This is a genomic window from Streptomyces sp. NPDC057307, from assembly GCF_042667665.1.
GTDB lineage: Bacteria > Actinomycetota > Actinomycetes > Streptomycetales > Streptomycetaceae > Streptomyces.
The window spans coordinates 1-54275 of sequence record NZ_JBHUZM010000009.1 but is presented as its reverse complement, the minus strand read 5'-3'; the positions used below and the strand labels follow the sequence as shown (position 1 = coordinate 54275).

The 54275-nt window shown below is 70.8% G+C and carries 56 protein-coding genes and 1 pseudogene (1 of these 57 running past the window's edge); 27 read left to right on the top strand and 30 right to left on the bottom strand.

The annotated features are described in order from the left end of the window. Positions 1–412: the 5' portion of a two-component system response regulator CseB gene (gene cseB / locus ACFUN8_RS05880; protein WP_383632031.1), read on the bottom strand. The gene continues 323 nt to the left of window position 1, outside the view; the window shows 412 of its 735 coding nt (coding positions 1–412); its start codon is at positions 410–412; its stop codon lies off the left edge, out of view. A 237-nt stretch (positions 413–649) separates the two neighbouring features. On the opposite strand from cseB, the gene ACFUN8_RS05875 reads away from it, so the two are divergent. The 4 genes from ACFUN8_RS05875 to ACFUN8_RS05860 all read left to right on the top strand — a co-directional run bounded on the left by ACFUN8_RS05875 (position 650) and on the right by ACFUN8_RS05860 (position 3193). Beyond that, a complete protein-coding gene (locus ACFUN8_RS05875; protein ID WP_383632028.1) occupies positions 650–913 on the top strand; it encodes a hypothetical protein in 264 nt (87 codons plus the stop codon). Between the two features lie 110 nt (positions 914–1023). Next, the gene (locus ACFUN8_RS05870; RefSeq protein WP_383632259.1) at positions 1024–2007 is read left to right on the top strand and encodes a BtrH N-terminal domain-containing protein; all 984 of its coding nucleotides are present in this window, start codon (positions 1024–1026) and stop codon (positions 2005–2007) included. Between the two features lie 12 nt (positions 2008–2019). Continuing rightward, complete coding sequence (locus ACFUN8_RS05865; RefSeq protein WP_383632025.1) at positions 2020–2523, top strand: hypothetical protein; 504 nt, start codon at positions 2020–2022, stop codon at positions 2521–2523. Positions 2524–2611: 88 nt separating this feature from the next. After that, entirely contained in the window at positions 2612–3193 is a 582-nt protein-coding gene (locus tag ACFUN8_RS05860; RefSeq protein ID WP_383632266.1) for a hypothetical protein, read from the top strand. Here ACFUN8_RS05860 and ACFUN8_RS05855 read toward each other — a convergent pair. Then, entirely contained in the window at positions 3114–3398 is a 285-nt protein-coding gene (locus ACFUN8_RS05855) for a hypothetical protein (RefSeq protein ID WP_383632022.1), read from the bottom strand. The genes ACFUN8_RS05860 and ACFUN8_RS05855 overlap by 80 nt on opposite strands. Positions 3399–3551: 153 nt before the next feature. Next, on the bottom strand, positions 3552–4388 hold the full coding sequence (locus tag ACFUN8_RS05850) for an alpha/beta fold hydrolase (RefSeq protein ID WP_383632018.1): 837 nt from the start codon (positions 4386–4388) through the stop codon (positions 3552–3554). 738 nt (positions 4389–5126) lie between these two features. Between ACFUN8_RS05850 and ACFUN8_RS05845 the strand changes: the two genes are divergently transcribed. From ACFUN8_RS05845 to ACFUN8_RS05835, 3 genes are all read left to right on the top strand, one after another. Continuing rightward, on the top strand, positions 5127–5633 hold the full coding sequence (locus ACFUN8_RS05845) for a hypothetical protein (RefSeq protein WP_383632015.1): 507 nt from the start codon (positions 5127–5129) through the stop codon (positions 5631–5633). A gap of 26 nt (positions 5634–5659) precedes the next feature. After that, the gene (locus ACFUN8_RS05840) at positions 5660–5818 is read left to right on the top strand and encodes a hypothetical protein (protein ID WP_383632012.1); all 159 of its coding nucleotides are present in this window, start codon (positions 5660–5662) and stop codon (positions 5816–5818) included. A 67-nt stretch (positions 5819–5885) separates the two neighbouring features. Next, on the top strand, positions 5886–6707 hold the full coding sequence (locus ACFUN8_RS05835; RefSeq protein WP_383632009.1) for a serine protease: 822 nt from the start codon (positions 5886–5888) through the stop codon (positions 6705–6707). A 264-nt stretch (positions 6708–6971) separates the two neighbouring features. Here ACFUN8_RS05835 and ACFUN8_RS05830 read toward each other — a convergent pair whose 3' ends face one another. Next, positions 6972–7190: a hypothetical protein gene (locus ACFUN8_RS05830; RefSeq protein WP_383632006.1), complete on the bottom strand. Its 219-nt coding sequence runs from the start codon at positions 7188–7190 to the stop codon at positions 6972–6974. Between ACFUN8_RS05830 and ACFUN8_RS05825 the strand changes: the two genes are divergently transcribed. Then, positions 7149–7571: a hypothetical protein gene (locus ACFUN8_RS05825; protein WP_383632003.1), complete on the top strand. Its 423-nt coding sequence runs from the start codon at positions 7149–7151 to the stop codon at positions 7569–7571. The genes ACFUN8_RS05830 and ACFUN8_RS05825 overlap by 42 nt on opposite strands. Here ACFUN8_RS05825 and ACFUN8_RS05820 read toward each other — a convergent pair. Then, complete coding sequence (locus tag ACFUN8_RS05820) at positions 7531–8226, bottom strand: hypothetical protein (RefSeq protein ID WP_383632000.1); 696 nt, start codon at positions 8224–8226, stop codon at positions 7531–7533. The genes ACFUN8_RS05825 and ACFUN8_RS05820 overlap by 41 nt on opposite strands. 123 nt (positions 8227–8349) lie before the next feature. On the opposite strand from ACFUN8_RS05820, the gene ACFUN8_RS05815 reads away from it, so the two are divergent. Further along, complete coding sequence (locus ACFUN8_RS05815; RefSeq protein WP_383631997.1) at positions 8350–8997, top strand: TetR/AcrR family transcriptional regulator; 648 nt, start codon at positions 8350–8352, stop codon at positions 8995–8997. 174 nt (positions 8998–9171) lie between these two features. Here ACFUN8_RS05815 and ACFUN8_RS05810 read toward each other — a convergent pair. Next, positions 9172–9711: pseudogene (locus ACFUN8_RS05810) on the bottom strand (dienelactone hydrolase family protein); the annotation flags it as partial. Positions 9712–10189: 478 nt separating this feature from the next. Between ACFUN8_RS05810 and ACFUN8_RS05805 the strand changes: the two are divergent. After that, the gene (locus ACFUN8_RS05805; protein ID WP_383631994.1) at positions 10190–10582 is read left to right on the top strand and encodes an ester cyclase; all 393 of its coding nucleotides are present in this window, start codon (positions 10190–10192) and stop codon (positions 10580–10582) included. A 444-nt stretch (positions 10583–11026) separates the two neighbouring features. Here the strand turns inward: ACFUN8_RS05805 and ACFUN8_RS05800 are convergent, their stop codons facing one another. Next, entirely contained in the window at positions 11027–11239 is a 213-nt protein-coding gene (locus ACFUN8_RS05800) for a hypothetical protein (RefSeq protein WP_383631992.1), read from the bottom strand. 937 nt (positions 11240–12176) lie between these two features. On the opposite strand from ACFUN8_RS05800, the gene ACFUN8_RS05795 reads away from it, so the two are divergent. Continuing rightward, positions 12177–12665: a DUF2267 domain-containing protein gene (locus tag ACFUN8_RS05795; protein WP_383631990.1), complete on the top strand. Its 489-nt coding sequence runs from the start codon at positions 12177–12179 to the stop codon at positions 12663–12665. A 332-nt stretch (positions 12666–12997) separates the two neighbouring features. Here the strand turns inward: ACFUN8_RS05795 and ACFUN8_RS05790 are convergent, their stop codons facing one another. Further along, entirely contained in the window at positions 12998–13963 is a 966-nt protein-coding gene (locus tag ACFUN8_RS05790; protein ID WP_383631987.1) for a pirin family protein, read from the bottom strand. Positions 13964–14109: 146 nt separating this feature from the next. Between ACFUN8_RS05790 and ACFUN8_RS05785 the strand changes: the two genes are divergently transcribed. Further along, positions 14110–14460 carry a tetratricopeptide repeat protein gene (locus ACFUN8_RS05785; protein WP_383631984.1) on the top strand — a complete coding sequence of 117 codons (351 nt, stop codon included), beginning with the start codon at positions 14110–14112 and terminating at the stop codon, positions 14458–14460. A gap of 41 nt (positions 14461–14501) precedes the next feature. Here the strand turns inward: ACFUN8_RS05785 and ligD are convergent, their stop codons facing one another. From ligD to ACFUN8_RS05750, 7 genes are all read right to left on the bottom strand, one after another. After that, on the bottom strand, positions 14502–15437 hold the full coding sequence (ligD, locus tag ACFUN8_RS05780; protein WP_383631982.1) for a non-homologous end-joining DNA ligase: 936 nt from the start codon (positions 15435–15437) through the stop codon (positions 14502–14504). 32 nt (positions 15438–15469) lie between these two features. Next, the gene (locus ACFUN8_RS05775) at positions 15470–15760 is read right to left on the bottom strand and encodes a WhiB family transcriptional regulator (protein WP_383632256.1); all 291 of its coding nucleotides are present in this window, start codon (positions 15758–15760) and stop codon (positions 15470–15472) included. Positions 15761–15880: 120 nt separating this feature from the next. Further along, positions 15881–16063, bottom strand: coding sequence for a hypothetical protein (locus tag ACFUN8_RS05770; RefSeq protein ID WP_383631979.1), 183 nt, complete (start codon positions 16061–16063; stop codon positions 15881–15883). A 235-nt stretch (positions 16064–16298) separates the two neighbouring features. After that, on the bottom strand, positions 16299–16796 hold the full coding sequence (locus tag ACFUN8_RS05765) for an ATP-binding protein (protein WP_383631976.1): 498 nt from the start codon (positions 16794–16796) through the stop codon (positions 16299–16301). Positions 16797–17131: 335 nt separating this feature from the next. Then, positions 17132–17539: a hypothetical protein gene (locus ACFUN8_RS05760; protein ID WP_383631973.1), complete on the bottom strand. Its 408-nt coding sequence runs from the start codon at positions 17537–17539 to the stop codon at positions 17132–17134. A gap of 35 nt (positions 17540–17574) precedes the next feature. Next, a complete protein-coding gene (locus tag ACFUN8_RS05755; protein ID WP_383631970.1) occupies positions 17575–17874 on the bottom strand; it encodes a hypothetical protein in 300 nt (99 codons plus the stop codon). A gap of 198 nt (positions 17875–18072) precedes the next feature. Next, positions 18073–18864 carry a VOC family protein gene (locus ACFUN8_RS05750; protein ID WP_383631967.1) on the bottom strand — a complete coding sequence of 264 codons (792 nt, stop codon included), beginning with the start codon at positions 18862–18864 and terminating at the stop codon, positions 18073–18075. Positions 18865–19217: 353 nt separating this feature from the next. On the opposite strand from ACFUN8_RS05750, the gene ACFUN8_RS05745 reads away from it, so the two are divergent. The 4 genes from ACFUN8_RS05745 (at position 19218) to ACFUN8_RS05730 (ending at position 27325) form a co-directional block, all read left to right on the top strand. After that, positions 19218–20180: a cation diffusion facilitator family transporter gene (locus tag ACFUN8_RS05745; protein ID WP_383631964.1), complete on the top strand. Its 963-nt coding sequence runs from the start codon at positions 19218–19220 to the stop codon at positions 20178–20180. A gap of 120 nt (positions 20181–20300) precedes the next feature. Then, positions 20301–21392, top strand: coding sequence for a magnesium/cobalt transporter CorA (corA, locus tag ACFUN8_RS05740; protein WP_383631961.1), 1092 nt, complete (start codon positions 20301–20303; stop codon positions 21390–21392). 193 nt (positions 21393–21585) lie between these two features. Further along, a complete protein-coding gene (locus ACFUN8_RS05735; RefSeq protein ID WP_383632253.1) occupies positions 21586–23826 on the top strand; it encodes an ATP-binding cassette domain-containing protein in 2241 nt (746 codons plus the stop codon). A 109-nt stretch (positions 23827–23935) separates the two neighbouring features. Next, complete coding sequence (locus ACFUN8_RS05730) at positions 23936–27325, top strand: hypothetical protein (protein WP_383631958.1); 3390 nt, start codon at positions 23936–23938, stop codon at positions 27323–27325. A gap of 30 nt (positions 27326–27355) precedes the next feature. Here ACFUN8_RS05730 and ACFUN8_RS05725 read toward each other — a convergent pair whose 3' ends face one another. Beyond that, complete coding sequence (locus ACFUN8_RS05725) at positions 27356–28372, bottom strand: alcohol dehydrogenase catalytic domain-containing protein (RefSeq protein ID WP_383631955.1); 1017 nt, start codon at positions 28370–28372, stop codon at positions 27356–27358. A gap of 157 nt (positions 28373–28529) precedes the next feature. On the opposite strand from ACFUN8_RS05725, the gene ACFUN8_RS05720 reads away from it, so the two are divergent. Further along, entirely contained in the window at positions 28530–29114 is a 585-nt protein-coding gene (locus tag ACFUN8_RS05720; RefSeq protein ID WP_383631952.1) for a TetR family transcriptional regulator C-terminal domain-containing protein, read from the top strand. 67 nt (positions 29115–29181) lie between these two features. On the opposite strand, the gene ACFUN8_RS05715 is transcribed toward ACFUN8_RS05720, so the two are convergent. Beyond that, on the bottom strand, positions 29182–30612 hold the full coding sequence (locus ACFUN8_RS05715) for a dihydrolipoyl dehydrogenase family protein (RefSeq protein WP_383631949.1): 1431 nt from the start codon (positions 30610–30612) through the stop codon (positions 29182–29184). A gap of 129 nt (positions 30613–30741) precedes the next feature. Here ACFUN8_RS05715 and trxA point away from each other — a divergent pair, with 129 nt between their 5' ends. Further along, on the top strand, positions 30742–31161 hold the full coding sequence (trxA, locus tag ACFUN8_RS05710) for a thioredoxin (protein WP_383631946.1): 420 nt from the start codon (positions 30742–30744) through the stop codon (positions 31159–31161). A 56-nt stretch (positions 31162–31217) separates the two neighbouring features. Here the strand turns inward: trxA and ACFUN8_RS05705 are convergent, their stop codons facing one another. The 3 genes from ACFUN8_RS05705 to ACFUN8_RS05695 form a co-directional block, all read right to left on the bottom strand. Then, positions 31218–32408 (bottom strand): thiolase family protein, encoded by a 1191-nt coding sequence (locus ACFUN8_RS05705; RefSeq protein ID WP_383632250.1) that lies wholly within the window; start codon positions 32406–32408, stop codon positions 31218–31220. A gap of 159 nt (positions 32409–32567) precedes the next feature. Next, complete coding sequence (locus ACFUN8_RS05700; RefSeq protein WP_383631942.1) at positions 32568–32885, bottom strand: hypothetical protein; 318 nt, start codon at positions 32883–32885, stop codon at positions 32568–32570. Between the two features lie 73 nt (positions 32886–32958). Further along, entirely contained in the window at positions 32959–34044 is a 1086-nt protein-coding gene (locus ACFUN8_RS05695) for a LacI family DNA-binding transcriptional regulator (protein WP_383631939.1), read from the bottom strand. A 105-nt stretch (positions 34045–34149) separates the two neighbouring features. On the opposite strand from ACFUN8_RS05695, the gene ACFUN8_RS05690 reads away from it, so the two are divergent. Both ACFUN8_RS05690 and ACFUN8_RS05685 read left to right on the top strand, forming a co-directional pair. Beyond that, positions 34150–34857 carry an alpha/beta fold hydrolase gene (locus ACFUN8_RS05690; RefSeq protein WP_383631936.1) on the top strand — a complete coding sequence of 236 codons (708 nt, stop codon included), beginning with the start codon at positions 34150–34152 and terminating at the stop codon, positions 34855–34857. A gap of 115 nt (positions 34858–34972) precedes the next feature. Continuing rightward, positions 34973–35446, top strand: a complete 474-nt coding sequence (locus ACFUN8_RS05685; RefSeq protein WP_383631933.1) for a type II toxin-antitoxin system PemK/MazF family toxin — start codon at positions 34973–34975, stop codon at positions 35444–35446. Here the strand turns inward: ACFUN8_RS05685 and ACFUN8_RS05680 are convergent. Continuing rightward, on the bottom strand, positions 35431–36348 hold the full coding sequence (locus tag ACFUN8_RS05680; RefSeq protein WP_383631930.1) for a TIGR02452 family protein: 918 nt from the start codon (positions 36346–36348) through the stop codon (positions 35431–35433). The genes ACFUN8_RS05685 and ACFUN8_RS05680 overlap by 16 nt on opposite strands. A gap of 163 nt (positions 36349–36511) precedes the next feature. Between ACFUN8_RS05680 and egtA the strand changes: the two genes are divergently transcribed. From egtA to egtD, 4 genes are all read left to right on the top strand, one after another. Further along, positions 36512–37786 (top strand): ergothioneine biosynthesis glutamate--cysteine ligase EgtA, encoded by a 1275-nt coding sequence (gene egtA, locus ACFUN8_RS05675; protein WP_383631927.1) that lies wholly within the window; start codon positions 36512–36514, stop codon positions 37784–37786. A gap of 95 nt (positions 37787–37881) precedes the next feature. Next, entirely contained in the window at positions 37882–39204 is a 1323-nt protein-coding gene (egtB, locus tag ACFUN8_RS05670) for an ergothioneine biosynthesis protein EgtB (protein ID WP_383632247.1), read from the top strand. Continuing rightward, positions 39204–39959: an ergothioneine biosynthesis protein EgtC gene (gene egtC / locus ACFUN8_RS05665; RefSeq protein WP_383631924.1), complete on the top strand. Its 756-nt coding sequence runs from the start codon at positions 39204–39206 to the stop codon at positions 39957–39959. The genes egtB and egtC overlap by 1 nt, the downstream gene beginning before the upstream one ends. Further along, positions 39956–40918, top strand: a complete 963-nt coding sequence (gene egtD / locus ACFUN8_RS05660; RefSeq protein WP_383631921.1) for an L-histidine N(alpha)-methyltransferase — start codon at positions 39956–39958, stop codon at positions 40916–40918. The genes egtC and egtD overlap by 4 nt, the downstream gene beginning before the upstream one ends. Here egtD and ACFUN8_RS05655 read toward each other — a convergent pair. The 3 genes from ACFUN8_RS05655 to ACFUN8_RS05645 form a co-directional block, all read right to left on the bottom strand. Beyond that, entirely contained in the window at positions 40813–41799 is a 987-nt protein-coding gene (locus tag ACFUN8_RS05655) for a lysophospholipid acyltransferase family protein (RefSeq protein ID WP_383631918.1), read from the bottom strand. The genes egtD and ACFUN8_RS05655 overlap by 106 nt on opposite strands. Then, a complete protein-coding gene (locus ACFUN8_RS05650; protein WP_383631915.1) occupies positions 41796–42662 on the bottom strand; it encodes a GNAT family N-acetyltransferase in 867 nt (288 codons plus the stop codon). Before ACFUN8_RS05650 ends, ACFUN8_RS05655 begins: the two co-directional genes overlap by 4 nt. 244 nt (positions 42663–42906) lie before the next feature. Further along, positions 42907–44148 carry an extracellular solute-binding protein gene (locus ACFUN8_RS05645; protein WP_383631912.1) on the bottom strand — a complete coding sequence of 414 codons (1242 nt, stop codon included), beginning with the start codon at positions 44146–44148 and terminating at the stop codon, positions 42907–42909. A 225-nt stretch (positions 44149–44373) separates the two neighbouring features. Here ACFUN8_RS05645 and ACFUN8_RS05640 point away from each other — a divergent pair, with 225 nt between their 5' ends. Continuing rightward, positions 44374–44598 (top strand): dodecin, encoded by a 225-nt coding sequence (locus tag ACFUN8_RS05640; RefSeq protein ID WP_383631909.1) that lies wholly within the window; start codon positions 44374–44376, stop codon positions 44596–44598. Positions 44599–44639: 41 nt separating this feature from the next. On the opposite strand, the gene ACFUN8_RS05635 is transcribed toward ACFUN8_RS05640, so the two are convergent. Continuing rightward, positions 44640–45146: a hypothetical protein gene (locus tag ACFUN8_RS05635; protein WP_383631905.1), complete on the bottom strand. Its 507-nt coding sequence runs from the start codon at positions 45144–45146 to the stop codon at positions 44640–44642. A gap of 58 nt (positions 45147–45204) precedes the next feature. Here ACFUN8_RS05635 and ACFUN8_RS05630 point away from each other — a divergent pair, with 58 nt between their 5' ends. Further along, positions 45205–46230 carry an MsnO8 family LLM class oxidoreductase gene (locus ACFUN8_RS05630; protein ID WP_383631902.1) on the top strand — a complete coding sequence of 342 codons (1026 nt, stop codon included), beginning with the start codon at positions 45205–45207 and terminating at the stop codon, positions 46228–46230. A gap of 209 nt (positions 46231–46439) precedes the next feature. On the opposite strand, the gene ACFUN8_RS05625 is transcribed toward ACFUN8_RS05630, so the two are convergent. From ACFUN8_RS05625 to ACFUN8_RS05615, 3 genes are read right to left on the bottom strand one after another with little or no spacing between them, the layout of a single operon-like run. Then, on the bottom strand, positions 46440–47186 hold the full coding sequence (locus ACFUN8_RS05625; RefSeq protein WP_382570289.1) for a succinate dehydrogenase/fumarate reductase iron-sulfur subunit: 747 nt from the start codon (positions 47184–47186) through the stop codon (positions 46440–46442). Next, on the bottom strand, positions 47183–49147 hold the full coding sequence (locus ACFUN8_RS05620; protein WP_383631899.1) for a fumarate reductase/succinate dehydrogenase flavoprotein subunit: 1965 nt from the start codon (positions 49145–49147) through the stop codon (positions 47183–47185). Before ACFUN8_RS05620 ends, ACFUN8_RS05625 begins: the two co-directional genes overlap by 4 nt. Position 49148: 1 nt before the next feature. After that, positions 49149–49901, bottom strand: coding sequence for a succinate dehydrogenase cytochrome b subunit (locus ACFUN8_RS05615; protein WP_382570284.1), 753 nt, complete (start codon positions 49899–49901; stop codon positions 49149–49151). A gap of 95 nt (positions 49902–49996) precedes the next feature. Between ACFUN8_RS05615 and ACFUN8_RS05610 the strand changes: the two genes are divergently transcribed. Next, the gene (locus tag ACFUN8_RS05610; RefSeq protein ID WP_383631895.1) at positions 49997–50920 is read left to right on the top strand and encodes a LysR family transcriptional regulator; all 924 of its coding nucleotides are present in this window, start codon (positions 49997–49999) and stop codon (positions 50918–50920) included. A 46-nt stretch (positions 50921–50966) separates the two neighbouring features. On the opposite strand, the gene ACFUN8_RS05605 is transcribed toward ACFUN8_RS05610, so the two are convergent. Beyond that, positions 50967–53291 carry a putative bifunctional diguanylate cyclase/phosphodiesterase gene (locus ACFUN8_RS05605; protein WP_383631892.1) on the bottom strand — a complete coding sequence of 775 codons (2325 nt, stop codon included), beginning with the start codon at positions 53289–53291 and terminating at the stop codon, positions 50967–50969. Continuing rightward, complete coding sequence (locus ACFUN8_RS05600) at positions 53291–54103, bottom strand: SAM-dependent methyltransferase (RefSeq protein ID WP_383631889.1); 813 nt, start codon at positions 54101–54103, stop codon at positions 53291–53293. Before ACFUN8_RS05600 ends, ACFUN8_RS05605 begins: the two co-directional genes overlap by 1 nt. Positions 54104–54275: the final 172 nt, after the last annotated feature.

Genomic DNA, 54275 nt, shown 5'->3' with positions numbered 1-54275 from the left:
CGTTCGGCTCGGGTGGCGGCGCCTCGCCCCCGGCCGGGCCCGGCGCGAATGTCGCCCGGCGCAGCAGCGAGCGGATCCTCGCCACCAGGACGGACGTGTCCACCGGCTTGACGACGTAGTCGTCGGCACCGGCCTCCAGCCCCGACACGACATCCAGCGCGTCGCCCCGCGCCGACATCATCAGGATCGGGTCGGTGCTGGACTCCCGGATCCGGCGGCACAGTCCGATACCGTCCAGCCCCGGCAGCATCACGTCGAGCAGCAGCAGGTCGTGCCGCCGTTCCCGGAAGAGTTCCAGGCCCGTCAGACCGTCTCCCGCCACGGCCACGTGGTAGCCGTATCGCTCCAGCGCCATCGCGACGGATTTCCGGATGACCTCGTCGTCCTCGACGAGAAGAATGGAGACGGACATTTCTTTCCACCTGTCGTGCGTGCTCGTTCAGCTGTGCCGTGCGTGCCGAGCCGAGCATGCCGTGCCGAGCCGTGCATGCCATGCCGTGCCGACGCCCGGAGCCGTACGGGCGACCCGGGCCTTGTGACCGTACCTCGGCCGTGTATCAGCCACGCATCATGCGCGAGCCGTCGTCCACGACGGTCACGACCGGCGACAGAGACGCCGGGGAAGTCGGTGTGCGTCACACTGGTCCGTGTGAAGCTTCCCCGCGTCAACTGCGCCGTCTGCGATCGTGCGATCGCTGCCGGGCCGGTCGCCGGCCAGATTCGGAGAGGCCGCGTCTGGCGCCACGACGCCCCGGGCGCGCGCCGCGGCGCGGACGGCTCCCTGGTGTCCTGCCCCGGATCCCTCGGCATCGTGGATATGCCGATGCCCGGCGAACAGCCGCTGTTCGAACTGCCCCTGCCCCTGCCCCTGCCCGAGTCGGCCGAGGCCGACCCGGTTCTGTTCGTGATCTGAAGGACCGGGCCCACCGCGTCGGATGGCCTTCTGTCACGGTCGACCGGTCGCCGGCTCAGGGGTGTTGGTGGGCGGGTTCCGTCAAGGCGGAAGGAGGAAGAATGAGCGGCATGCCCATGGTGAGAGACCTCGATGTCCGCGGTACGCAGCACTGTGAGACGACGGCGCTGGGCGTGCTGCTGCGCCATGAGGGACTGGACCTGTCCGAGCCCATGCTGTTCGGGCTCGGCTCCGGGCTGTCCTTCATCTACTGGGACAGCAAGGGCATGGGCTTCCCCTTCCTGGGAGGCCGGGTCAAGCCTTTCGAGCTGACCAGGAACCTGGTCGCCACGCTGGGGCTTGAGCTGCTGGTCGAAGAGACCACCTCCCCGCGCAAGGCATGGCAGAATGTGGCGGCACCCATCGACGCCGGGCGGCCGGTCGGGCTTCAGCTCGACAGCTACCACCTGGACTACTTCAGTACCAAGGTGCACTTCGGCGGGCATGTCGTGGCGATGTACGGCTACGACGAACAGGCCGCCTACCTGGTGGACACCGCCCCACAGGGCGGAGCCGTCTCGACCGGCCTCGCCGGCCTGGCCAGGGCCAGGGCCGAACGCGGCCCCATGACCGCCAGGCACCGCTCCTTCACCATCACGGTGCCCGGCAGCCTGACGTCACCGCGGGACCGGATCATCCCCGCGATCAAAACCTGCGCCGATGCCTTCCTGAACCCGCCCATCGCGAATCTGGGCCACCGGGGCATCGAGAAGACCGCCAAGCAGGTGCCGAAGTGGCTGCGGCGCAGCGACAGTCCGCAGGAGGACCTGCCACGGGCCGCCGCGCTCATGGAGCGGGCCGGCACCGGCGGCGCCCTGTTCCGCAACCTCTACCGGGACTTCCTCGCCGAGTGCTCCCAGTTGATCGCCGACAGCCACCTGCGCACCGGCCACAGCCTGTACGCCGAGGCCGCCACGCTCTGGACACAGGTGGCCGCACTCGTCGCGACAGCAGGCGAAACCGGTGACGCGAACGACCTCGTACGGGCCGGCTCCATCCTCCACGAACTCTCACGCGTCGAACGCGAGGCGATGCGGGCGCTCAGCCTGCTCTAGGGGCCTGTGGGAGTGGTCGCACCCAAGGTGACCTCGCGTCACCGGCCGCAGGAACGGTCCCTGTTCAGCGGCATCTACGGCCTGGTCCTGGCCACCGCCCTGGCAGCCGCACTCGACACCACGGGCGAAAAGGCCGACCCCGGCCCGGACGCACTGTGGATCCTGCTCACCGCACTCACGTCGGCCGCAGCCCACGGATACGCCCACGTCATCGCCCAGCGCGCGACCACCGACGGGGCAACCGGCGCGACCAGACTCCGGCTGGTACTCGCCGAATGGCCACTGGTCGCCGCCACACTGCCCACGGTCGGAATACTCCTCACCGCGCAAGCCGGATGGTGGGCGGAAACCACAGCCGTGGACACAGCCCTCCTGTTCAACACCCTCGCCCTGTTCACCTGGGGCACCCAGGCCGCCCGCACCGCCGGCCACCGATGGCCCTCCGCATACCGCGCCGGCGCCCTCGACATGCTCATCGGCCTGGTCATCATCATCGCCAACGCCCTCATCAAGTAGCCGGGCCCGCAAGTGACATGACGGCGAGACAGACCGTCATCGCCGGGGCGTCGCGGGACGACCGGGTTCCGCCCGTGTCACGGACCTCATGCGGGACGAAGTGCTGAGCGTCAGTGATCTTTTCCCGTGTGGTGAGGACGAACTACTCGCGGCGGCCTTCGTCCCAACCGCCGTTTGGGGTAAAGCGAATTGGATCGCTGTGACGCACCAGCGGCAATCTGCACCGACCCTGCCGGTACAACCGACGGCGCGCCTGCGGGTCTTCCCTCTCTCCGCCCAAATCGGAGCGTGCTACTTGGGAATTCGCGACCTTCAAGGGCGACTGGGCACTCGATGCCCCGTGCCCTGGACCGCGCACCAGGCCGCCACTGCGGGCCCGGCGCGCACGGCCCATCTGGCACACGACGTGGACGGCGGCTTCCTAGAAGTAGTGCTTACGGCCACCGACAGCGCGACCCGTGGCACCGAGCACCCACAAGACCGCACCGATCAGAACAAGCACACCACCAATGGTCGTAAGGAGGGACACACCGACCGCCAGGCCGATGAGAAGCAGAATGACGCCAAGAAGAATCATGGTGTTCCCAATCTCAAGGTCTTCGATGCACAGCAGCAGGCGGGACCGCCAGTACTTCCCTCGCCCTCGCGTGCCGAGCTTGGCGAAGCCTGACAGCCACCGGACAACCGAGCCGCTGCGCTCTTACGACTGCCGAGTACCCCGCATCCCCGAACGAAACCAGGCCGGACTTGAGCAGCTCGGGCAGCGCGTTGTCGACGCCCCGCGCGTGCGCGGCATGGATGAGATGGCCGATCGCCGCGATCTGGATGTCGATCGTCGCGCCGTCGCCACCGGGACGCTCCCCTCCTGGAAGCATCAGGCAGCAGACTCGCCCTCACAGCTTTCGTCCCGGTCACCCGCACCTTGGTCGGAGCAGAAGATCGGACGAAGGCCGCCCCTACGTCCGGCGCCCCTCGCCTGGGTGATCAAGTTCGGGACGCCGTTCGAAGCCAGAAGATCAAGAAGAAGCTCAGCCTTGAAGGAACTCGATGAGCTTCGGCGCGAGTTTCTTGGGTGCCATGACCACCGCTCCGTGGTTGAGGCCCTGGAGCGTGTGATGGTCGGCGTCGGGCAGCACCTCCGTGACCGCTCGCGCGGCGCTCTGGAAGCCGTCCGGGCTCTTGGAACCGGTCATGACGAGGGTCGGCGCAGTCGCGGGCGACCACATTTCGGCGGTGAGGGGTTTGCCCTGCTGGGTGTCGCCCATGACCGCGATGTCGTACGGCAGCGTATGGGCCATTGCCTTGAGATTCGACCACACTCCGGGCATCAGCCTCATCGATCCGACCATGAAGGCGGGCATGCCCTGGGCCTTGGTCATGAAGGTTTTGACCGCCTCGCTGCGCCGGTCCTCGGCAATCAGACCGTCGATGTGCCGCGCGAAGCCCTGCGGCGGTCCGAAGTCGCCGGGGGCGACGGCAAAGGGCGGCTCGTAGAGCGCGAGCCGCTTGATGTTCAGGCCGGCCGCAGCGGCGCGCAGAGCGAGTACCGCACCTGACGAACTGCCGAACACCGAGGCAGAACCGCCCGCATGCTCGATCAGCGCCGCGATGTCATCGATCTCACGCCGCACGTCGTAGTCGGCGTTGTTGCCGCTGGCGCCCCGACCGCGGCGGTCATAGTTGACGACGGTGAAGTGCGGGGCGAGGAGGCCGGCGAGTTTCTTGGTGTCGGAACGGTCGGCCAGCGCCGAGGACACCAGGATCACCGCCGGCCCGCTGCCGGACTGCTCAAACGCGATAGGGGTGCCGTCGCTCGAGACGACCGTCGACTCCACCGTGACCGCCGGCTGGCGAGATGCTGACATGCTTTTCTCTCCGCTTCACGTGCAAGTGCCGAAACTTCTGATGCAGATGGGACCGCGGCTCGGCGAGAAAATCATCGGTCCCGCGGCATCGAATTCCGAACCTCGTGCGCCGGGCAGCCGCAGCCTCCGTCATGGTGGTGGTGGTCCGCCCGTACCCGTCGCGTCTTCTCCTTCGACCGCCTCGCCGACATATGGCGGCGGTGCACCGACTCGTCGATACGGGGCCGGCGGACCGAGCACCGGGCTCGGCGCCGGTGCCGTGGCCGTGAGGGTTCCCCGGGTTGCTGCTCGCGGCTATGAGCGTCGGACCGGTTGGATGACCTACCGGACCGTCCGACAAGTGGAGGCGCGGTGGCCAACCCGGGCAGACGTTCTGAGGTCCGAACGCGGTGGCGCAGCGCCGTCAGTCGGCCTCTCGCTGTCCCGGAATCCGCCGGCTCCCGCTCAGCTGGTGCACGCGGTATGTCCGTGTGGCCGAGCGGTTGGATCACAAGTCGGCGGACAGTTGACTCTCCCACTGTGGGAGGCCCTAGCGTGAGGAGCAGCTTCTCCAGGCGCGCCTCCAGGAGGTGCTGGGCGGCGCGTTCCCGAGCGTCGGCGGGGCGCAGCCTTGGTCGCGGCGGCCACCGCCGTGCCGGATGGGCGGTTCAGCTGGTTGTTTTCACTCCCGGCCGCCGCACTCTCGGGTCCGTCAGCATTCTGCTGACGCACCGTCGCTTTCAGTGGCAGGGTGCGGTCATGGTGATGGACTACGCGGCGCGGCGGCAGGCCCGGAATGCGGCGAAGGAACTCCTCGAGGAGCGGTACAACGAGGGCGAGTATTCCGTGGACCCGGTGCCGGCGATGCGCGCGGTGCGGGCGGCGGCGTACGGGTACGTCGCACGGGAGGGTGAGCCGGCGCCGGAGGTGCCGCCGGAGGACGTCCTCGCGGCACTGCCGATGATGGACATCGCCCGTGCGCAACTCGACGCCCTGGAGCACGAACCCCTGCGCACGGCCCGCTCACGCGGTGCCTCCTGGAGTACCGTCGCCGGCGCGCTGGGGCTGAGCAGCGGCAGTCCGCAGAAAGCCGGGCGCTGCGCCCGGGGCGGGCACAGAAGGCCTCCGGCGGCCGGGATCTCGCAGCTCAGTGCACCGACCGCAACCGTCAGCGGAACGCCGGCGCATGGTGTGCGATCCACAAGGACCGGATCCGCGCCGTCTGCGAGCGGGTCATCGACGCCACCCCGGCGTGACCCCAGCTGAAGGACAGTCCGCTCGCGGCGTCGTCCGTGCATCTGCTGGCCACCACACTGGCCGGCGGCGGCCCGGCGGACCTGGCCGACCATCTCGCCGGGCTGCGCCACCAGCTCATGCCGTACGGCGAGCAGCCGGTGGAGCCGACGGGCCCCGGGCCGGAGTCGCCGCCGAGGCCCGCGACGCCATGCTGACGCGAGAGATCCCACGGGGTGTGACCTGGGTCCGCCGCGAGGAAAGCGACAACGGAAGGGGAAATTGGTGAATCAACTGAAGAATATACGACAACGAACTGAGGGGGCTCTCCCTGCTCTCACTTTGGTATTAGTGAGTATCATCTCTGCCGCAGCGGCGATCTTCGGGCTCCAGAATTGGGTGGCTATTGCTGCGGCAGTCGCTGCCGTGCTGAGTGGAGCTCAGGTCATCAACAGATCCGCTGTAATTCCGTGGCGCATGAAGTCAGCGAATAATGCTGTTGCGCGCGTTTACGAGGAATCTTCCGAGGTTTCCAAACGGTTGGGTAGCGCTGTTCAGATCACCCCAAGGCGCTGGGTGACAGCGGCGCATGCGGTGACCCGCCGACCTCTTCGCCGCCAGGACCATCGTGATCCGGCACCCGCAGAGGAGGTTTCGCTGATGGAGCTTTCGCTCAAACTGAGGCTCGGCAACACGTTCTCCCGGGCGCGAGTGATCTACCGCCACGAGGAACTCGACTTGGCCGTCATGGAATCCGACAATGACTGGCCTTGGCTGGCCAGAATCTCGATGGATCTCCCCGAGCCAGGGACCTCAGCGAAAGTAGTGGGTTGGACGGATGACGGAGATCACGGCACTGACATTCGACTGATGCAGGATTGCACAGTCCAGGGCTCGACGGAGGACTCCCTGATTGTGCTGGTGGGCGCTGCAGCTCCCTGGGGATTCAGCGGTGCGGCAGTTATAGACATCAGCACCGGAAGGGTATTCGGAATCGCCTTCGCCTCCAGACCAGGAGGGACCGATGACCGACGTTTCGGAGCGTCTCGGCCTGATGAGACACATGTGATTCCGTTGTCCTGCATCCCCTCCGAGCACATTCGGTAGGCGGCTCACCCCCGCCGGCCGCGAGTGCGCACGCCCTCTTCGCCGACCTGACGCAGAGCACCAAAAGACTGGCCACCAGGCGGTTCCAGGCGCGCGGCCGGTTGGTGAGCGTGTCGGGCTCCTCGGCGTTGAACCACAGGCACAGTTCGTCGATCTGGACGCCGACCGACATGTCCAGGGTGCGGGCCGCACCGGCCGCGTTGCTACCGGGCCGCTCGTCGGCCGGCTCTTTCACCCGGCCGACGGGGCGTCACGTCCCGTCTTCTACCGTTTATCGGCGGCGAGGTCGGCCGTGGGCGCGGTGGACCGGGCCTGCTGCGGCGGGGTTACCTTGACTCGTAGCGTCTCGAAAGCCGCCGCCGTCGGGCTGGCCGCTTCGGCCTGGTAGACCACCAGTTGCTGTTGGGCGGCCCCGTTGACCGTGAAAGCCGCGAACTTGATGTGCAGGTCCCCGACCTCGGGGTGCTTGAGGCCGTGGCGCACGCACTGAAACTGGACGCGGAGGCCGCCGACCCTCTCAACCGCCTCTGCCTCACCGCCTCGCAGCGCCCCCGGGACCGAGGCGTGGAGGGGGTCAGCCCGCAGTTGCTCCAGCTGATGGACGGGTGGGAGCACACCCCGGCCTTCGTGGTCGGGCCGGCCCTCGACATCCTGGCCGGCAACTCCCTCACCGCGGCACTCCACGAAGGGTTCACCCGGCCTTCCCTCTTCGAGCGCAGGAAGTGCCCCAGCCCTTCAACCGGGCCGGGGCACGTGTCATTGGCCATACCGCAGAGGCTAGGTGGAGAACGCCCGGAAATGCGGTGGCTACCCGGCCGGGGCCTCAGGCGCGGGCGGCCGCGGCGGCGACGATCCAGTTCCTGAACTCGACGGCGTAGTGCCGCAGGTGGTGGTCCAGGACCTCGTCCGGGCAGGTGCGGGGGACATAGACCGTCAGGTTCGCGGTGAATCCGTCGGCGGTGTCGCCGAACTGGATCAGCGCCCGCCCGACGACGGTGCCGTCGGCCAAGAAGAGGTTCGAGGACATCTTGCGCGGAAACTCCGACTCCGGGAGGAGCTCATCCGCGTCCTTGGCCCAGGCCAGCGCGTCGGTGCCCCAGCCGCCCATGTAGAAGTCGGCGACGTGCGCGCCGATGTTCTCCACCACACGCGCGCCGATCTCATCGGTGCCCATCACGTAGTGCTCGGGGTGCGCCGCGAGAAGTGCGCGCTCGTCCCCTGCGAACGCCTTGTCCATCCAGGTCAGGAACTCGTCCGAGGTCAGCCCCTTCGCCGCGAGCACGGTGGTGCCTCCCTTGAAGGCGCCGTCGGAGGTGCGGGCGCTCTCGCGCAGGAAGGCGTTGCCCTCCGCGATGCCCTCGGCCAGCAGGTCAAGGAGCCCCTGGCGGCCCAGCAGCGTCCGGAAGCGGTCCAGGGCACGGCGGGCGTAGAAGAGCTCGAAGTCGTCGATGCTCCCGGCGCCGGCGGGTCCGGCCTCAAGCGTCACGGTGACGGGCTGGGGAGTCTGGTCGTCGGGCATGTTCGAACCTCCGATAGTATGTGAATGTGAATGTGAATTCACGTTCGCATCGGGAGGGTACGCCGGGAAGTGCACCAGTTGTCAAAAAGACCTGTTGAAAGCCGCGCGGATACCATGCGGGACATGAGCGAGGAGTCGGAGCGCCGAACGGCCTACCGGGAACCCCAGCAGGCCCGCAGCGTCGCGACCCTGGCCCGCGTCCTTCGGGCGGCCGAGGAGATCGCCTCCACCTCCGGCCTGGAGGAGATGACGATCGCCGGCGTCGCCAAGCGCGCCGGCGTTGCCGTCGGGACGATCTACCGCCGCTTCGAGGACAAAGAACAGCTGATCATCGCCCTGGCCGAGCGGATGCTGGAACGCCGCGAGGAGTACGTCGCCGAGCAGCTGCGCGCGGCCCGGCCCTCGCTCCCAGGTGTCATGGACGCCTACGCGCACGCCCTGCTGCAGTCCTTCGCCGACAGCAGCCTCTTCCCCGAGCTGCTGCGCACGCGCGGGACCAGGCCACTGGACCGTGGGGCCCGCACCATCACCGAACTCCACCGCCTCCTGCTCGAAGCAGCCAACCCCTACACCGACCAGATCCGCCGCTCCCAGCCCCAGCAGGCACTCGACACCGTGGCCCGCGCCATCCTCGGCGCCTGCTTCCACAACTCCGTACGCCCCGATGCCGCCACCAGCGAAGCGGCCAGACGCCAGTACGCCGACGAACTCGGCGACATGGCGATCGCCTACCTCCTCACCCCCGACCAGCGCCGCAACGCCGAGACCTGAGCCCAACGGGCCGCCGCACGGCTCTCACGCCGCAGAGGTCGCCCGCGCCTCCTCGCCGCCGAGTTCGGCCGTATTTCGTCGCGCACTGGCCGCACTGGCCGCACGACGTCGGCGGCCGGAGTGGAGGAGCACGTACGTACGGGTGCCGGTCTCCTCCACGATGCCGGCCGGCACGTCGGTGAGCAGGTCGATGATGTCGCGCCAGGCCCGCTGCGCGTGGCGCGGGTGGTAGCCGACGCCGGGGACCACGGGCTGGTCGACCGGCGGATGGTGGAAGGCGTGCAGGGCGCCGCCGTAGACCACGAGGCGCCAGTCGACGCCGGCTGCCTGCATCTCGGCGGTGAACGCGTCCCGTTGGGCGGGCGGCATGATCGGGTCTTGCGAACCGACCCCGGCCCACACGGGGCAGCTGATGCGCGCCGTCTCGCCCGGTCGGCCTGTAGTCAGTGCGTTGACTGTCCCGATCGCGCGCAGGTCGGCACCGTCACGCCCGAGTTCCAGCCCGATGGCGCCGCCGGTGCCGTAACCGACGACGGCGATCCGGTCGGGATCGGTCCGCGGTTCGGCGCGCAACACGTCAAGCGCCGCGTGGCCGATGCCCCGCATCCGGCCGGGGTCGGCGAGCAGCGGCATACAACGGGCCAGCATCTCCTCCGGGTCGCCCGTCAGACCGTCGGCCGGGTACGCGACCGCGCGCGTCGCAATCGTCATCATGAGACGGGACCGTAGTGATCGTCGAACCCCGTCGGGCCACTGTTCTGCCACCGGCAAAACAGCGCTGGAGCACCTCTGCGAGGCGGTGGGGCAGATCAAGGTCCTCGTCGACGTACCCGACGGCGGCAGGCACGTCACAGCGCGTACGGAGGCGATCATGCCGGTGTGGAACACACCGGCCCGGCCTGTGTGTTGGTCCTGATCGCTGCGGCCACGCCTTCCCCTGTTCGTCCCCATGTGGACTGCCGGTCCAATCCTCACCAGCCCCGCCCGCGCGTCCCGCTTCACCGGCGATGACACAAGTCAGGACAGCCGCTCCTCCAGCCACGACCTTGCCGGAGCCCCCATTCTGTACCGTTCGGAACAGAACCCGCTGGGATCGCGTTGTCGCTCATCGAGACGTTCTCCATGGGCGGCCCTCACGACGAGATACCGCTTCGGCCGGAGCCCGGTCCGGAGCCAGAGAAGGGAAAACCCGATGTCCGACAGCGGCCTGCGCGAGTTCTACGGGCGTTACATCGAGGCGCTCAACGCGCACGAGTTCGACCGCATGGACGAATTCGTCCACGAGTCCATCGTCATGCACAGCGAGCCCAGCTCCCGCGAGGCCCTCGTCGCCCAGCTGCACAGCATCACCGACGCGGTCCCCGACTTCCACTGGGAGACCCAGGAGTTGGCCGTCAACGGCGACAGCCTCGCCGCCCGTCTGATCAACACCGGCACTCCCGCCAAGGAGTGGCTCGGGGCAGCCCCGACCGGTAAGTCGATCGAGATCGTCGAGTACGCCATCTACCGCATCCGCGACGGCAAGTTCCTGCACATGTCGGCCATCCACGACGCCGAGGCCCTGCAGAAGCAGCTCGCGGGCTGACCCGGCCGCACTCGGCCGACGGCAACGAGTGCCCAGCCCGCCCTGTTTGTAAGCAGCTCGGAGACCCCCGCTGTGCGGGGGTCTCTTGGCTCCACTCGCACGTTCGACGGCTCGTCGTCACCGCCCTGCAGATTGACGGCGGCTGAGCCGCCCGGACCGCCGTAGCCCGGACAGCGGAAAGGGATCGCCCTTGCGCGGGCCACGAGTTCCTTTGAGTTTGCGCCGTATGCGCGCTCCCCGTAGCTGGGGCACGTCGGGATCGAGCGCGGCACGCCCCCAACTGCCCTTGTCGACAGCCCAGATCAGCGCCACCGCTCTCTCCGGGGCTGTCAGGCCGTGAAGCACCAGTGCGATCCGGGGGTCGGCGAATCCGGCCAACTCGTCCTCCAGATCGCTGTATCGGAGGTTGGGCAGGCGGTGTTTTCGGGGCTCCTCATCGTTGAATCACAGGCACAGCTCGTCGATCTGGTGAAGCTCTCCTTCGGGGTAGTTGCCGGGGCCGGTGCGCTCGTCGCCCTGGTCGTCGCCTATCGACGCCGGCGTGTCGACGAGGCGGGCGCCCACCGCGAAGCCACCCGGCTCCACACCGAACGCTTCACTCAGGCCCTTGAGCAACTGGGCTCCGACTCCTCCGCCGTCTGCCTCGGCGGCGTCCACGCCCTGGCCGACCTCGCCGACGACGCCCCCGGGGAACCCACCACTCCTGGCAAGGAAGCGACCTCGACCTCACCGGCGTCACCATCGACGGCAACATGGACTTCCGCCACTCGGTGTTCTCCGACGGCACGGTGCACTTCAGCAGTGCGGTGGGTCCGGCTCCCGCTGGGCTTCTCGGTGCCGTCGGCACTCCTGTTCCTGCAACGGTCCTTCTTGCTCCCGCTTGGCTGCCCGCACTTCCGTAGCGCTGGCGGCGTGATCCGTCCTCCCCCGGACCGAAGACCGGTGGAGCTGGTTGGGCCGGGCCGGTCCGGAAGCGGGTGAACAGCAACGAGACGTTCGTCCCGTGCTGTGGCCGACAGCGGGACGACTGACGCCTCCGAGACCCTCGATTTCAGGTCGAGGGCTTCGTCGTTTCCCGACTGCGGACGAGCCTGGTGAACCGGCAGGCGGCGAACTGGGGGCTGGAGTCGGCCCCCTGGGCGATGTTGAAGGCTCGCGGTCACGTGGTCGACCAGCTCCACGCTTGGGGATACAGGGAAGTTGACGACACGGCTGGCAACGTGGCCGAGCTGCGGCGCCGACACCGCGGATGACGGCCGCTGACTCTGAGCAGTAGGAGCGCGACAACCTTGTCTGCCACCCTCGATCATCACTGCGAGCCCGGCGAAGCGGGCTCGCAGTGAGCGGTGACCCGCATGAACTCGGCGAAGGAGGGCACAAGCCGTAGCGGATTCGGTACCCACCGCTGAGATCGGACCCGGCCGGCCCGCCTCCAGGGCTGTATCGCGAGTCGGGCACCGAAGACGACAGAGCATCCGCAACGGCGCGGAACGGATCTGTCTGCCTTGTTGACGACAACACATCACGAGGAAGGCACCTGCCCATGCCCTCACAGGCCGCAGTAGTTCCATCGAAGGTTTTCACGTTCGACCGAATGCTTGAGACCGTGCGCTACGAAGGTGCCTACCCCACCCGCGTCCGGGCCGAGGAGTCGGTGATCTGTGTACTGGCGGCTTTCGGACGGCAACTGCCCGATGGCGAACGCGCCCTTCTGGCCGCCCGGTTGCCCGCCGAGGCCGCTCGTCTGCTCGCCGCTGCCCCGGGCGAGCCGCTGACCGGTCAGGAGTTCGTGCAGGAACTGACCGTCCGCACTGGTGGCACGCCGGCCACCACACGCTGGGACACCAGCACGGTCCTCACCCTCGTCGGGCAACTCGCCGGGAGTGACGTCCTCACCCGTGTTCTCACACAGCTCCCGCCGGGTTACGCCCTCCTCTTCGGCCGCGCCGAACTCGCTCAAGTCGCACGCCAGAGGCGCGAAGACACAGCGCTACCGACCGTTCACGCTCACCGAACAGCGCGCCTGACACCGAAGTCCACGTACCCGAGCGTTGGCGCGAAAGTCGCGACGGCAGGGCGGTAGGTCAGCGGGAGGCTGCAACAGCGCGCATTCCGTGCGGCTTGCCGGTATCGCTGATCACGGCGGGGGTGAGGGGGACGTGGCTGATCTGCACGGCGCGGCGCGTAGATGCAGGCGGGAGGAGAGCGGGTGGTCGAGGCGGATCACCAGAGGACGCTCAGCACCACTGAACCCGGATTGCCAAGCGTCCTTCCACGTTCAGGCCGTCAGCACAGCTGCCCGCGCGGAGCTGGTCACCTTCACACCAACCACCGCACCGCAGCGCACCGATGACAGAATCTGATTGCTCGTCAGTAAGGTCAGCAGAGGGTCGACAAGTGTTTGATCAGACCTGGTCAACGCACCCGGCCGCGTGGTTTCAGGGCTACCGGCGGGAGTTCCGGGGCGGGGAGGCGGGTGCCGGCGTAGCCCACCACCTGGCCGAAGCGGGGGCCCTCCGTCCAGTCCTTGCGTGCCGCTTCGATCTCCTCGTGCGAGCGGCCGATGAAGTTCCACCACATCACGATCTCCTCCTCGAACGGCTCGCCGCCCAGCAGCATCAGGCCCGCCGCGGAGTCCGTGCGGATCGGGAGTTCCGTGCGGCCGCAGCCGAGGTAGAGCATCGAGCCCGCCGGGACGGGGACGCCGTCGACCGTCGCCTCGCCCGACATCGCCAGCACCGCGTACTCGAAGTCCGGGTCGAGGGGCAGTCGCGCGTCGGTGCCCGGGGTGAGGGTGAGGTCCGCGCCGACCAGGGGGGTGTACGTCGTGCCCGGCGAGGTGGTGCCGTCCAGGGTGCCCAGGATGACGGTGGCCGTGAGGCCGGGGGCCGTGACCACGGGGAGGTCCGCGTGGTGCTGGAAGTGCGGGTCCACGTCGCGGTGGGCGTCGGGGAGGGCGACCCACAGCTGGGCGCCGTGCAGAAGCCGGGCGTGTGGGCGGGGGCTCTCCTCGGAGTGGCTGATCGCGCGGCCCGAGGTCATCAGGCCCAGCTCTCGGGGACGTACGGTCTGGAGGCTGCCCAGGCTGTCGCGGTGCAGGACCTCGCCGTCGTGGAGCCAGCTGACCGTCTGCAGGCCCATGTGCGGGTGGGGCGGCACCTGCATGCCGGGCTCGTCGGCGATGTCGTCGGGGCCGTAGTGGTCCACGAAGGCCCACGCGCCGACCATGCGGCGCCCGAGGTTGGGCAGCAGCCTGCGCACTTCCGTGGATTCGCCGAGCTTGACGTGACGGGGACTGAGGAGTTCACGCACCGGCTCGGCGACGACGAAGCCACGGCCGCCGCAGACGGAGAGCGTCGCCTGACGATCAAGATTGCTCATGGCGCCCAACCTAATCCCGTCCGGTACCCGGAAGCAGCATCCACGCGATAACGGTCAGGGTGGTAGTGGAATGTTCAACAACCTTGGTGTGTTGTGGGGTGGTGTAAGCAATCACCGGACACCGCCGGGGACCAAGGGAGGGGCAAGTGAACAGCACCTACTACGACTTCGGAACCGCCGCCGAGCGCTGGGCACGTGCTCGGCAGTTCTTCGAGGCCCAGGAGTACGTCACCGCCGCCGGCATCCTCGAAGGGCTCGTGGCCGAGGTCCCGGAGCAGGTCGGGCCGCGGCTGCTGCTCGCCCGCGCCTACTACCACTCCGCGCGGCTCCGGAAGGCCGAGGCCGAACTGCTCGCCGTACTGGAGCGTGACCCCGTCGAGCAGTACGCGCGCCTCATGCTGGGCCGCACGCTGGAGCGGCAGGGACGGGACGCCGACGCCGGGCCGCACCTGCGGATGGCCGCCGCGCTGGCGGGCGAGTTCCCGGCGAACGCCTGAGGGGCCGGGCGTCCGAAGGGCGTCCGGAGCGGCCGGCGCGGCTAGGACAGGGCGTCCAAGCGGCGCCGTGCCGGGGCGAGCGACCTGCCCCTGGTCGGAACATCGGACCAGGGGCGGGTGCGCGCCTGCTCCAGCACGTCTCCCACCGTCCAGCGCCGCGCCGTGACCGCCGGGTCCTTCACCTGGTCCCAGCTGAGCGGCGTCGCGACCGGAGCGCCTTCCCTCGGGCGTACGGAGAAGGGGGCGACAGCCGTCTGCGCGTACGCGTTGCGCTGGACGTCCAGATAGAGCCGGCCGCCACGGGCGTCCGTGCGCTGTTCCGTCGTCAGCCGGTCCGGGTCGCGCGCCGCCAGGACACGCGCCACGTCCGTGGCGAAGGCCCGTACCTCGTCGAACGCCGTACGTCTGTCCAGCCGGACGATCACATGCAGCCCCTTGGAGCCGGTCGTCATCGGCACGGCCGGCAGGCTCAACTCGTCTAGCAGTTCGTGGAGCAGCAGTGCGGCGGCGCGTACGGGCTCGAAGTCGTCCTCCGTCGGGTCCAGGTCGAACACCAGCCGGTCCGGGAAGTCCGGGCGGTCCGCCCGCGACAGCCAGCGGTGGAAGGTGATGCTCGCCTGGTCGGCGAGGTGGACGAGGGTCGCGGTGTCGTCGCACACGGGGTGCGTGACGGTCCCGCCCTTCTTCGCCATCTCGGCCCGCCGCGCCCAGTCGGGGTAGTTCCCCGGAATGTTCTTCTGCATGAAGCGCGGACCGTCGAGACCGTCCGGGTGCCGCTCCAACATCAGTGGTCTGCCCTTGAGTTCGGGCACCATGTAGCGGGCGACGGAGCGGTAGTGCTCGACGAGATCCGCCTTCGTCAGCTCCGGCCACCGGCCGGAGCCCGGGAAGAGGACCTTCCCCGGCCGGTGGATCCGTACGGTCCTGCGACCCGCCCGTACGCTCCCCTCCGCCGCGGCACCTGAGTCTCCGCTCATCGCGCTCACGCCTCCTCGGGCCGCCACCGGCCCTAGTGGGTACGGGGACGGCGCGTGCCGCCCGGCCCCGATGCCTTCCTGCCGCGCGGCGCGGGCACCCTGCGCCGGCCGTTGCGGCGGAGCTTACGGCGCTCCTCCTCGTCCGTACCGCCCCAAACCCCGGACGTACGGCCGGTGTTGAGCGCCCATTCGAGGCACTGGCTCTCCACCGGGCAGCTGTGGCACACCGCCTTGGCGCGCTCCACCTGCTCGGCGGCGGGGTCGGAATCCCCCACCGGGAAGAAGAGTTCGGGATCGGCGCCCACGCAGGCCGCGTGCCGCAGCCATTCCCACGTGTCCGCGCCGGAGCCCGTCCGGGCCTGGTCCGTCGTTCCCGACCGACCTGTCGCCTGGCCTGCCTGGCCGGTCCGGCCTGTCTGTTCGATGTGCAGCCGCGCAGTCATTCAGTCCTCTCCCCGCACCACATTCCAGTCCTGATCCACCGTCTCCTGGCGTTCCGCGCCGCCGTCTCTCGCCTCACGTTCGCGTTCGCGTGTCGTGACGCGCGCCGGCAGGCACGTACGCAACTGGCCCTCGCGCTCGGCCGATCGGTTGCGGGCGCCTGTCGGGCCCCGGTCGGATTCCATCTCTGACTCCTTGTCTCCGCGCCACAGGGGCACGGGATCTCAACGGAGCGCGTACCCGTCGTTTCCGGGCCGAAAAGCGCGAGCCGGGGCCGGGGCGGGCTGGGACGGGCCGGTGTTACGGCTCCGAGCGACCCGGCCCGCCACGAGTTACCAGTGCCGAGATACGAGCTACGAGCTACGAGTGACGAGCTACGAGTGACGAGGTTCGTGGCGCCTGGTACGCGCCCGAACGCCGTCAGGCCGACGCGAGCGACGGCACGAACGTCGGCACCAGGCTCAGGGCCGGAGCCGGCTCCTTCGCCGCGGCGTCGGTCCCGCCCACCGGGACGACGGGCAGACGCAGGATGTTCTGCGGCGCCTCGACGCTCCTGGTGAACCAGACGACTTTGCCCTCTTCCGTGCCACACGTGCCCCAGCTGTCGCTGAGTGAGGCGAGGCGGGCGAGTCCGCCGCCACCGGCCGACGGCAGTCGGGGCAGCTCGGGACCGTTGTCCGAGACGGCGGCCGTGAGATACCGGCCGGTCCAGCGGAGTTCGACCATGCACTTGTTGTCCCCACCGACATGACGGTGGACGTTGGTCAGCAGTTCGTCGAGGCCCGAGCAGACCGGGTCGACGTGCGGGTCGAGATTCCAGTGTCGAAGGTGTGCGGCGACAATGCGCCGTATCTGCGATACGCGCTCCGGAGAGGCGTTCAATTCCACCACGTAGTAACGGCCGAGTGGAATCGTCATGGTCGAGGCTCCTCACACACAGAGGCCCACGTGCTTCACCTCGTTGCTGCAACGACCCCCGAATACGAAGCGTGAGCATTTGCCACTTCTGGGTCACTGAAAAGACTGACCCGACGGAGCCGAATGCGCAACTTCTCGGATTCCCGACCCTGTTCACGGCCGCTCCCGAACACCGGGCGAGACGGTGTTACGGGAGCGGACGCGCAGGTCGGAGCGGGTCCGCGACCGGTCGGCCGGCCCGGCTGCGGCAGCGGGGAGGCCGACCGGACCGCGTACACCCGGAAGCCACGTTTACGGCGAGGAGTGCTGGGGGGGGCGCAGGGGCGCCGGGGGCCTCAGGGACGACGCGTGTCCAGCCGCAGCTGGGCTTCCTGCTCCTGGTCACCGGCGGCCGTCCCCAGCACCTCCACGGCGAACGCCCCGGTCAGCGCCTCCTGCAGTCTGGCGACCGCCCAGTAGCCGCCCTGGATGTCCGCCGTCACCGGCCTGGTCAGCGGGGTCGGGCCGGCCTGCGCGCGTACCTCCGACACGTCGAAGGTGGAGCTCCACACCGTCGGGCGGGCGCCCGACACCTCCTGTGGTCTGTCGTCGGACGCGCGGTCGGAGGCGAAGGCGGTGCGCAGCGCGCCGAACACGGCGTGGGCGTCCTGCGCCTCACAGCCGCTGAGTTCCACCGTCACTTCCGTGTCGGCGCCGTGTGCCTCCGTGGGCCTCTGCGTGGGCTTCTGGGTACTTTTCGCCATGGGGTCCTCCGCTGGGGAAGTGGGTGCCGGGCGGGTCAGCCCGACGGTTCGTCGGGGACGGGCTGCTCGGGGTGCACCCCGCCCGTTTTGGGGTTGCCGCGCCTGCCCGCGCCGGCCTCGTCCGGGGCGTCGGGGACGTCGTCGGCGGAGCCGTCGGGATCGTTTGCGCCGTCGGGATCGTTGGTGCCGTCCGCCGGGTCGTCATCGGCGGAGGAGTCCATCCCCTCGATGTCCACGTCCAGCGGATCGTCTCCGGGCCGGGCGTGCTGGTCGGGCAGATCCCTCGGGACGGCCGCGCCGTTGCCCTCGGAGTCGTCCGGATGTCGCTGGTTCACGTGATTCCTTTCGTCGCCGGGTCGTCGCCGGGTCGTCGCCGACTCCTCGCCCGGTCGTCGCCCGGTCCTCGCCGCATACCCACTCGCGGACCTGCCACCGGGCGGACCCGGCTCCTTGGCCCGCGGCCTGTCGGTCAGCCGGCCCATCGGCCCATCGGTCAGCCGGTCAGCCGCACCCGTCCGTCCGTCAGCGGTCCGTCAGCGGTCCGTCAGAGTGAACAGCCCGCCGTCGGGGTCCCGCAGCGTGACCTGTTCCCCGTCCTCGTACGCCGTCTCCTCCGCCGCGACCACGACGCCGCCCAGCTTCTCCGCGGTCTCGACCGCCGCTCTCACCGCCTTCACGCCGTCCACGGGGAACGACACGTGCCAGCGTGGGCGCAGATGCGGGTCCACCGCCGCCTCGATGCCGCCGCTGCTTATTCGCGCCACGACGTGCCCGGAACCGTGCCCTGTACGGAGCACGACATGGTCCTCCTCGTAGCTGACGTCGATGCCGCCGGGTCCGTCGTCGGCCCAGTGCAGCACCTCGCCGTAGAAGATCGCCGAGGCGATGGCGTCGTAGGTGCGAAGCTCCAGCCGGAAGGGCGGTGAGCCGAGTTTGACGGTGGCGTCGGGCAGCGGCTCGCCCTCCCAGAAACCGAAGACGGCACCGTCCCGGTCGGCGGCGAGCGCCGCCCGCCCCATCTCGAAGGCGAGGGGGCCCACGGCGACCGTCGCACTGCGCTCCCTGATCCGGGAGGCCGTCGCGTCCACGTCACCCACCACGAAGTACGGCGTCCAGGCCACGGCCACCTGGAGGGTGGGGGCCAGCGCGCCGATACTCGCGACCGGTACGCCGTCGGTCTCGGCCACGACGAACTGGTCGCCGAGCCTGGCCGGGCGAAAGGTCCAGCCGAGTACGGCGCCGTAGAAGTTCTGCGTGTCGGCGAGATCACGGGCCAGCAGGCTCGCCCAGCACGGGGCCCCGAACACAGGATGCCTCACCGCCATGGCCGCTCGCCTCACTCCGGTCGTGCCAGTGGATGCCCCCGCGCTCCCCTCCGCTCCCTGACGACTGTGCCAGCAGAGCACGCGGCCCGCATGTCGCCCGGTGGCGGAAGGGGCGGTCCGCCGGGGCCGTAAGACCGGTCCCGGCCCCGATTCGGCCGGGACGGGCGGGGTACACGCGGCGCAGCGACCGATACGCACCGTGCGGCTCGCCCGAACACCACATTTCCGCATTCCGCGTTTCAACATTCCGCGGCGCCGGCGGTCACCGTCTCCACAGGTGACCGCCGGTTCCGATTCACTCTCATCGACGGTGGGCCGACTTGAACCAGCACGACTCCCACGCAACGGACGCAATGGACGCAACCGACGTAGCCGCGCCGGCCCACGCCGCCGACGCGACCGACGCCGCCGACGCGGCCGACGCCAAGACCCGGATCACCATCCTCGTGGCCCTCGCCGCGAACATCGTCATCGCCGTCGCGAAGGCCATCGGCGGTCTCCTCTCGGGATCGCCCGCGCTCCTCTCCGAGGCGGCGCACTCCGTGGCCGACAGCACCAACGAGGTCTTCCTGCTCACCGCGCTGCGCCGCAGCCGGCGCCCCGCAGACCGCCGTCATCCCTTCGGCTACGGCAAGGAGCGCTACTTCTGGTCACTGCTCGCGGCGGTCGGGATCTTCGTCATGGGCGGCTGTTTCTCCTTCTACCAGGGCTATCACGCCCTGGCCACGGACAACGGGGAGAAGCCGAGCGGTTACGCGGTCGGCCTGGTCGTCCTCGCTGTCGCACTGGTCGCCGAGGGCAGCTCCCTGCTCCGCGCCCTCCATCAACTGCGCAAGCAGAAGGACAGCGCCAAGGATCCCGCCGTACGGACCGTCGTCGCCGAGGACTCGACCGCCGTGCTCGGTGTGCTGCTCGCCATGACGGGCATGGTGCTGCATCTGATCACCGGCGAGGTGGCCTGGGAGGCGGGCGCGTCCTTCGGAATCGGTCTGCTGCTGGTGTTCGTCGCGTACCGGCTCGGCGCCGAGGCGCGCGTCCAACTCGTCGGCGAGTCAGTGGATCCCGAGCTGCGTGACAGGATCTCCGCGCTCCTCGACGCCCAGCCCGAGATCGACAACGTCGCCCAACTCCTGACGATGCGACTCGGCATGGACTCGGCGCTCATCGCGGCCCGGATCGATCTGGTGCCGGGGCTCGACAGCGAGGACATCGAGCTGATCTGCGTACGCATCAAGCGCTCGGTGGTCGAGACATGGCCGGAGGCCGACCATGTCTTCCTCGACATCACGGAGGCCCCGCCGGAGGGGGGCACCTGACCGGCGGACCACGGGAACGCCGACGCCGGCCGCGTTCCCGAGCGCCCGGGGACCGGGGACGGCGCCCGGTGGGTGGTGGCAGACTGGCCGCCGATCCATCGAACGGAGCCCCTCGTGCCCATGATCCGTCGCCTCCGCCGGGCGGTGCGGCGCGTCTACCGCAGCACTGTCGACCTCAGCCATCCGGCCCGGTCGCCGCTCGGCAGCGCGGTGGTGAACTGCGTGGTCTACGAGGACGGCGTACGTCAGCCGGGAGACTGGCCGGCCGACGAAGCCGTACGGCGGGTCCGGAGGTCCGGCAGGGGCTTCGTCTGGATCGGTCTGCACGAGCCGGACGAAGCCGAGTTCAAGGGGCTCGCCGAGTTGTTCGGGCTCCATCCGCTGGCCGTCGAGGACGCCGTACACGCGCATCAGCGGCCGAAGGTGGAGAGTTACGACGGGGCGCTGTTCGCGGTCTTCAAGACCTGCCGTTACGTCGATCACGAGACGCTCACCGCCACCAGCGAAGTGGTGGACACGGGCGAGTTGATGGTCTTCACGGGGGCGGACTTCGTGATCACGATCAGGCACGGCAGGCACGGTTCGCTCGGCCCTCTCAGGGAGCGGCTGGAGGCCGCGCCGGAGCGGCTGGCGATGGGGACGTCGTCCGTGCTGCACGCGATCGCGGACCAGGTGGTCGACGACTCCCTCGCCGTCGCCGACGCGGTCCAGGACGACATCGACCATGTCGAGAGCGAGGTCTTCAACGAATCGGCGGGCCGGGCGGGCAAGGGGGACGCCGGGCGCATCTACCAGCTGAAGCGGGAACTGCTGGAGCTGAAGCGGGCCGTGGCGCCGCTGGACCGGCCGCTCGACATGCTGGCCAACCGGACACTGCCGGGTGTCACCGCCGACGTACGGCCGTACTTCCGCGACGTCGCCGATCATCTGGCCCGGCTCACCGACCAGATAGCCGCCTTCGACAACCTGCTGGACTCGATCCTCCAGGCCCATCTCGCGCAGGTGACCGTCGCGCAGAACGAGGACATGCGCAAGATCACCGCGTGGGCCGCGATCGTCGCCGTGCCGACCATGGTCTGCGGCGTCTACGGGATGAACTTCGAGCACATGCCCGGCCTGGGGTGGACGTACGGCTATCCGGCCGTCGTCGCTCTCATGGCCACGGCGTGCTACGTCCTCCACCGGAGCTTCCGCCGCAACGGCTGGCTGTAGGGCCGTAACGGCCGCCCGGCGCACCACCACCGGACACGCACACGGGATTCGCCACGGGACACACCTGCCGAGGACGAACAGCGGTATCTTTTCGAATGCATGTGCGATCCCCTCTGAGTACGGTGTACGCTAGCTCCTCGCCGAGAATCACGAGGAGCAGTCCGTGAACATCCCAGCCGCCGACAGTCACAACGTGATCCAGGTCCGCGGGGCCCGCGAGAACAACCTGAGGGAGGTCTCGCTGGACATCCCCAAGCGCCGCCTCACGGTCTTCACCGGCGTCTCGGGATCCGGCAAGTCCTCGCTCGTCTTCGGCACCATCGCCGCCGAGTCGCAGCGCCTGATCAACGAGACGTACAGCGCCTTCGTCCAGGGCTTCATGCCGAGCATGGGCCGGCCGGACGTCGACTCGCTGCACAATCTGAGCGCCGCGATCGTCGTCGACCAGGAGCGGATGGGCGCCAACTCCCGTTCCACGGTGGGCACGGCGACCGACGCGTACACCATGCTGCGGATCATCTTCAGCCGGCTCGGCACCCCGCACATCGGGACCTCGACCGCCTTCAGCTTCAACGCCGCCGAGGGCATGTGCGCCGAGTGCGAGGGCATCGGTCAGGTGTCGAAGATAGACATCGACCAGCTCGTGAACCGCGAACTCTCCCTGAACGAGGGCGCGATCACCGTGCCCGGTTTCCAGGTGGACGCCTGGTACTGGCAGATCATGGTCGCCTCGGGCTTCTACGACCCGGACAAGAAGCTCAAGGACTTCACGCCCGAGGAGTGGGAGGTCTTCCTCCACAAGACCGCGACCAAGGTCAAGGTCGGCTCCAACAACATGACGTACGAAGGTCTCATCACCAAGGTCAACCGCACGGTCCTGGTCAAGGACCGCGACTCGATGCAGGCCCCCGTCAAGGCGTTCGTGGACCGGGCCGTGGTCTTCGCCGAGTGCCCGTCCTGCGGCGGCAGCCGGCTGAGCGCCGCCGCGCTGTCCTCGAAGGTCAACGGGGTGAACATCGCCGAGTGTTCGGCGATGCAGATCAGCGACCTGGCCGAGTACGTACGGAAGATCGACGACCCCGCCGTGGCGCCGCTGCTCGGCAATCTGCGGGACCTGCTGGAGTCGCTGGTCGAGATCGGGCTCGGCTATCTGAGCCTGGACCGTGTCTCGTCCTCCCTCTCCGGCGGTGAGGCGCAGCGCGTGAAGATGGTGCGGCATCTCGGCTCCAGCCTCACCGACGCCACGTACATCTTCGACGAGCCCACCATCGGGCTGCACCCGCACGACATCCGGCGGATGAACGACCTGCTGCTACGGCTGCGGGACAAGGGCAACACAGTGCTGGTCGTCGAGCACAAGCCCGAGGTCATCGCGATCGCCGACCATGTGGTGGATCTGGGGCCCGGCGCCGGCACCGCGGGCGGGCAGATCTGCTTCACCGGCGACGTGGCGGGGCTGCGCGCGTCGGGCACGCTGACCGGGCGGCACCTCGAACACCGGGCGCGGCTGCGGGAGTCGGTGCGCCAGCCGAACGGGCAGTTGTCCATCGAGGGCGCCGATCTGCACAACCTGAAGAACGTGGCCGTCGACATCCCGACCGGTGTGCTGAGCGTGATCACCGGGGTGGCGGGGTCCGGCAAGTCCTCGCTGATCCACGGCTATCTCTCCAACAGGGACGGCGTGGTGGTGGCCGACCAGTCGCCGATCCGGGGTTCGCGGCGGAGCAACCCGGCCACGTACACAGGGCTGTTGAGCCCCATCCGGACGGCCTTCGCCAAGGCCAACGGTGTCAAGGCGGCGCTGTTCAGCGCGAATTCGGAGGGCGCCTGCCCCAACTGCAACGGCCTCGGGCTCGTTTACACCGACCTCGCGATGATGGCGGGCGTCGCCTCCGTCTGCGAGGAGTGCGAGGGCAAGCGGTTCACCCCCGAGGTGCTCACCTACCGGCTGAACGGCAAGAACATCAGCGAGGTCCTCTCGATGTCGGTCGCGGAGGCGTACGACTCCTTCACCTCGGGGCAGGCGCGCGCGATCCTCGGCCGGCTCAACGACGTCGGGCTGAGCTATCTGCGGCTCGGCCAGCCGCTCAACACCCTGTCGGGCGGCGAGCGTCAGCGGCTGAAGCTGGCGATCCAGATGGCCGAGAAGTCCTCCGTGTACATCCTGGACGAGCCGACGACCGGGCTGCACATGGCGGACGTGGACAAGCTGCTGGCGCTGCTCGACCGGCTGGTGGACGCGGGCAACACGGTGATCGTGATCGAGCACCACCAGGCGGTCATGGCCCACGCGGACTGGCTGGTCGACCTGGGGCCGGGCGGCGGGCACGACGGCGGGCAGATCGTCTTCACCGGTACGCCGGCCGATCTGGTGGCGCACTCGGACACGGTCACGGCGCGGCATCTGCGGGAGTACGTCGGTTCGGGGGCGTAGTACCCGAGGGGGGGCGTGCTCGGGGAGCCCGACGGAACGGTACGTGGGAGCGGCACCGCCCCCGGATATCCGTTGGGCTCCCCGCACTCCTCCCGGCACAATCACGGTCATGTCACTCACCGTCGACCGTCTGCTCGCCGCACTCGAACCGCTGTCGTACCCGGACCGCCTCAAGCACCTTGCCCGTAGCGTCCGTTCACTGTCCGCGGGTGACCAGATATCCTCCCTGGTCGACGAGTTGGCGGCCCGCGGCACATACGGGCGACGGCTCGCGGCGTTCGCCGCGCTGGTCGGCCGGCACATGGACTTCCTGGCCGAGCGGCTGACCGACCGGGACCCGGTGGTACGGGCCTACGCGCTGCGGGCCGCCCGCACGCTTCCGCTGCCCGATGCCGCGATCGAGGCGGCGTACGAGGACGCTTCGGCGGACACCCGGCAGCGGCTGGGCGAGGTGGTGCTCGCGAGCGGACGTACGGCGCTCGCGGAGCGTCTGGTCCCGAGGCTGCGCGCACAGTGGGGTGACCGCGCGGCGGCCAAGTTGCTGCCGGTCTGTTCGGCGGAGTTCGTGGCTGCGGCACTGCCCGAACTCTCCTACGCCGTCGAGTCCTGGACCAAGCTCGGCCTGAACTTCCCCGATCAGGTCCTCGACCACGCGGAGCGGGACCTCGCGGACCGCCCGCGCTCCGAGCGCGACGCCGCCTGGCGCCGCTGGGCGGAGGGAGTGGCCGCGGCCGTCCCCGCCCGCGCCGGGCGGGTGCTGTCGATGCTGGAACGGCACGGTCCCGACCCGCTTCCGGCGGCGCTGGTCCAGCGGCTGAACCAGTTGGTGACCGTCGACGCGGAGCGCACCGTACGGCTGCTGCTGCCGCGGGACCGGAGCGCGCCGCCGAATCCGCCGCAGCCGTCGGCGTCCGTCCTGCGGCGGATCGCCCAGGCCGCCCCTCCCTCGCTGCCCGCGCTCGGACGCCACTGGGCCGACTACCGCCCCTACCTCCTCTTCGATCTGCTCAAGGCGCTGCCGCCGCACCGCCGGGGCGACTTCTTCGACCTGGTGACGGAGGGCGTCGAGGTGGCTGCCCGCGACGTGCTGCCGGTGCTCGCCCTGCTGCCGCGCGAACGCCGCTGGGCGGAGGCCCGTCGGTGGGCAGCCCGGCGCCGCGAGACGGGCGGGTCCTGGTACGAGATCCTGGAGCCGGTCGCGTACGGCCCGGTCGCCGAGGCACGGACCGAACTGCTCGCGGGGACCCGGCGCCCGGACGCGGCCGACCGCGCATTCGCCTGGCCGCTGCTCGTCGCCAACGCCGCGCACTCCCGGGACCGGGTGGCCGTGCATGAGACGCTGACCGAGCTGCTCCGGCTGCGCAACGAGCAGGATCCGGTACGCGGCGCCGCGCTCCGCGCGCTCGCCAGTGTGCGCCCCGACCTGTTCACGGCCGAGGGCGCGCGCACGCTGGACCGCGTCCTGCGGGACGCCCTGGAGGCGCGGGACATCTCCCACGACACCACGGAGTCCGTCCGGAAGCTGGCGGTCAACCTGCTGCGCGAGAACGCGGTGGACGGCGAACAGGCCCTGGTGGACTGGGCGTTGAGCGCCCTGGAACAGATCGCCGCCCATGTCGGGGTGGACCGGCTCGGCGCGCTCGACCGGACGCTGCGGCGCGGCCAGGAGCACCAGGTGCTCGACGCGCTGCGCCCGTGGCTGGACGCGGCGGCGGACAAGGGCGACTATCTGCCGCTGTTCGCTCTCACCGCCTCGCTCGGCAGGCGGGCCCACCGCATGCCCGTCCTCCAGGGCCTGCTCGAAGACGCCCTGAAGCACGGCGACGACGACGCGTTCAAGGCAGCGGCGGCCCATTGGCTCAAGCCGCCACGGACCCGGAGCGAGCGGGTGGCCAGGATTCTGGAACTCGAACCGTCGGCGGCCGTACTCGCGCCGGTGGAAAGGGTTCTGACGACCCGTCGGACCGATCTGCTGGACGTGCTGCTCGGCGGCCCGCCGCCGTACGGCCGTTTCCTCGGGCGCGGTACGCGTCAGCCGCTGCCCGATCTCCGCTGTGCCGACCGCTGGTCGCCGCGCCGGCAGGCGCAGGCCGGCGCCATGGCCGCGGCGGCCGCCGACGACGAGTCGCAGCCGCTCCACCGGCGCGCCGCCGCGATCCGGGCCGCCGCGACCGTCCCGGAGCACGGCCGCGCGCTCGCGCTGCGCTACGTCGAATCCGAGGAAGTGGTGCTGGCCGAGGCCGCGTTGTCCGCGCTGGTGTGGGCGGCGGAGCCGCAGGACGCCCTTCCCGTGCTGCTCGCCCACGTCGGGGACGACCGCGCCCGGGTCGCCGTGCACGCCGCCTCCCGCGCCGCGCGGTTCGTCGCGCCGTCCCAACTCGCCGAGCGGCTGGGCGCGTTGCTCACCGCCGACGAAGGCGTGAAAGTGACGAGCCGGAAGGAGGCGGTACGGCTGGCGGCCACCCATCTGCCGCTCCCCCGGGCCGCGGCGCTGCTCGCGGCGGCCTTCCACGCGCCGGCCCGGCACCCCGACGTACAGGCGACGGTCGTGGCCTTCTCGACCGAACTGCTCTCCGAGGAGCAGACCTGGTCCGTCCTCACGTCGGCCGTGGAAGGCGCGCCACAGGTGCTTCAGGCTGTCGTACGGACCCCGGCCTGGTCCTTGCCGGAGGTCCACCGGCCCCGCTATGCCCGCCTGGTAGGCGCCGTGTGCCGGTCGACGGACCCGAACGCGGCGGCGGCCGGGCTGCGGGCGCTCTTCCAGTGGGCGCGATACGCGCCGGAAGCCGTGGAGGGGCTGTCCGAGCGGGTCACCGACCTCGGCGAGGGGGACGGGTCACGCGCCGTCTGGCGGCACGCCACCACGACGATCGTCAACCTGGCCGTCTCCGGGCTGCCGCACCCTGTCGGCGGGGCCGCGCCGGGAAGCCTGCTGCACGGCACACTGGCGACGCTGCTCGCGGCGATCGCCGCCGGTGAGCCCGACGCAGCACCGGACAGGGACCTGCCGTCCCGGCAGCGGGCGCTCGTGCTGCTGGGCCCCCTGGCCAACCGGCCGAAGCCCGAGGCCCGCCCTGTGCTGGCGGCCGTGGCCACCCAGCTGGCCGCCGAGCCGTCACTCTCCTGGGCACGCGCGGACCTGCTCCGCGCACTCGTCGACCTGGACGCCGGTCTGCCCGAACTCACTTCGCGACTGCGGGACTTGGCGGCCAACGCCGACGACCGCCCCGCCCTGGCGGCGGCAACGGCGGACCGCCTGCGCGACCGGCTCGGCTCCGGCCATCTGCCGTCCGACCCGGCCACGGTCCTGGCCGCCGCCGACCGGTTGGCCACGGCCGGCGACGCGGCCACCGGCCTCCTGGCCGTCGCCCTGGTGTCCGGTATCGGCAAGCGCCTCGGCTGGCCGGAGGACTGGCGCACCGCTCTGCGCGCCCTGCGCCGTCACCCGTCGGGGGACGTACGGGACGCCGCGCTGGCGGCGGTCATCCGCACGGAGTGAGCCCGGGGGCGCGCCGCGGGTGCCGCGCCGTCACTCGCCCATGTCGAGTACGACGCGGAAGCGCGCCCGGCCGGACAGCATCCGCTCGTAGGCCCTCGGCGCGTCGGCGAAGGGAAGGGTCTCGACCATCGGCCGGATGTCACGGTGGGCCGTGAAGGCGAGATTGTCCTCGTTCTCGACGGCGGAGCCGGTGAGGCTGCCGGTGATCGAGCGGGTGCCGAAGATGAGGTCCGAGGTCGAGACCGTGAGGGGGTCGGGCGCGGCGCCGAGCACCAGCAGCTGTCCCCGCGGTGCGAGACCGGGGACCAGCGGGGACATCGCGGCCCCGCTGGCGGCGGTCGCGATGATCGCGCTCGCCCCGCCGAGCTTGCGCAGCGCCTCGCCGGGGTCCTCGCTCGCGCTGTCGATGTAGTGGTCCGCGCCGAGCCGCTCGGCCAGCGGCCCCTTCTCGGCGCCACGGGCGATGGCGGCGACGCGGTAGCCGAGCTTGGCGGCGTACTGCACGCCGAGATGCCCCAGGCCGCCTATCCCCTGGACGGCGACGAGGGCCCCGGGGCGGGCGTCGATCTGCGCCAGCGCGCTGTACGTGGTGAGACCCGCGCACAGCAGCGGTGCGCCGTCGAGTGAGTTCAGGTTCGACGGCATCCGTACGAGCCCCGTACCGCGTGCGTACACGATCTCCGCGTATCCGCCGTCCACGGTGGTTCCGGTCCGGGGCTGGTCCTCGCAGTTGACGAAGTCGCCGCGGCGGCAGTGCTCGCACTCACCGCACTGTCCGCCGAGGAAGCCGACGCCGACGCGGTCGCCCACGTGCCAGGTGCGTACGCCGTCGCCGACGGCCTCGATGGTGCCGACGATCTCGTGGCCGGGGACGAGGGGCCGGTCGGCGTCGCCGCGCATTCCCTCGACGGCCACGACGTCGGTGTGGCAGATGCCGCACGTCTCGACCCGGATCCGCACCTGGCCGGGAAGTGGCGCGACGGTCTCGCGCTCGACGAGGCGGAAGTTCCGGTTGCCTGTCACTTCGAATGCTCGATAAGTCGACATGATCGTGCCTCTCCTCAGGAATCCGGCTGCGCTCTCGCTGCACTCATTCCAATATGACCGGTCGTCTTGAAGCTGTCAAACACTGTGCCGACCCGCCGGAGCGGCTGTTTGACAACCGTAAGACGACCGACCATATTGCAAGTGGAGGGAGCAGCTGATGGCTAGGCAGAGCATGCGTGAGGAACTGGTCCGGGCCGCACTGGCGGAGTTCCACGCCCGCGGCTACAACGCGGCGGGCGTCAAGGACATCACCGACGCCGCCGGGACGCCGAAGGGGTCCTTCTACAACCACTTCGCCAGCAAGGAGGCGCTCGGCGTGGTGGCCCTGGAGCGCTACGGGGCGGAGCGCCGGCTCCAGGACCTGGCGGACGAATCCGTGGCGCCGCTACCGCGCCTGCGTGCCCACTTCGAATTCCTCCGCGACGAGATCGTCGCCTACGGGTACACCCATGGCTGTCTGCTCGGAAACTTCGGCCTGGAGATCGCCGACCACAGCGAGACCATCCGCGCCGCTGTCCGCGAGGGCCTGGACCAGTGGCACGCGAAGATCACGGACGTGCTGGCCGAAGCGGCGCGCGACGGCGCGGTGGCGGCGGACCTCGACACGGCGAAGACCGCCCGGTTCGTCCTCAACGCGTGGGAGGGCGCCATCGTCGGGGCACGGTCCGACCGCACCTCGGAGTCCTTCGACGCCTTCTTCGACATCGTCTTCGGCACCCTGCTGGCACGGCCGCGACCGTGATCCTCACGCGGACCTGAGCGCGACAGTCCTCAAGCGGACTCACGCGCGCCCACGCGCGACCGTCGCGTCAGCCGCGGTACGTCTCCAGCAGCCGCAGCCACACCTCGCTGATCGTCGGGTAGGACGGCACCGCGTGCCACAGGCGGTCGATCGGGACCTCCCCGGCGACGGCCACCGTGGCGGAGTGCAGCAGTTCGCCGACCCCCGGGCCCACGAACGTCACGCCGCGCAGCGTCTCGCTGTCCAGGTCCACGATCATCCGCGCGCGGCCCCGGTAGCCGTCCGCGTACAGACCGGCGCCCGCGACGTTCGCGATGTCGTAGTCGACCGCGCGGACCCGGTGGCCCGCGTCCTCGGCCTCCTTGAGGGTCAGGCCGACCGAGGCGACCTCCGGGTCGGTGAAGACGACCTGCGGGACGGCGTCGTGGTCGGCGGTCGCCGCGTGGGCGCCCCAGCGGTCGGTCTCCAGCAGGGGTACGTGCTGCGCCCTGGCGCCGATCGCCGCGCCGGCGATACGGGCCTGGTACTTGCCCTGGTGGGTCAGCAGCGCGCGGTGGTTGACGTCGCCGACCGCGTAGAGCCAGTTACTGCCTTCCACCCGGCAGCTGTCGTCGACCGTCAGCCAGGAGCCCGCCTTCAGTCCGACGGTGTCCAGACCGATGTCCTCGGTGCGCGGCGCCCGGCCGGTCGCGAAGAGGATCTCGTCCGCCTCGATCCGCTCGCCGTTGTCGAGGACCACCGTGACCGGTCCGGTGCCGCCGTCGCGCTCGACCGAGGTGACCGAGACGCCCTTCCGTACGGAGGCGCCCGCTTCCGTCAACGACTCGGTGACCAGTTCACCCACGAAGGGCTCCATACGGGGCAGCAGACCGTCGCCCCGTACAAGAAGGGTGACGTCCGAGCCGAATCCCCGGTAGGCCGTGGCCATCTCGACGCCGACCACTCCCCCGCCCACGACGACGAGCCGGTCCGGCACGCTCGGGGAGCTGGTGGCCTCGCGGCTCGTCCAGGGCTTGGCGCCCGCCAGGCCCGGCAGATCGGGTACGACGGCGCTGGTGCCGGTGCAGACGGCGACCGCGTGGCGGGCGGTGAGGACCTGTACGCCGCCCTCGGCGTCGGTGACGGTCACTCGCTTCTTTCCGTCGAGCCGGCCCTGGCCCCGGTAGAGGATGACGCCGATCGAGTCGAGCCAGCCGACCTGGCCGTCGTCCTTCCAGTGCGAGGTGTAGTCGTCGCGGTGCGCGAGGACGGCCGGCACGTCGAGCGGGCCCTGTGCGGACAGGCTCAGCCCCGGGACGCGGCGTGCCTCCGCACGGGCGATCACCGGGCGCAGCAGGGCCTTGCTGGGCATGCACGCCCAGTAGGAGCACTCGCCGCCGACCAGTTCGCTCTCGACGATCGCCGCGCTCAGCCCGGCGGCCCTGACACGGTCGGCGACGTTCTCCCCGACCGGTCCCGCGCCCAGCACCACGACGTCGTACTCAATGGCTTCCGTCATGGGGACAGTCTGGTGCGGTGCCCGCCGCATGGCCACACGATCTTCGGGAATGGGCGAGGAATACGGCGGTGGCACCCACCGTTGTGCGAGGCGGCTTCATCCGGAGAGAACAGGAAGAGGTATCAGGTCATGGCCACTGTGGAACTCACCAAGGAGAACTTCGACCGGACGGTGTCGGAGAACGACTTCATCCTGATCGACTTCTGGGCTTCCTGGTGCGGTCCGTGCCGTCAGTTCGCCCCGGTGTACGAGCAGGCGTCCGAGCGCCACGACGACCTGGTCTTCGCGAAGGTCGACACGGAGGCGCAGCAGGAGCTGGCGGCGGCGTTCGAGATCCGCTCCATCCCGACGCTGATGATCGTCAGGGACAATGTCGCGGTCTTCGCCCAGCCCGGCGCGCTGCCCGAGACGGCCCTGGAGGACGTGATCGGGCAGGCGCGCGCGCTCGACATGGAAGAGGTCCGCAAGTCGGTCGCCGAGGCGGAGGCCGCCGCGAAGGCGGAGTCGCCGGGTGCCGGCGGGACCGCCGGCACCGGCGAAGGCGCGTAAGGCTCCTGAGGCGGCGCGTGCGGCCCGCGCGGCCCGTGCGCGTCGACGTTCCGGTGTCAGCGTTCCAGTACGAGGGCGAGGCCCTGGCCCACGCCGATGCAGAGCGCGGCGAGACCGGTTCCCGAGCCCGCCGCGGCCAGTTGATGGGCCACGGAGCCCGCGAGGCGCGCGCCGGAGGCACCCAGTGGGTGGCCGATGGCGATCGCGCCGCCGCGCGGGTTGACCAGTGCCGGGTCCAGTTCGGGCCATTCGGCGAGGCAGCCCAACGACTGGGCGGCGAAAGCCTCGTTGAGTTCGAAGGTGGTGAGGTCGGCGAAGTCCCGGCCCGCCTTGGTGAGCGCCCGGCGTACGGCCTCGACCGGGCCGAGGCCGAAGAGCTGCGGCTCGATGCCGGTGACGGCGGAGGTCCTGATCCGGGCGAGGGGTTCGCGCCCCGTCGCCCGCAGGCCCGCCTCGTCGACGAGGAGCAGGGCGGCGGCGCCGTCGTTCAGCGGTGAGGCGTTGCCCGCCGTGACGGTCCCCTCGCCCTCCTTACGGAAGCTGGGCCGGAGCCTGCCGAGCGCTTCGAGGGACGTGTTGTCGCGGACGCATTCGTCGCGTACGAGGTCCACTCCCGCGTAAGGCACGACCTCCGCGTCGTACAGCCCCTCGCTCCAGGCCCGCGCCGCCTTGCGGTGGCTCTCCAGCGCGAACGCGTCCTGCGCCTCCCGGGTGATGGCGTGCTTGTCGGCGATCAGTTCGGCGCCCTCGCCGAGCGGGACCGTCCACTCGGCGGGCATGCGGGGGTTGGTCATGCGCCAGCCGAGGGTGGTGGAGTGCAGCTGCTGATTCCCGGCGGGGAAGGCACGCTCGGGCTTCTGGAGCACCCACGGGGCGCGGGACATGGACTCGACGCCGCCCGCGACGACGATCGACGCGTCGCCGAGCGCCACGGCGCGCGCCGCCTGGATGATCGCTTCGAGGCCGGAGCCGCAGAGCCGGTTGACGGTGACCCCGGGGACGGAGACGGGCAGTCCGGCGAGCAGCGCCGCCATGCGCGCGACGTCGCGGTTGTCCTCGCCGGCGCCGTTCGCCGCGCCGAGCACCACGTCGTCGATCCTGGCCGGGTCGAGTTCCGGTGTCCGGTCCACGAGGGCCCGCACGACATGGGCGGCGAGATCGTCCGGTCGTACGGAGGAGAGCGCGCCGCCGAACTTGCCGATCGGTGTGCGGACGGCGTCGACGACGTAGACGTCGCGGATGGTCATCGGATCGCTCATCGGCTCTCTCCCTTTCGGCCTGCTGTTCGCTCGCGCACTCTTTCATTCGCTCGCGCACTCTTTCATGGGAGGCGCGGGCGGAGCCGAGGGGGCGAACGTCCCGGTCGGGGGAGGCGTGCGCGGGACCGAGCGTCCCTGCCGGACCGCTCAGCGCGTGCGGGGCTCCGCGACGTCGGGTGCCTCCGGGCTGTCGGGGGCGTCCACGACGCGTGCCGACAGCCCGTAGTCCACCTCGTAGTCGTCGATCAGCAGGCCCTCGACGGTACGGGTCTCCGGGTCGATGTCCGCGACCATGCCGCCGCCCTCGTAGCGCGGGTAACCGGACTCGCCGATCTCCCCGGTCACCTCGACCACCGCCGAGCGCAGCGCGGTCGCCGCGTCCGGCGGGCCGTCGCGGCCGTCGGTGTGCTCCGGTACCAGCAGGATCTCGAAGCGCCGCGGGTAAGGGTGCCAATGAGTGCTCATGCTGGTGACGCTAGACAACGGGCCGACGGCGCGCATGTCGTCGCGCGGGCCCGGAGGCCGAGGGGCCGGGAGGTCAGGTCGACTCGCGTCGTACGGCCCGCGCCCCCATCAGGTCGTGCCGCTCCGGTTCCCCGCCGGGATCGCGTACGACCCGGTCGACCAGGGCGGCCAGCCGCTGACCGGTGACGAGGTCGATCCGTACGGTGGAGAGCCGGGGCCGCAGGAGCCTGCCGAGCAGCAGGTCGTCGGCGCCCATGACCGCCGTACCGCCGGGGATGTCGACACCCTCGTCCTGGAGCGCCCTCATAAGGAGCATCGCGTGTTCGTCGTTGAAGGCGAAGACGGCGTCCAGGCCGAGGCCGTCCCAGCGGGCGGCGAGCGCGGCGGCCGACTCCTCGGTGTACGCGAGTGGCAGAGGTTCGATGTGGGCGCCGGTGGCGGACGCCGCCGCGGCGGCGCGCGCGCCCGCGAGCCGGGGTGCGGAGAAGATCTCCAGGCCCGGCTCCTGCGGCAGCACGACGCCGATCCGGCGGCGGCCGCGCTCCAGCAGGTGGTCCACGGCGCGGCCGCCGATCTCGCGCTGGTCCAGGACGAGGGCGTGCGCGCCCTCGACCTCCTGCGGGCCGAGCGTGATGACGGCCTTCGCGCCGGAGCGCTTGAGTATCTCCACCCCCTGGGGGGTGAGGGCGATCTCGCCGAGGGAGACGACGGCGACCGGGCGCAGTTCGGCCCAGGCGCGCGCCGCCTCGTCGCCGTCGAGACCGAGGCTGCCGTACTGGACGACGGTGTAGTCCAACCGCCGCAGCGCCCATTGGAGTTCGTTGAGGAAGCCGCTGTAGAGGGGGCCGACGGGGACGTGCGCGGTGGGGAGCAGGACAATCCTGGTGTGTCCCGCGCGCAGGCTGCGCGCGGCGGCGTGGGGGACGTACGCCAACTCCTCGGCGGCCTCGCGGACCTTGCGGCGGGTGGGCTCACTGATCCGTACGGCGGAGGTGTTGTTGAGGACGTACGACACGGTGGCGCGGGAGACTCCGGCCAGCCGGGCGACGTCGGCGCTGGTGGGGACGGGACGTTCGACACGGGCCGGGATCGTCCGCGGGGGCGGCTGTGGGGACGGCCGCCGGGCGGGCGGGGCGGGCTCTTCGGGTAACTGGCTCATCGCCCCCCGCATCCTTCCAGAGAGGTCTTCGGCGGCCGGTCCGGGGCCCGTCGTCCGGTCCGGTTCGCCGCACGGGAAACACACCTTCGTACGAAAGGGACTGTCTTGCGACTGCACACCCACACCTGGGGCGAGGGCGACCGTGTCGCGCTCCTGATCCACGGCATCATGGCCGACCACCGGACCTGGCGGCGGGTGGGGCCCGAACTGGCCGCGCGCGGACTGCGCGTGATCGCCGTCGATCTGCGCGGCCACGGTTCCAGCGGCCAAGGGCCGTACGCGCCGGGGGACTTCGCCGACGACCTCGTGGAAACACTGCCCACCGGGGCCGAGGTGGCGATCGGTCACTCCCTGGGCGCGATGGCGCTCGCGCTCGCGGTGGAGCGGCTGGCGCCGCGCCGCGCGGTCTACTGCGATCCGGCGTGGCATCTGCCGGGCCCGGAGGAGGGGGCCGCCGAGAGCGCGGGACCGGCGCGGCTCGCGGCGGCCAAGACCCTCTCGCGCGCGGAGATATCCGCGCTCAACCCCCGTTGGGACGAGGTGGATGTGGACCTTGAGCTGGCGAGCCTCGCCGTATGGGACGAGGGGACGGCGTACGGCATCGCGCCGGCGTTCGGCGCGGATCTGCGGCCGGACCGGCCGGTGGTGCCCTCGCTGGTGACCATCGCCGATCCGAGCCCCATGGTCTCGCCCGCCGACTCGGTGGAGCTGCGGTCGCGCGGTTTCGAGGTCCGTACGGTCGAGGGCGCGGGACACACGGCGCACCGCGACGACTTCGACGCGTTCATGGCCTCGCTGGAAGGCTGGATCTGAACTGAGGGGCCGGATCCGAGCGGGGAGCTGAACGGGAGCTGAACGGGGATCCGTTCGGGGGATCCGGACGGACCCGGTGAGGGGTCGGGGGCGCCCAGGCTCTACCTTCGGTCGGATGAAGCCCTTCACCGACTCCGGCGCCCCCGACCACTCCCCCGAGCCCGAACTCCCCGGCCGGAGCGGTCCCTCGGCCACCACGGAGGCCGAGCCCCGTGACGTCGGGCCCGTACGCACCTCGTACGCGCCCGACAGGGACGGCGACCCGGATCCCGGCGAGATCGTCTGGACGTGGGTGCCCTATGAGGAGCACGACGGGCGCGGCAAGGACCGGCCGGTGCTCGTGGTGGCCCGCGAGCCGGCCGGCACCCTGCTCGCCGTGCAGCTCTCCAGCAAGCGGCACGACCGCGACCACGAGTGGGTACCGATCGGGGTCGGGCCGTGGGACCGGCAGGGCCGTGAGTCGTGGGTGGATCTGGACCGGGTGCTGCGGATCCACGACGCGGGGATGCGGCGCGAGGCGTGCGCGCTCGACCGGGGGCGGTTCGACCGGGTCGTACGGCGGCTGCGGGAGCGTTACGGCTGGCGCTGAGTCGGCACCCGGGAGCCGGGCGGGAGATCGTCCGCGAACGTGCGACGGAAAGCGGCCAGCGTGGCCGAATCGGCTGTCCGGTCGAGCACCGCGAAGACGACCTGGTCGAAGTGGCCCGCGAACCGCCCGCCGCTCCCGACGCCGTCGCCCTCTCCGCCCCCGCCGCTTTCACGCCCGCCGGCTCCTCCGACCAGCAGCGCCCGGAACGTGCCGGCCACCAGCGCCGGGTCGTTGCGGAAGACCCCGCAGCCCCACGCACCGAGCACCAACCGCCGGTAGCCACCCGCCACCGCCACCTCCAGGACCCGTTCGGCGCGTGCGGCGAGAATGGCCGGAATACGAGGGGACTCCGCGGGCCGGTCGCGCGCCACGATCCCGGCGTTCGGCGCGGGCGAGGTGAGGAAGCCGACGGTGAACGGGGCGTCGAGCAGCCGGCCCCGGTCGTCGCGGAAGACCGGTACACCGGGCGAGTGGATCACGCGGTCGCTGTAGAACGGGCTGCGGTCGGCCCGGTGCTGCGCGTAGTAGTCCGGCGCGCGCAGCAGGGTGGTGTGGAGCGCGGAGGCCCGGCACAGGGCCTCCTCCTGGGCCTGTGCGCCGTTCAGGTAGCCGCCGCCCGGGTTACGTGCCGAGGCGAAGTTCAGGACCGCCACGGGGCCGGGTGCGGCCGAGGCCATTCGCCGGGCGGCCTGGAGGCTGCTCTCGCCGGTGACCTCGAAGGATGTCGTACGGGAGGTGTCCGGGGTGACCGGCACCGGCTCGGGGCCGTACAGCCGGGTGCCCTCCGTCGCGGCCGCCAGCAGGGCCGCCAGCGGCACCTGACGGCCGTCCTCCGCGCGGTATCCGCCCGCCTCGACGATCTCCTCGGTGTGTTTCGCGATCCCCCGCAGCCGTGCGCTCATGCCAGGCATCCTCCGTGAGGAAACGCGCTCGGGGCAACCATGTTTCCCGCCCACGGGGGCACTCTTGTGCGAAGCGGCGGGAGTGGCCTTAGGTTGGACAAAGCGCCCCGCCCCGAACCCCGGGACGGGGTCCGGTCACGGTCTTCGACAGGAGGATCCGGCCATGCCGTCGGACGAATTCGCAGCTGAGGGCCCGTCTCTCAACGAGGACGACGCCGAGGCGCTGCTGCGCGGCATATGTTTCAAGACAGGGCCGCCCCGCATCGTCGGTGTTGAACTGGAATGGCTCGTGCACGATCTGTACGACCCCGAACTGCCCGTTCGGACCGGGCGTCTCGACAAGGCCTTCGGCGGCCTGAGGGACCTGCCCCTGCGATCGGCACTGACGTTCGAACCGGGTGGCCAGCTGGAGCTCAGCTCGGCGCCCGCCGCCTCCCTGATGGAGTGCGTCGACTCCACAGCCGCGGACCTCGCCGCCGTACGCCGCGAACTGCGAACGGCCGGTCTCACGCTCACCGGCCTCGGACAGGATCCGTGGCACTCACCGGCCAGGCTCCTCCAGGAGCCGCGGTACGACGCGATGGAGACCTACCTCGACCGGATCGGCCCCTCGGGCCGCGCCATGATGCGTGCGTCCGCCTCCGTCCAGGTGTGCCTCGACGCGGGCCACGAGGAGCCGGGCCCGCTCGGGTACGGCAGACGGTGGCAGCTGGCCCATCTGCTGGGCGCGGTGCTGGTGGCCGCGTTCGCCAACTCACCCGTCCAGGCGCGCCGTACCACCGGCTGGCGCTCCACCCGGCAGGCGCTGTGGACGGACCTGGATCCGGCGCGCACCAAGGCGCCCGACATGCGGCGGGAGCCGCGTGCCGCGTGGGCGGCGTACGTGCTGGACGCGCCGGTGATGTGCGTCCGGACGGCGGACGGTCCCTGGGAGGTGCCCGACGCGCTCTCCTTCCGCGAGTGGATCCGGTCGGGGCTGCCGCGCCCGCCGGCGCGCGCCGATCTCGACTACCACATCACCACCCTGTTCCCGCCGGTCCGCCCGCGCGGTCATCTGGAGCTGCGGATGATCGACGCGCAGCCGGGGAACGACGGCTGGATGGTGCCGCTGGCGGTGACCACCGCGCTGTTCGACGACCCCGAGGCCGCCGAGACCGTGTACCGGACGGTCAAGACGCTCGCCGAGACGGCGGGCGGGCTGCCGGCCCCGGGCAATCCGCTCTGGATCACGGCGGCGCGCGACGGGCTCGCCGACCCCGAGCTGCACGCGGCGGCGGTGGAGTGCTTCGCCGTCGCGCAGGAGGCCCTGCCCCGCACGGGTGCCACCGAGGCCGTGCGGGAGGCCGTCGCGGCCTTCAACGAGCGGTACGTCGTGCCGGGCCGCTGCCCCGCCGACGATATGGACGTCCCCGCGACCGGGAAGGAACTCCGCACATGACCGAGAACGCCGGGACACCGGCCGAGACCGAGACGGCGGACGGGGCCTCGAACGAGACCACGGGCCGGAGCACGAACCGCACCACGGGCGAGACCATGGACGGGATATCCGTGGAGGCGCTGCGGCGCCGGGCCGCCGACGCGCTGACCACCGCCCGCGAACGCACCGCGCTGCTCACCTCCTGCGTGGACGAGCCCGAACTGACCGCGCAGCACTCGCCGTTGATGTCACCGCTGGTCTGGGACCTGGCCCACATCGGCAATCAGGAGGAGCAGTGGCTGCTCCGTACGGTCGGCGGCCGGGAGGCCGTCAGGCCGGAGATCGACTCCGTGTACGACGCCTTCGAGCATCCCCGGGCGCTGCGTCCCACACTCCCGCTGCTCGCCCCCGCCGAGGCCCGCGCGTACGCCTCCGACATCCGGGGCCGGGTCCTGGACATCCTCGACAGCAGTCCCCTGCGGGGCGGTCCGCTGCTGGACGCCGGCTTCGCCTTCGGGATGATCGCGCAGCACGAACAGCAGCACGACGAGACGATGCTGATCACCCATCAGCTGCGGCGCGGCCCGGCCGCGCTCACCGCGCCGGAGCCGCCGGGCCCCGATCCCGTGGACGCGGCGGACCTGCCGAGTGAAGTCCTGGTCCCGGCGGGGCAGTTCACCATGGGCACCTCGGCCGAGCCGTGGGCGCTGGACAACGAGAAGCCGGCGCACCACCGGCTCGTGCCCGCGTTCTACCTGGACACGGTGCCGGTGACCAACGGCGACTATCTGCGCTTCATCGAGGACGGCGGCTACACCGACGAGCGCTGGTGGGCCCCGGCCGGCTGGGACCAGATCCGTGAACACTCCATCGCCGCGCCGCTGTTCTGGCGGCGGGAGGCCGGACAGTGGATGCGCCGCCGCTTCGGTGCGGTCGAGCCCGTGCCCGCCGACGAGCCGGTGCTGCACGTCAGCTGGTACGAGGCGGACGCGTACGCCCGCTGGGCCGGGCGGAGGCTGCCGACCGAGGAGGAGTGGGAGAAGGCCGCCCGGCACGACCCGGCCACCGGCCGCTCACGGCGCCATCCCTGGGGTGACGAGGACCCGACCCCCGAGCACGCCAACCTCGGCCAGCGCCACTTGCGGCCGGCGCCCGCGGGCAGCTATCCGCTGGGCGCCTCGCCCCTGGGCGTACGGCAGTTGATCGGCGACGTGTGGGAGTGGACGTCGAGCGACTTCCTGCCCTATCCCGGCTTCGTCGCCTTCCCCTACCGGGAGTACTCCGAGGTGTTCTTCGGTGACGCGCACAAGGTGCTGCGCGGCGGCTCGTTCGCCGTGGACCAGGTGGCGTGCCGGGGCACCTTCCGCAACTGGGACCTGCCGGTGCGCCGGCAGATCTTCGCCGGATTCCGCACCGCCCGTTCGGCCGGGAGCATCTGATGTGCCGTCATATCGCTTACGTGGGGGCGCCCGTGGCGCTGCGCGAGGTGCTGATCAGCCCCGAGTACGCGCTGTACCGGCAGTCCTGGGAGCCGCGCAGGCAGCGGCACGGGACGGTCAACGCCGATGGTTTCGGCGTCGGTTGGTACGCGGACGGCGATCCGCTGCCCGCGCGCTACCGCCGCACGGGGCCCATCTGGGGTGATCAGAGCGTCGTCGACCTGGCCAGGGCGGTCAGGAGCGGCGCGGTGCTCGCGGCCGTGCGGGACGCCACCGAGTCGGGCTCGGACGGCGAGGCGGCGGCGGCGCCGTTCGCCTCGGGGCCCTGGCTGTTCAGCCACAACGGCGCCGTGCGGGGCTGGCCGTCGAGCCTGGCGCCGCTGGCCGGCGCCCTGTCCGCCGCCGAACTGCTGTCGCTGGACGCCCGGACCGACTCGGCGCTCGTGTGGGCGCTGGTGCTGCACCGGCTGCGGGACGGCGACGGCATGGGCCAGGCCCTCGCCGACACGGTCCTGGAGGTGGCCGAGGCGGCGCCCGAGTCCCGGCTGAACCTGCTGCTCACGGACGGCGAGACGGTCACGGCGACCGCCTGGGGCGACACGCTCTGGTATCTCACCGAGCCCGGCCGCGGCACCGCGGTCGCCTCGGAGCCGTACGACGACGATCCGCGCTGGCACGAGGTCCCCGACCACACCCTGCTGGCGGCGACCCGCACCGACGTCCTGCTCACTCCCCTCAAGGAGCCCCCCGCGTGAGCCCGTACAAGCTAACCCGCACCCTGCCCGAGGACGCCACCGACGCCGCGCTGCGCGCCGATGTGCTGCACGGGCTGACCCGAAGCCCCAAGTCCCTGCCGCCCAAGTGGTTCTACGACGCCAGGGGCAGTGAGCTGTTCGAGGAGATCACCACACTCGACGAGTACTACCCGACGCGCGCCGAGCGGGAGATCCTGCTCACCCGCGCGCCCGAGATCGCGGCGGCGACGGGGGCCCGCACACTGGTCGAACTGGGCTCGGGGTCCTCGGACAAGACCCGGCATCTGCTCGACGAGCTGCCGCTGCTGCGCAGTTACGTACCGGTCGACGTGAGCGAGAGCGCGCTCACCGGCGCCGCCGACGCACTGCTCGCCGAGCGTCCCGACCTCCAGGTGCACGCGCTCATCGCCGACTTCACCAAGGAGCTGGCGCTGCCGGACACTCCGGGGCCGCGGCTGGTCGCGTTCCTCGGCGGCACGATCGGCAATCTGCTTCCCGACGAGCGCGCCGACTTCCTGGCGTCGGTGCGCGCGATGCTCGTGCCCGGCGACGCGCTGCTCCTCGGAACGGACCTGGTGAAGGACGAGTCCGTACTGGTCAAGGCCTATGACGACGCGTCAGGTGTGACGGCCGCCTTCAACAAGAACGTGCTGGCCGTCGTCGACCGTGAGCTGGGCGCCGACTTCGACCCGGCGGACTTCGACCATGTGGCGCGCTGGGACAGCGAACAGCGGTGGATCGAGATGCGGCTCAGGGCGCGCCGGGCGCTGGCCGTGAAGATCCCCGAGCTGGATCTGGTGGTCAGTTTCGAGGCGGGTGAGGAGATGCGTACGGAAGTGTCCGCGAAGTTCACTCAGGACAGTGTGCGCTCCGAACTGGCGGGAGCGGGGATGGAGTTGGCGCACTGGTGGACGGACGAGGCCGGGCGGTTCGCGCTGTCCCTGGCGACGGCGGTGTGAGCTACGGCCCGCTGCGCAGCGCGGGCCAGTGAGCGGCGGTCCGGGTGGCTCCCGGCGGGGATCAGGGGCAGTACCGCGATCTCCGCCGTGAGCCCGCGGGCCAGCACGGTCCGCCACAGGGAGACGGCGAGCGGGTCGTCCCCGACGAAGGCGGCGGGACCCAGCGGGCGGTAGCCGATCCGTACCGGACGGACGGCCACCCCCGCGTCGAGCGCGGCCTGGAACACGGCGGCGGTGAACCGCCCCTGGTCCCGGCCGCACCAGGTACTGCCCTCGGGGAAGACGATCACACGGGATCCGGCGCGCAGGGCGTCCCGGATGTCCCGCACCGTGCCCGGCAGCGCGCGGAGCCGGTCGCGCTCCACGAAGAGCGTGCCGCCGAGTTCCGCGACCGTGCCGATGACGGGCCAGCGACGGATGTCGCTCTTGGCCAGCAACCGGCCGGGGAACAGGGTCGCGACGAGCGGGATGTCCAGCCAGGAGATGTGGTTGGCGACGACGAGCACCCCGCCGTGCGCTTCGGGCGGCGGTGCGGACGTCCCCGCGTGCGTCGGTGCGTGTGTCGGTGCGTGTGTCGGTACGTGTGTCGGTACGTGTGTCGGTACGTGTGTCGGGTCGGGCGCCGGGGGCGGTGCGGCGCCCTCGACCTGGACGCGCACGCCGAAGAACCGGATCACCGTACGCGTCCAGCCTCTGGTGAGCCGGTCCCGCAGGCCGGCCTCGAACAGGGCGGCCAACGGGAGAAGCAGGATCCCGAGGACGACGGCGCAGAGACCGGCCAGCAGCCGTACGCCCGCGGCGACCGTGCCCCGGCGCAGGTCCTGGGACCGGGGAACGCAGAACTGCGGGGTGCAGGGCGCCGTGGGCAGCCAGGCGCTCATCGCGCCGGGGCGAGTGAGAGGAAGTGCCGCAGGTAGCGCGGGTTGGTGCGGCGCAGCGAGAGCAGGACGTACAGGTCGGCGACCCCGAACTCCGGGTCGTGCGCGGGCGCGCCGCAGACCCAGGCGCCGAGCCGCAGATAGCCGCGGAGCAGCGCGGGGAGTTCGGCGCGTGCGGCGGGCACGGTGGCGCTGCCCGGGGTCCAGAGGCGGTGCGGGGTGACCCAGTACTCCTCCGGCGCGAGATTCCGGTCCTTGACGGTGTGCCAGGTCGCCGAGGCGAGGGCGCCGCCGTCGCTCAGCGGGAGGGAGCAGCAGCCCGCCATCCAGTTGTGTCCGGTGCGGGTCATGTAGCGGGCGAGTCCGGCCCAGATCAGGGCGATGACGGCGCCGTTGCGGTGCAGGGGGTGGACGCAGGAGCGGCCGACCTCCACGAGGTCGTCGCGTATGTGGTCGAGCCTCTGGAGGTCGAACTCGCTCTCGGAGTACAGCCGTCCGGCGGCGCGGGCGCGGTCGGGCGGCAGCAGTCGGTACGTCCCCACGACCTCGCCGGTCTCGGCCTCGCGTACCAGCAGGTGGTCGCAGTAGGCGTCGAAGGCGTCGCCGTCGAGGCCGGGCTCGGGCCCGTCGACCAGGGCGCCCATCTCGCCGGCGAAGACCATGTGGCGCAGGCGCTGGGCGGCGCGTACGTCCTCCTGGTCACGGGCGAGGGAGACGAGATAGCGCTGGTCGGGGGCGGGGACGACGGCGGGGGCGGGGATGGGGGCGACTGCGGGGACGGGGGCGGCGGTGAGGTGGGGGAGCTGCGCGGGGAGGACAGCGGGGGCGGGGAGGGTGGCGGGGATCACGGCGGGCGAGGCGGACATAGCGGTCTCCTGTGCCGGACGGAAGAACGAGCGGTGGTGGGACGCCGCTGGCGCGGCGACCCGGCACCTTGTTTCTTCCGTGACCGGCTGGATTCGACATGACAGCCCGGCGGAGCGGGGATGTGAGACGGCTGAATGGCCGGAACCGACTGGTAACGCGTTGGTAAAGAACCCGTTCGCGAACGAGGCCCCGGACCCGGACCCGGCTCAGAACCCGGCTCAGGCTCAGGACCCGGCCGGAAACCTACCGCAGGGCCGCCGTGATCTTCGCGACGGCCGCCTCGGCCGCGGTCTTCGGGTCCTCACCCTGGAGGACCGCCGTCATGTACGGCTTGATCGGGTTGTCCAGCTCGACGTTGGCCCACTTCGGCGAGTTGGGCGTCGCCCGCCCCTGCGCGGCGCCCGCCGCCATCGCGGCCGTGGCTTCCTGGCCCTCGATGACGTCCGCGAGCGTCGTCTTGTTCGGCACGTAGCTCATGGTCTTGGCCAGCTCCGTCTGCCACTTCTCGCCGGCCAGCGCCTTGACCACCTCGACCGCCGCCGACCGGTGCGAGGAGTTCTTGGGGACAATAAGGTCGGAGCCGCCGGTGAAGACGGCGCCGGGCGCCCCGGCGGTCTTGCCGGGGAGCGGGAAGAAGCCGAGCTTGCCCTTGAGGTCGGGGTTCTTCTCCTCGATCTGGACGGCGGAGTTGGGGGTGTCGATGATCTGCGCGATGTCGCCCTTGGCGAACTCGCCCTCCTGCTCGGGCTTGACCTCGTCGGAGTCCTTGGGCCCGTCGCCGAGCGCCTGCAACTCCTTGTAGAACTTCATGCCCTTGATCGCCTCGGGGGTGTCGAGCCGCCCCTCCCACTCACCCCCCGCCTCGACGGCCAGCTCGCCGCCCTCGTCCCAGATGAAGCCGGAGAGGGTGTACCAGTCCTGACCGGCCAGATAGATGCCCTGCTGGGATCCCTGGTCGAGTTGGGCGGTGATGTCCAGCCATTCGGCGCGGGTCTTGGGCAGTTCGTCGATGCCCGCCTCGGCGAAGAGGTCCTTGTTGTAGATGACGACGCGGTTGGCGGCGTACCAAGGGATGCCGAACTGCGAGCCGTTGATGCTGCCGGGCTCGGCGAGACCGGGCAGCCAGTCCTCACTTCCCAGGTCCCGTACGGATTCCAGGGTGAGGTCCCGCAGGCCGTCGCTCTCCGCGTACTGCGCGACCTGAGTGTTGCCGACCTCGATGATGTCCGGCGAGTCGTCGGCCTCCAGCGCGGCCATCACCTTCTTGCCGATCCCGGTCCACTCCTGGATCTCGACCTCCAGCCGGACCGAGGGGTTCTCCTTCTCGTACGCCTCGGTGAACCGTTCCAGATACCCGTTGGAGACGCTGTCCTTCATGAGCCAGATGGTGATGACCTTGTCGTCCCCGCCTGGGAGCATTCCGCATCCCACGAGCGCGAGGGAGGACGCGAATACGGCGGAGCTGGCAAGGAAGCGGTTTCTCACGTAGGTCACCTTCTGGCGTGCGGCACGAAAGAGTGAACCCGACGTGGGGGAAGCACGGAGCGCTCGCACGGGTATTCGCGCGATTTTGGTATGGACCAACGAACCGGTCAAGCCCCGAGGCCCCTCACGGGGCCTCCGTCGTGCCCTTCTCCTGTCGCGCGCGGCGCCGCGCGGTGGGGCACGGTGGAGTGACACCGCGACCGCGCGAAGAGGAGAACGCCCCCCATGAGCAACCACACCTACCGGGTCACCGAGATCTACGGCACCTCAGAGGTCGGCGTCGACGAGGCCATCCGCAACGGCATCGGCCGGGCGTCCCAGACCCTCCGGGGGCTGGACTGGTTTGAGGTGACGCAGGTCCGCGGCCATATCGTCGACGGTCAGGTCGAGCACTACCAGGTCGGGCTCAAGGTCGGTTTCCGCCTGGAGGACGGCGACACGGCGGGCTGACCCCGGCCCACCAGGCCGTCCGGACCCGCGAGAGGCCGCCGTCAGGTGCGCCCCTCGCGCTCCTGCCCGTCCTTCAGCGCCTGCGAGGTGCTCGCCCAGCGAGCGCGTACGACACGGAAGCCCGCGCGCTCGACCGCGTCGCACACCAACTCGTCGTCGTCCACGAGCATGCGGATCTCCCGGCCCGCGGCCAGCTTGCCGAGCCGCTCCACCTTCGTCGTACGGGCGGGCCGTCTGTCGTCGTTGCGGCGCATGAACACCCGTCCGTCGGGGAGGCCGTTCGCCGCCAGCCACGCAAGGGTGTCCTTACGGCAGCGCTCGGGACGGCCGGTGAGATAGACGACCTCGCACTCCTCGGCGCTCTTCGACGCCAGCGCGACCCCTTCGGCCAGCGGAGTGTCGTCGCCCGCCGCCGCGAAGAAGCCGGCCCAGTCCTTCGGCCTGCGCTCCAGGAAGTGCTGACGGTGCGCGGTCTCGGCGAGCGTCCCGTCCAGATCGAATACGGCCAGTGGTCTGCTGTTGTCCGTCGCACGCCTGTTGTCCGTCACACGGCCAGCCTAGAGAGGGTCCGGGGAATCCTCGCGCCGTGCCGCTGTTGAACGAGAGGTGACGTCCACGATCGCGAACACCCGATTCTCCGTACTCGACCGCTCCCGTACCCGTGAGGGCCAGGACGCCGCCGAGGCACTGCGCGACAGCGTGCGCTTCGCGCGACGGCTGGAGGCGCTCGGCTACCACCGGTTCTGGGTCTCGGAGCACCACAGCGTGCCCGGTGTCGCGGGCTCGGCGCCCACGGTCCTGGCGGCGGCCGTGGCCGCGGCGACGTCCACGATCCGCGTCGGTACGGGAGGAGTGATGCTCCCCAACCACCGGCCGCTCGTCGTGGCGGAGCAGTTCGGGGTGCTGGAATCGCTGTTCCCCGGCCGGATCGACATGGGTCTGGGGCGCTCCGTGGGTTTCACGGACGGGATACGGCGGGCGCTCGGCAAGGACAAGCACGACACCGAGGACTTCGCCGAACGCATCGGGGAACTGCTCGGCTGGTTCACCGGCGACCAGAGCCTCTACCCACAGGTCCACGCCCTGCCCGCCGAGGGCCTGCGGCCGGAGCCGTACGTCCTGGCCATGGGCGAGGGTGCCGAGATCGCCGCGGCGGCCGGTCTGCCCATGGTCGTCGGCGACCTGCGCGGCCGTGACCGCATGCTGCGGGCCGTGGAGCGCTACCGCGACAGCTTCCGCCCGTCCGCCTGGTCGGACCGCCCGCGGGTGATCATCGCGGGGACGGTCGCGGTCGCCGCGACCGAGGAGGACGCCCGCCGGCTGCTGATACCCGAAGCCTGGTCGATGGCCCACTCCCGTACCCGAGGCGTCTTCCCGCCGCTCGCGCCCGCCGACCGGATCGAGACACTGGCGATGACCGCGAAGGAACGGGAGTTCTACGAGTCGGGACTGCGCGGCCATGTCCAGGGCACCGAGGACCAGGTCGCCGACGCCCTGGAGTCGGTGATCAAGGAGACCGACGCCGACGAGGTACTGGTAACGACGAGCACGTACGACCGCGACGCCCTCCTGGACTCGTTCACCCGCCTGGCAAGGGTCGCGGGGCTGACCCCTGTACCGGACCGGACCTAGGCCCTGTCTTCAAAGTCCCGCCTGGCCTGCGACGCCTGGCACGGCACCTCTCCCCCGTAGGCCCTAGGGGGCCACGGGAGGTGCCCCCTGCGTTGTCGGAGTCGACCAAGTACGCCCAGTACGAGGCCCATCCTCCGCCTTGCGATGCACCGCACCAGACGCCACAGGCCCCGCCCTACGGGCGGACGGCGCTACTTTGAAGACAGGTCCTAGCGCGCCACCTTGCGCGTCGCCCGTAGCCACTCCTTGTTCATCGCCGTGATCGACGGGAGCGGGATGCCCTTGGGGCAGGCCGTCGCGCACTCGCCGGCCAGGGTGCAGCCGCCGAAGCCCTCGTCGTCCATCGTGGCGACCATGTCCAGGACGCGGGTCTCCCGCTCGGGCGCGCCCTGCGGGAGGACGTTGAGGTGGTTGACCTTGGCCGAGGTGAAGAGCATCGCCGAGCCGTTGGGGCACGCGGCCACGCACGCGCCGCAGCCGATGCACTCGGCGTGCTCGAACGCGAAGTCGGCGTCCGCCTTCGGTACGGGCGTGGCGTGGGCCTCGGGGGCGGAGCCGGTGGGGGCGCTGATGTAGCCGCCGGAGCCGATGATCCGGTCGAAGGCCGACCGGTCCACGACCAGGTCCTTGACGACGGGGAACGCGCCCGCCCGCCACGGCTCGACGTCGATCGTGTCGCCGTCGGTGAAGTGCCGCATGTGGAGCTGGCAGGTGGTGGTGCGTTCGGGGCCGTGGGCGTCGCCGTTGATGACGACGCCGCAGGCGCCGCAGATGCCTTCGCGGCAATCGTGGTCGAAGGCGACCGGGTCGTCGCCTTCGAGGATCAGCTGCTCGTTGAGCGAGTCCAGCATCTCCAGGAACGACATGTCCTCGGAGATGCCGTCGATGTCGTACGTGACCATGGCGCCGGTGGCGTCGGCGGCGCTCTGCCGCCAGACGCGCAGGGTGAGCCTCATGCGTAGCTCCGCTGGGTGGGGTGGACGTACTCGAAGACGAGGTCTTCCTTGTGCAGGACGGGCGCCTCGCCGGTGCCGGCGAACTCCCAGGCGGCCGCGTAAGAGAAGGCGTCGTCGCGCCGTTCCGCCTCGCCGCCGTCGGTCTGGGACTCCTCGCGGAAGTGGCCGCCGCAGGACTCGGCGCGGTGCAGTGCGTCGAGGCACATCAGCTCGGCCAGTTCCAGGTAGTCGACGATGCGATTGGCCTTCTCCAGCGACTGGTTGAACTCCTCGCCGGTGCCCGGCACCTTGATCCGGCGCCAGAACTCCTCGCGGATCTCCGGGATCCGGCTCAGCGCCTTGCGCAGTCCGATCTCGCTGCGGGCCATGCCGCAGTGCTCCCAGAGGAGTTCACCGATCTCCCGGTGGAAGGAGTCGGGGGTGCGGTCGCCGTCGACGGCGAGGAGCAGCCGCAGCCGGTCCTCGGTGTCGGCGACGGCCTCGGCGACCGCCGGGTGGCTGTCGTCGACCGTGTCCTGGTGCGGGTTGCGGGCGAGGTAGTCGTTGATGGTGGAGGGCAGTACGAAGTAGCCGTCGGCGAGGCCCTGCATGAGGGCGGACGCGCCGAGCCGGTTGGCGCCGTGGTCGGAGAAGTTGGCCTCGCCGATCGCGAACAGTCCGGGCACGGTCGTCTGGAGGTCGTAGTCGACCCAGAGTCCGCCCATCGTGTAGTGGATCGCCGGGTAGATGCGCATCGGCACCTGGTACGGGTCCTCGGCGGTGATGCGCTCGTACATCTCGAAGAGGTTGCCGTACTTCTCCTCGACCGCCCCCCGGCCGAGCCGGCGGATCGCGTCGGCGAAGTCGAGGTAGACGCCCTGGCCGCCGGGGCCGACGCCGCGGCCCTCGTCGCAGACGTTCTTCGCGGCGCGCGAGGCGATGTCGCGCGGCACGAGGTTGCCGAAGGAGGGGTAGATCCGCTCCAGGTAGTAGTCGCGCTCGTCCTCGGGGATCTCGGCGGGCGGGCGGGTGTCGCCGTGTGCCTTCGGGACCCAGATGCGGCCGTCGTTGCGCAGCGACTCGCTCATCAGCGTGAGCTTGGACTGGTGGTCGCCCGAGCGCGGGATGCAGGTGGGGTGGATCTGGGTGAAGCAGGGGTTGGCGAAGTGCGCGCCGCGCCGGTGGGCGCGCCAGACGGCGGTGGCGTTGCTGTTCTTGGCGTTGGTGGAGAGGTAGAACACGTTGCCGTAGCCGCCGGACGCGAGGACGACGGCGTCGGCGAAGTACGTGGAGACCTTGCCGGAGATCAGGTCGCGGGCGACGATGCCGCGCGCCCGGCCGTCGACGACGATCAGGTCGAGCATCTCGGTGCGCGGGTGCATCTCGACGGTGCCGGCCGCGATCTGCCGGGACAGCGCCTGGTAGGCGCCGAGGAGCAGTTGCTGGCCGGTCTGGCCGCGCGCGTAGAAGGTGCGGGAGACCTGGACGCCGCCGAAGGAGCGGGTGTCGAGGAGGCCGCCGTACTCGCGGGCGAAGGGCACGCCCTGGGCGACGCACTGGTCGATGATCTCGACGGAGATCTGGGCGAGCCGGTGGACGTTGGACTCGCGGGCCCTGAAGTCGCCGCCCTTGACGGTGTCGTAGAAGAGACGGTGGATGGAGTCGCCGTCGTTGCGGTAGTTCTTCGCGGCGTTGATGCCGCCCTGGGCGGCGATGGAGTGGGCGCGGCGCGGTGAGTCCTGGTAGCAGAACTGGACGACGTGGTAGCCCTGTTCGGCGAGCGTGGCGCCGGCGGCGCCGCCCGCGAGTCCGGTGCCGACGACGATGACGGTGTGCTTGCGGCGGTTGGCCGGGTTGACCAGCTTGGCCTCGAAGCGGCGGGTGTCCCAGCGGTCGGCGACGGGCCCGGCCGGGGCCTTGGTGTCGGCGAGGGGGTCGCCGGTCGTGTAGTCGGTGTACGTGGGCGGGAGGAGGTCGTCCATGTCAGCTCACCACTCCGGTCATGACGCCTACGGGCAGGGAGATGAAGCCGGCGGTCAGCACCAGGGCGAGGCCGTTGGCCATGATCTTCAGAACCCGGTCACGGGTGGCGCTGCCCATGCCGAGGGTCTGTGCGGCGCTCCAGAAGCCGTGCCGGACGTGCAGTCCGAGGGCGAGCATCGCGGTGATGTAGATGACGTTGCCGTACCAGGTGGAGAACGTGGCGACGACATTCTCGTACGGGTGACCCGGCTGGGCGTTCTCGTTGACGGTGAGCGTCGTGAGGTCGAGCAGGTGCCAGATGATGAACAGCACCAGGATGATCCCGCCCCAGCGCATGGTGCGGGTGGCGTAGCTGGCGCGGCGGCGCTTGTGTACGTAGGCGGTGGGGCGGGCGGCGATGTCTCGGCGGCTGAGCTGGTACGCGCAGACGCCGTGCAGGACGACGGCGGCGAGCAGTACGACGCGCACGATCCACAGGGCCCACTCGGAGTGCAGGACGGGGGCGCCCATGGTGCGCAGCCAGTGTCCGTACTCGTTGAACTCGCCGGGGCCGAAGAAGATCTTGAGGTTGCCCAGCAGATGCGCGGCGAGATAGCCGAGGAGGATCAGGCCGCTGACGGCCATGACGGCCTTCTTGCCGACCGTGGAGCCCCAGAGGGTGCCGAGCACGGAGGGCCGCTTGCCGGGGCGCCCGCCGCCCGGTTCACCGGCCTTCCGGTCCGCCCGTTTGTCCGTACGCGTTGCCAGAGCCATGACACGCACGCTAAGCCGGGCAACACCGAGAGGTCCAAGACATGGTTCGGCTCATGTCCATAGGCTCTGCCTATCGTGGTGCCTATCATGGGCGCATGCAGTTCCAGCAGCTCGTCTATTTCGTCGCCGTCGCGGAGACCCTGCACTTCACCCGGGCCGCCGAGCGGGTGCATGTCTCGCAGCCCTCGCTCTCGCAGCAGATCCGGGCCCTGGAGAACGAGCTGGGCGCCGAGCTGTTCGGCCGGGCCCGGGGCAATGTCGCGCTCACCGACGCGGGCGAGGCCCTGCTGCCGACGGCCCGGCGGATCCTCGCCGACGCGGAGACCGCGCGCCACGAGGTGCAGGAGCTGGTGCAGCTGCGGCGTGGCCGGGTCCGGCTGGGCGCGCCGCCCAGCCTCTGCACGGGGCTGCTCCCGGAGGTCCTGCGCGCCTTCCACGATCAGCATCCGGGCATCGAGCTGCTGATCGAGGAGAGCGGCTCGCACGATCTCGTACGCGAACTGGCGCGTGGCGCGCTCGACTTCGCCCTGGTGGTACTGCCGCTGCCGACGCCCTCGCCGGCCCTGACGACGGTCGAGCTGCTGCACGAGGACCTGGTGGTGGTCTCGTCGGCGGCGACGCCGGGACCGCGCAGGCCGGTGCGGATCTCCGACCTCCGGCACGAACAGCTGGTCATGTTCCGGCACGGTTACGACCTGCGGGAGCTGACCGTCGCCGCCTGCCGGGCCGAGGGGTTCGAGCCGACGTTCACGGTCGAGGGCGGCGAGATGGACGCCGTACTCGGCTTCGTACGGGCCGGTCTCGGGGTGGCGGTGGTGCCGAGCATGGTCGCGGAGCAGGCGGGGCGCGATCTGCGGGTGACACCGCTGGCGCCGCCGGGGCTGCGCCGCACGATCGCGCTCGCCCACCGCAGCGACGTCGCGCCCCCGCGCGCCGCGCGCGAACTGCAGAAGGTGCTGTTCAGCACCCGGGCCCGGAACCGTACGGCGGGGGCGGCGGGAGTGGCGCGACGCGCGTAGCGCGGCAGGCGGCCGGGCACGGGCCGGCCGCCTGTTCCGGACTGCCTCAGACCGCGTCGGCCAGGGACAGGGTGTGCAGCATCTCCGGCGGGCCCGGACGCGCGTAGTACCAGCCCTGCGCCGTGTCGCAGCCCAGCCTTCGCAGATGCTCCGCCTGCGCCCCTGTCTCCACGCCCTCGACCGTGACGGCCAGTTCCAGACCGTGCGCCAGGGAGACGATCCCCTCGACGATCTTGAGGTCGACCGGGTCGGCCGGGTGCTGCTGCATGCCCTGGGTGAAGGAACGGTCCAGCTTGAGCACGCTCACCGGCAGCCTGCGCAGATTCGCCAGGTTCGAGTAGCCGGTACCGAAGTCGTCGAGCGCGATGTCGACGCCCATCTCGGCGAGCTGCCGCAGCGGCTTGAGCAGATCCTCGTCCGCGCCGATCAGCGCCGACTCGGTGACCTCCAGGCAGAGCGAGCCCGGCGCGAGGCCGACCCGCTCCAGCACCTCCACCGTGTCGGCGACGAGGCCGGGGTGGTGCAGTTGGGCGGGCGAGAGGTTCACGTTGATCCGCAGCGGACCCGCGAACGTGCCGGCCGCCAGCTCCTCCTGCCACGCGCGGGCCTGCGTCACGGACTGTTCCAGCACCCAGCGCCCGAGCGGCACGATCAGCCCGGTGTGCTCGGCAAGCGGGATGAACCGGTCCGGGCCGAGCACCCCGTGTGTCGGATGGCTCCAGCGCACCAGCGCCTCGGCGCCGTGCACCGTGCCGTCGGCGAGATGCACCAGCGGCTGGTACTCGATGAAGAACTCGCCGCGCTCCAGGGCGGTCGGCAGCGACGTGGTGAGCCCGTGCCGGGTGATGGCGCGGGCGTCGGCCTCGGCGTCGGCGTGCTCGAACCGGTTGCCGCCCGCCGACTTGGCCCGGTACATGGTGATGTCGGCGCTGCGCAGGACCTCGGCGGCGGTGGACTCGCCCGCCTTGCCCTCCACGATGCCGATGCTGCCCCGGACGGTGAACTCGCGGCCGTCCAGGCTGATCGGGGTGGCCAGCACGCCGAGTATCCGCGACGCGAGGTCGGCGACCTCGCGCTGGGTGTCGGGTCCGGTGGTCAGCGCCACGAACTCGTCGCCGCCGAGCCTGGCGACCATCTCGCCGGGCGCCGTAGCGCAGCTCTGGAGCCGGTCGGCGACCTCGACCAGCATCCGGTCACCCGCGGAGTGGCCGAGGCTGTCGTTGATGGCCTTGAAACCGTCGAGATCGAGGTAGCAGAGGCCGAAGCGGGCCGGCCGGCCCGAGGGCGCCGCTCCCTTCGCGCCGCCCTTGGCAGCGTCCTTCGCGCCGCCCTTCGCGCTGTCCTTCCCGCCGCCTTTCGCGCCGTCCTTCCCGCTTCCCCTGGCGCCGTCCTTCGTGCTGTCCTGCGACGTCTCCCTGGCGGGGGCGAGCGCCTTCTCCAGACGTTCGAAGAACAGCGTCCGGTTGGGCAGTCCGGTGAGGGCGTCGTGGGTCGCCTCGTAGCGCAGCCGCAGATTGAGCAGCCGCCGCTCGGTGGTGTCCTCCAGCAGCGCCAGTTGGTACTGCGGCACTCCGTCGGCGTCCCGCAGCAGCGAGACCGTCAGATTGGTCCACAGGGCCGTGCCGTCGTTGCGGAAGAACGCCTTCTCCGTACGGAAGTTCTCCCGCTCGCCCCGTATCAACTCGCTGTACATCCCCCACACGTGCGGTGCGTCGTCGGGGTGCACCCACTCGCTGACGTTCCTGCTGCGGACGTGGTGCTCCAGGCCGCCGAACATCTGGGTGAGGGTGTCGTTGACCTCCAGCACATGGCCGTCGAGATCGGCGATGCCGATGCCGATCGCCGCGCCCTCGAACACCGCGCGGAACCGGGCCTCCGTGGCGTGCAGCGCGTCCTCGGCGGCGCCGCGTGCCGCGAGCGCGGAGCGCGCGATGGCCTCCTGCTCGGCGAGGGTGCGTTCACGCAGCGCCTGGGCGAACCCGGCGGCGAACGCGTGCTGGAGCCGGGCGGAGCGCGCCCGCAGCTCCTCGGCGGCGAGGTCACCCGCCGGATCGGCCGCAGCGCCGCAGTACAGCACCAGATACGCGTCGACGACTCCGAGGGAGCGGGCGAGCGCGTCCGGGTCCGTGCAGTGCGCGGCCACCAGCGCCGCTCCGACGCCGTGCGCGGGCGCGGCGTCGAAGATCTTGTCGTGCAGAGCGTCCGTCAACCGGCGGGCCAGGGGCAGCAGATGCTGCTCGAACTCGGACCGGGTCAGTGACGTGGCCGTCGCCGGGAAGATCGCACGGCTCCAGATCGTCGCGAAGCGTCTGAGCCGGTCCTCCAGTCCGTCCGGTTCCGCCGGGGCGTCGGGAACCTCCGCCGGCACCATCACGCCTTGCGCCCCACACCGGCGATGCCCGACAAGGCGTACGGGTCCTCCTGGCCGCCGGGGTTCTCGGGACGCCAGTGGCCCATGGGCACCAGTCCGGGGTCGACCAGCTCGTAGCCGTCGAAGAACCCGGCGATCTCCTCGCGCGTCCGCATGACCAGCGGGTTGCGGATGTCCTTGTAGACGCCGACCGTGCCGGCGACCTGTTCCTGGGGCAGCGGGATGCCCGCGTACGCGGCGTGGCACACGACGATGACACTGCCGGGGGCAAGGGCCTCGGTCAACTCGGCCACCGCCGCGAAGGGTTTGTCCTCGTCCTCCAGGAAGTGCAGGACGGAGACCAGCAGCAGACCGACAGGCCGGTCCAGGTCGAGCAGCCGCCGGGCCTCGGGGCTGTCGAGGATCTGCCGGGGCGCGCGGAGGTCGGCGGCCACGATGGTGGCGTTGTCGTTGCCGTCCAGGACCGCCTTGCTGTGCGCCACGGCGACCGGATCGTGGTCGACGTACACGACCTTGGCGTCCGGGTCGGCGGCCTGGGCGACCTCGTGGACGTTGCCGAACGTCGGAATGCCGGAGCCGATGTCGAGGAACTGGGTCACGCCCTCGCCGATGGCGAAACGCACCGCGCGGCGCATGAACGCCCGGTTCGCCTGCATGATCTTGGGAAGGCCCGGCGTGAACTCCATTGCCTTACGAGCCGCTTCCCTGTCCACTTCGAAATTGTGCGAACCGCCCAAATAGTAGTCATAAATACGGGAAACGCTCGGCACCGATATGTCGATGCCCTGCGGTACCCAGGCGGGACGCTCCATCGAGATCTCCAACAAGTCGCCACGGGGGAACGGCCGTCTACATGGCCGGTGTTCGAGCCGAGGCTACTGATCGCCCGCCAAGAGAGCGAGCTGAAACGGAAATTAGCGGTCCGTTCTCGGTCACACCCGAAGCCGGCACACAAGCGGTCCGCCGTCACGCACGGGGCGTGAC

Excerpts from the sequence above, each read along its gene's own strand:
- ACFUN8_RS05790 (WP_383631987.1), bottom strand. The coding sequence starts at position 13,963 with ATGAGCAATCTTGATCGTCAGGCGACGCTCTCCGTCTGCGGCGGCCGT.
- corA (WP_383631961.1), top strand. The coding sequence starts at position 20,301 with ATGATCCGTCGCCTCCGCCGGGCGGTGCGGCGCGTCTACCGCAGCACT.
- ACFUN8_RS05760 (WP_383631973.1), bottom strand. The coding sequence starts at position 17,539 with ATGGCGAAAAGTACCCAGAAGCCCACGCAGAGGCCCACGGAGGCACAC.
- ACFUN8_RS05715 (WP_383631949.1), bottom strand. The coding sequence starts at position 30,612 with ATGACGGAAGCCATTGAGTACGACGTCGTGGTGCTGGGCGCGGGACCG.
- ACFUN8_RS05805 (WP_383631994.1), top strand. The coding sequence starts at position 10,190 with ATGTCCGACAGCGGCCTGCGCGAGTTCTACGGGCGTTACATCGAGGCG.
- ACFUN8_RS05765 (WP_383631976.1), bottom strand. The coding sequence starts at position 16,796 with ATGACGATTCCACTCGGCCGTTACTACGTGGTGGAATTGAACGCCTCT.
- ACFUN8_RS05795 (WP_383631990.1), top strand. The coding sequence starts at position 12,177 with ATGCTTGAGACCGTGCGCTACGAAGGTGCCTACCCCACCCGCGTCCGG.
- ACFUN8_RS05625 (WP_382570289.1), bottom strand. The coding sequence starts at position 47,186 with ATGAGGCTCACCCTGCGCGTCTGGCGGCAGAGCGCCGCCGACGCCACC.
- ACFUN8_RS05600 (WP_383631889.1), bottom strand. The coding sequence starts at position 54,103 with ATGGAGCGTCCCGCCTGGGTACCGCAGGGCATCGACATATCGGTGCCG.
- ACFUN8_RS05855 (WP_383632022.1), bottom strand. The coding sequence starts at position 3,398 with ATGCTTCCAGGAGGGGAGCGTCCCGGTGGCGACGGCGCGACGATCGAC.
- ACFUN8_RS05870 (WP_383632259.1), top strand. The coding sequence starts at position 1,024 with ATGCCCATGGTGAGAGACCTCGATGTCCGCGGTACGCAGCACTGTGAG.
- ACFUN8_RS05640 (WP_383631909.1), top strand. The coding sequence starts at position 44,374 with ATGAGCAACCACACCTACCGGGTCACCGAGATCTACGGCACCTCAGAG.
- ACFUN8_RS05685 (WP_383631933.1), top strand. The coding sequence starts at position 34,973 with ATGAAGCCCTTCACCGACTCCGGCGCCCCCGACCACTCCCCCGAGCCC.
- ACFUN8_RS05605 (WP_383631892.1), bottom strand. The coding sequence starts at position 53,291 with ATGGTGCCGGCGGAGGTTCCCGACGCCCCGGCGGAACCGGACGGACTG.
- ACFUN8_RS05620 (WP_383631899.1), bottom strand. The coding sequence starts at position 49,147 with ATGGACGACCTCCTCCCGCCCACGTACACCGACTACACGACCGGCGAC.
- trxA (WP_383631946.1), top strand. The coding sequence starts at position 30,742 with ATGGCCACTGTGGAACTCACCAAGGAGAACTTCGACCGGACGGTGTCG.
- ACFUN8_RS05720 (WP_383631952.1), top strand. The coding sequence starts at position 28,530 with ATGGCTAGGCAGAGCATGCGTGAGGAACTGGTCCGGGCCGCACTGGCG.
- ACFUN8_RS05845 (WP_383632015.1), top strand. The coding sequence starts at position 5,127 with ATGGTGATGGACTACGCGGCGCGGCGGCAGGCCCGGAATGCGGCGAAG.
- ACFUN8_RS05815 (WP_383631997.1), top strand. The coding sequence starts at position 8,350 with ATGAGCGAGGAGTCGGAGCGCCGAACGGCCTACCGGGAACCCCAGCAG.
- egtC (WP_383631924.1), top strand. The coding sequence starts at position 39,204 with ATGTGCCGTCATATCGCTTACGTGGGGGCGCCCGTGGCGCTGCGCGAG.
- ACFUN8_RS05650 (WP_383631915.1), bottom strand. The coding sequence starts at position 42,662 with ATGTCCGCCTCGCCCGCCGTGATCCCCGCCACCCTCCCCGCCCCCGCT.
- ACFUN8_RS05730 (WP_383631958.1), top strand. The coding sequence starts at position 23,936 with ATGTCACTCACCGTCGACCGTCTGCTCGCCGCACTCGAACCGCTGTCG.
- ACFUN8_RS05750 (WP_383631967.1), bottom strand. The coding sequence starts at position 18,864 with ATGGCGGTGAGGCATCCTGTGTTCGGGGCCCCGTGCTGGGCGAGCCTG.
- ACFUN8_RS05770 (WP_383631979.1), bottom strand. The coding sequence starts at position 16,063 with ATGGAATCCGACCGGGGCCCGACAGGCGCCCGCAACCGATCGGCCGAG.
- ACFUN8_RS05615 (WP_382570284.1), bottom strand. The coding sequence starts at position 49,901 with ATGGCTCTGGCAACGCGTACGGACAAACGGGCGGACCGGAAGGCCGGT.
- ACFUN8_RS05695 (WP_383631939.1), bottom strand. The coding sequence starts at position 34,044 with ATGAGCCAGTTACCCGAAGAGCCCGCCCCGCCCGCCCGGCGGCCGTCC.
- ACFUN8_RS05745 (WP_383631964.1), top strand. The coding sequence starts at position 19,218 with ATGGACGCAACCGACGTAGCCGCGCCGGCCCACGCCGCCGACGCGACC.
- ACFUN8_RS05705 (WP_383632250.1), bottom strand. The coding sequence starts at position 32,408 with ATGACCATCCGCGACGTCTACGTCGTCGACGCCGTCCGCACACCGATC.
- ACFUN8_RS05610 (WP_383631895.1), top strand. The coding sequence starts at position 49,997 with ATGCAGTTCCAGCAGCTCGTCTATTTCGTCGCCGTCGCGGAGACCCTG.
- ACFUN8_RS05850 (WP_383632018.1), bottom strand. The coding sequence starts at position 4,388 with ATGTCAGCATCTCGCCAGCCGGCGGTCACGGTGGAGTCGACGGTCGTC.
- egtB (WP_383632247.1), top strand. The coding sequence starts at position 37,882 with ATGGACGGGATATCCGTGGAGGCGCTGCGGCGCCGGGCCGCCGACGCG.
- ACFUN8_RS05680 (WP_383631930.1), bottom strand. The coding sequence starts at position 36,348 with ATGAGCGCACGGCTGCGGGGGATCGCGAAACACACCGAGGAGATCGTC.
- ACFUN8_RS05655 (WP_383631918.1), bottom strand. The coding sequence starts at position 41,799 with ATGAGCGCCTGGCTGCCCACGGCGCCCTGCACCCCGCAGTTCTGCGTT.
- ACFUN8_RS05725 (WP_383631955.1), bottom strand. The coding sequence starts at position 28,372 with ATGTCGACTTATCGAGCATTCGAAGTGACAGGCAACCGGAACTTCCGC.
- egtA (WP_383631927.1), top strand. The coding sequence starts at position 36,512 with ATGCCGTCGGACGAATTCGCAGCTGAGGGCCCGTCTCTCAACGAGGAC.
- ACFUN8_RS05860 (WP_383632266.1), top strand. The coding sequence starts at position 2,612 with ATGCGGGACGAAGTGCTGAGCGTCAGTGATCTTTTCCCGTGTGGTGAG.
- ACFUN8_RS05820 (WP_383632000.1), bottom strand. The coding sequence starts at position 8,226 with ATGCCCGACGACCAGACTCCCCAGCCCGTCACCGTGACGCTTGAGGCC.
- ACFUN8_RS05700 (WP_383631942.1), bottom strand. The coding sequence starts at position 32,885 with ATGAGCACTCATTGGCACCCTTACCCGCGGCGCTTCGAGATCCTGCTG.
- ligD (WP_383631982.1), bottom strand. The coding sequence starts at position 15,437 with ATGAGCGGAGACTCAGGTGCCGCGGCGGAGGGGAGCGTACGGGCGGGT.